Origin of the sequence: Winogradskyella sp. SM1960 (assembly GCF_020179375.1) — a bacterium.
Taxonomy (GTDB): Bacteria; Bacteroidota; Bacteroidia; order Flavobacteriales; family Flavobacteriaceae; genus Winogradskyella; species Winogradskyella marina.
This window is the reverse complement of record NZ_JAICBG010000008.1, coordinates 57,672-115,342: the sequence shown is the minus strand read 5'-3', so window position 1 is coordinate 115,342 and position 57,671 is coordinate 57,672. Positions and strand designations below refer to the sequence as shown.

The following is a 57,671-nucleotide window of genomic DNA, read 5'->3' as shown; positions in this document are numbered from 1 at the left end:
GTTTGTTCTACACCATTAACTTTTCGAGCTAAACCCGAAAAAACAGTAGACACAAAACTCTTTCTAGCCCAAAATGGTGGTTTGTAGGTCGATTCTATAATTGGCATTATCCGTATTCTGTTTTTAGTTTTTTAATAAAGTGGTTATGCTATACGTCAGTTCGAGTGCAATTGACTTTTTTTCAATTTTGTATCGAGAACTATTTAAAGCATTTATGACTAAAGACTTCTCGATACAATTTCTCATGCTTCGAAATCACCCGAAGTGACAACTATGATGTGATTGTTATACATTACTTAAGCACAGTAAACTCTATTGATGAGTCATTAAACACCTTATGCGTTTGCTTTTTGAAATCACTTTCCTTCGCTTCAAATATATTATCTACGTAAGTCTGCGGATTAGCATCGATATACGGAAAGAATGTACTCTGTACTTGCACTTGAATCTTATGTCCTTTTTTAAACGTGTGAAACACATCTTGCAACTTCAAATTAACTGCAGTTTTCTCATTTGGCACAAAGGGTTCAGGCTGAGACATACTATTCCTAAAACGTCCTCTCAGGACTTCACTTCGCACCATCATGTGATAATTACTCAGTTTTAAATGATCTTGAACATCTGCTGTGTTTTTAGTATCCGACGGAAAAACGTCAATCACTTTTACTATCCAATCGGCTGCGGTTCCTGTGGTAGATACGTTTAGTTTTGCCAAAATATCACCTGCAAGTGTAACGTCGTTTTTTAAAATTTCAGTTTCAAACGTTAGCACATCTGGTCGTCGAGATGAAAAACGCTGATCGTCAGTCATGAATTTTCGAGGTGTAAAACCTACTTTTATATCTTCGGTATATGGAACTGGTTTCTTAGGATCACTAACAAATTCAGAAGCAGCATACATTTTATTTGGCAGCTGTGTTAAACGTTCATAAGGCTGCATATAATAGTTTTCCTTAGTCGTGTTTTGAGGTGGCCAAGTATCAAACGACTCCCAAGTTTTAGTTCCTGTGTTAAACATATGCGCTTCTGGTAGTCCTGTTTCTCCAGTCGCTTCACCTTTTAAGAAATGATTAAAAAATTTAGTTTCAACATTTTTTTGAAAATCATCTGATAACTCATCTCCAAAATAGATATTCCCGACCACTTGTCTTTCGCTTCCTCTTGCCCAATCTCCATGACTCCAAGGTCCGAAAACCACAGTATTATAATTATCACTATGTTTTTCTATGCTTTTATACGTACTGAATGGACCGTATAAATCTTCGGCATCAAACAAACCTCCAACAACCATTGTTGCTGGTTTTATATCTTTTAAATGTTGAATAATACCTCTACTCTGCCAAAATTCATCGTAAGTGACATGTGTTTTTATTTGTTCCATAAACACATTGGTACTATCATAAAATTTATTCAATTTACTTAAAGGTGTGTGATCTAAGAAAAACTGATGCTGATCTTCTGTGCCAAAATTCGGAAAACTATACCATGACTCAGTCGTTGGTTCATCTTTCATAGCACCAAATAATGCTGTTGCTCTCCAGTAACTTAATAAGAACGCACCATTATGAATAAAATCATCAAAAAAGAAATCTCCAATACAGGCTTGTGGTGAAACCGCTTTTAAGGCAGGATGCGCATCTAATAACGAATAGGTGGCATAAAATCCTGGATAAGAAATACCGTAAGTTCCAACCTTACCATTATTGTTTTCTACATTGTTTACTAACCATTCAATAGTATCATAAGTATCACTGGCTTCATCAAATTGTGTTCCTGTTTTATTCGGGATATAAGCACGCATATTATCGTAAACGCCTTCACTATTCCAACGGCCTCGAACATCTTGATATACCATAATATTACCTTCTTCCATAAGGTATTTATTAGGACCTATTTTAGATTTAAACTGATCCTCTCCATATGGTCTGCAACTGTATGGCGTACGCATCATTAAAATCGGATAGGTTTTAGACGTATCTTTTGGGGCATAAATAGTCGTATGGAGTTTAATGCCGTCTCGCATTTCTACCATAACCTCTTTTTTTGTGTAATGGTCTTGTGGATTATAGATATCTACAACCTCAACTATGGCAGGTTTTTCAATTGTTTTAAAGCCTTTATCCGAAGGCTTATCAACTGATTTACAACTTGAAAATGCAATAATAAATAATAAGAAAAGGGAAATTCTTTGGAAAATCATTTTGGTTAAATTTTAATGGTTCTAAGGTAATTAATTTTGAAGATTATACCTGTCAGATTTTAGAAACCTTACAGGATATAATAGCGTTTTATACAACTTCAACTGAAGTAAACTCAAATTTCCCACCGTTAAAAAGCCCTTTATCACTCAGCTTTAAAGCCGGAATCACCAACAAAGCCATAAACGACAAACTCATATAAGGTGCATGAAGCTGACTTCCTAACTGTTTTGCCATCTTATCTAATTCGGAATATTGTTTACCTATGGTTTCTGCATTTTTATCACTCATAATTCCAGCAACTGGTAACGGCACTACTTTTTCTTCGGTGTCACTAATAGCACAAATACCTCCTTCATTTTCAATTAAAAGATTAACCGCCTTACAAATAGCTTCGTCTGAAACTCCAACAGCAATAATATTATGAGAATCATGACCAACAGAGCTTGCGATAGCACCTTCTTTTAAACCATAATTTTTTATAAAAGCCAATGCAGGTTTATCGTTATTATAACGGTTTACAACCGTCATTTTTAAAATATCTGTTTTAGTGTTTGACACTAGATTGCCATTTTTAATTGTAGACGCGGCAATGATTTCATTAGTTACGAGTTCACCATCTAAGCATTCAATAACTCTGATATCTTTTGCCTTAGATTCAAATTTGAAATCAGAAACTTCTTTTTTAGCCGTGTTGAAATTATTTAAGTTTTGAAACGCAACATGTTTTATTTTTGAAACTCCGTTATCGCAAACTAAGTCACCATTGATATACGTTCGAAGTGTTTTAAAATCTTTTAAATCCTCTAGCACAATACAATCGGCATCATCACCAACATGTAATAAACCAACATCTAAGTTGTAGTGTTTAACAGGGTTCACACAAGCTGCCTGCAATACTTTAAAAATGTCATTGCCTTTTGCTACCGCTCGAGCACAGACCTGATTAATGTGCCCAAGTAACAAATCATCTGGATGCTTGTCATCGCTACAAAACATCATATCCTCATAATGCTCGTCTAGTAAGTCAATTAAGGCTTCAAAGTTTTTTGCGGCACTACCTTCTCGGATAATGATCTTCATGCCTTTTTTTAATTTTTCTAGACCTTCTTCGTAAGTAAAACATTCGTGATCTGTTGAAATCCCTGCAGAAATGTATTTGGTTAAATCATCGCCTCGTAATCCTGGTGCATGACCATCAATGGGTTTATTATACTGTTTTGCCCAGTCTATTTTCTTTAAAACTTCGGCATCATCGTAAATAACACCAGGATAATTCATCATTTCGGCTAAATACTTAATATCTGGATTTGCCATTAAGGTTTTTATGTCATCGGAATCGATAATCGCTCCAGCCGATTCAAAACTCGTTGCTGGCACACAAGATGGTGCTCCAAAATTGAATTTAAAAGGGGTTTGCTTTCCGTTTTCAATCATGAATTCTACACCTTTTACTCCAAGCACATTTGCGATTTCATGAGGATCAGAAACCGTTGAAACTGTGCCGTGTTTTACAGCAATTTTAGCAAACTCCGAAGGCACTAACATAGAGCTTTCAATATGAATGTGTGCATCTATAAAACCCGGTAAAATGTAATGGTTTTCTTCGCACTCTTTTTCTTCAATGGATTTTATTTTACCGTTTTCGATGGTAATTTCTCCTTTGAAGATTTTACGATTTATAATGTCTACTATGTTTCCTTTTAATTTCAAACTATATAATTTATTTTACTGCCACACAAACAAATAACAAATCCTATTTACTTTGTAATAAGCTAGTTACCACCACTCCAATGAACACTAACTTTAAGTATTGATTTTGTGTTTTTAGTGATTTTAAAGCGTTCGTCTGCACGTTTTCCCACTACCCAAATCACGTAATCACCTGAAGTTAAAACCCAAGTATTTTCTTTTTCTACTAAAGAGTTTTTTTCGTCTTTAAGGTATTTACTGACTTTCTTTTTTCCTGTCATTCCTAACGGTTGAAAACTGTCTCCTTCTTTCCAGAGTCGTAATTCTAAGGGAAATTTTAAAAGGTCTTTATCAACGTAAATGATGTGTTTTGAGGTTTCAGAAATGGCATCTACATCATCAAAAAATAGGTGCCCAAACGGTGTTTCAGTCTTAGTATTATTTTCTTCAATTATAAGAGATGTTTCACTTGGCTCAGAATGACATAACGCTGTTAAAATTAAATGGTCGCGATGTTTAATTAATCGATGCGTATTTGACTTTACCAATTTACCAGATTGCGCCTCTAATAAATCCACGACATCATTCCATTCTGGAAATCCGTAAGGTTTAAAAACTTCAAACAAATACGCTTTTGGATTGCTTGTGTTTTTAAATTCTGAAATTTTATAGGTTGTACCAAGGTTATCTTCGGACACAATAGCGCGCTCAGTAAAATCACGTAATTGCTCATCAACAATTAACGCGGTATCATTAAGATTACTCAACGTATTCTGAAAACTGTCTAATAATTGCGGATTGATTTCCTTTAAAATTGGCACAACTTCGTGTCTCAACTTATTCCTCAGGTATTTTCTAGAGGCATTACTCGCATCTTCTCTCCACCTTATATTTTTATCTTTTGCATAAGTTTCAATATGCACTCTAGAAAACGGCAATAATGGTCTTGCCACATTAGCGTTTATCATCGGAATTCCGGTTAACCCGTTTAAACCTGTTCCTCTGGTGAAGTTAATCAGGAAGGTTTCAAGATTATCGTCAGCGTGATGTGCTGTTAGAATATAATCGAAATTTAATTGCTCTGCTAAATCTTTAAACCAGTCGTAGCGCAATTCACGAGCAGCCATTTGAATAGAGCGTTTGTGTTGGTTTGCATAGACTTCTGTATCAAAATTTTGAATAAAAACTTCAACATCTAATCCTTCGGCTAAATCAATCACAAAGTCTTCATCTTTATTACTTTCTTCTTCTCGTAAATTGAAATTGCAATGCGCAAGGGAGAAATTGAGTCCTAATGTTTGGCATAAATGTGCTAATACTACACTATCTATACCGCCAGAAATAGCAACTAGTAGCTTGCTTTCTTTTAAAAAGGAAAGGTTTTTATCGATATGATTTTTAAATTCTACTAGCACTTCTCAAAGGTATTGAAATTATTTGATGAGAAATAAGAAATAAGAAATTAGAGATGAGAGATGAGAAATGAGACAACGATAACTTCTGACTGTGAACTGTGGACTGAGGACTGAGGACTGAGGACTGAGGACTGAGACAGACTACTAAAGTTAAACTGACAATAATCATAACAACCTAATCGCTTTTTAATTATCTTTAAGAGAATTTAAAATTATTAGGTTATGACTGTACAAGACGATATTACATCAAATTCTGCACGAACTGCCTTCGATAAAAAGGTTCTTTCTGCACTACCTCATCTTCATCCATACGTAAAACACAGAATTTACATCGCTGAAACCACAGGTATTTTACCAAAAAATATGTTTTCCTCCAATGGACTTATCGATGAAAGTATTATTATTTTATACAATGATGATTTTGATGTTGAAGCGGATGCAATGGCTATAAAATTAGAACTTTTTAGAATTGTAGATAACTTTATGAATGTGCTATTTAAGAACGAAGCCTATCATAAAAACACCATAAGTACTGATGAAATTCTTAAAAAGGAAATCTCTAAATTAAGTGAAGATTATACTGTTGATGGTGATTTTGATTATATACTTAATACAGAGCTTAACGATATATCTTACCATCAAGATGAGGACATTTCTTTAAATTTATATTCAGACAAGGAAGCTTCGATTTTACATGCTTTTGATGTTAAAGACCTTTCTGCATCGCAGTCTCCAAAAGTATTTAGTCAGTTTTATAATTGGTTGCCTTTTAATGTGTCTAATATTGTGGATTTATACATCATTGGAAAATTAGATTTTGAATCTATTGCCAAGGTTAAGAAGATTGAACAAAAACGTGTTGAAGCTATATTTGATAAGGTTAAGCGTACTTTTAGACGACATATAGAATAATAGGTGTTAAGATGTTAAGATGTTAAGAAAATTAAAATATTACTCAGAGCTACACTGAAGGCACGAAGATGCATAGAGAAATTTTTCTAAATGATAGTATTTCTGGAAACTGAGATTAAAAGCTATCCTTCCAGAGCTTCACGCATTGCTTTTGCTTTTATTAAGCATTCTTCATACTCTAGTAAGGGATCGCTCTTTGCTGTAATGGCTCCACCAACAGAATAAGAAATATAGCGTTTTGAACTATTATAAAGTATGCTTCTAATGATAACATTAAAATCAAAATCCCCATGTGGTGTAAAATAACCTACTGCGCCAGAATACAAACCTCGTTTGGTTTCTTCAAGGTTTTCTATGATTTTCATGGCTGAAATTTTCGGAGCTCCTGTCATGCTTCCCATCGGAAAAGTAGTTTTTAAAATATCAACTGGATGGGTTTCTGGCTTTACCTTAGATTGAATTGTAGAAATCATTTGATGTACTTGTAAAAACGAATACACCTTACATAATTCTTTAACTTCTACACTTCCCTTTGTTGCTGTTTGCGATAAATCATTGCGGACCAAATCTACTATCATAATATTTTCGCTACGCTCTTTAGGGTCTTTAGATAAGTCTTGGGCGAGTTTTAAATCTTCAATCTCATTATCAGAACGTTTCGCGGTTCCTTTAATAGGTTGAGATATTACAGTATCTCCCGTTTTTTGAATATAGCGCTCTGGAGAGGCAGACAACATATAATTACTTTCAAATTTCAGGAAACTTGCAAATGGAGGTTTTGAGATATCATTTAACGTCTTAAATGTTTCCAATGGGTTTATCTCGCTACCTTCAGCATAAAACTCTTGGCAGAAATTAGCTTCGTAGATGTCTCCTCTATGAATATGAGCGAGCATTCGGTTTAGCTTTTCAAAATAATCATCTTTATGGATTCTTAGTTTGATTTTGATAGCATCTAGATTCTGAGACTTCTCGACTGCGCTCGACGTGACAATACAGCGAATAGAACGTAAATCATCCTCAATCTCATCATCTACCATTTTTAGATATTGAATTTCAACGCAATTATCTTTAATTAAAAAGAGCTTTTTAGGTTGAAAGAAATACAAATCAGGAAAACCTAAACCATCAAAATTATTGGATTCTAACTGTTCTGTCGTGTTTTTTAAATCGTAAGTAAGGTAACCAAATATCCAATCATTGGTTATGGATTGATATTCTTTTAAACGTTCAAATGCATCAAAATAATCGGTACGTATCGTTGTAAAAGCATCAACAGCCAAAACAGCATCATAGTTACTGTATTTATCTTTGTGGTTATTAGAATCTAACCAAACGACATCATCAAATTGCTGACTCCAACTTAAAAGTTGAAGTTTAAATGTGTCGGCATTTGTTATACTATGGGAATATTCGGTTCTCAATACTGTTATTGTAGACTACAAAATTAATCAGAATACTTTGAAATAAAATATAATATATCTTTTCATTTTATTTTAACAAATTGAGCATTTTCCTAAAAAGTATACTATTTTGCTACTTATTCACCTATTAAATCTTAAACATGAATTGTTGCCGCTTCAATAAAAATGTTTCGTTTTACATTTTAATCTTCGTTTTCTTCTTATCGTATTCTGGTTTTTCACAAGAGCACAGCCCTTATGAATTACTTTGGAAAATAGAAGGCAACAACTTAGAATCTCCGTCGTACCTCTTCGGAACAATGCATATAGATGATGCTAGAGTTTTTAACTTTAGTGACGCTGTAATGCCTGCCATAGAAAGTTCAGAGTTCTTTGCTTTAGAAGTTAATGCCGACTCTCTAATGACGGCTATAATGCGAAAAGAGTACGACATCACTGCAAATGATTTCTATAAAAACCTACTACAACCCAATGATTATAAACGACTTTTAAAACGTTTTGAAGAGGTTAATGAGTATTCTTTAGTGGATTCAGAAATTATGAGTCCAGATCAGATTGTAAGCATGCTTATTCCAGATATTGACAAAGATGATGACAAAGCAACTTTTGTAGATTTTTACCTTTTAAGTCAGGCACAAACAATGAATAAAACTATTGTTGGTTTAGAAGATATCGATGACCAAATTAATTATTTTGATAACCTTTCGGATGATCAAAAAATAAATAAAATTTTAAGTCATTTAGATGTTGATGTAGATAGCATCAATAGAACAAAAGAAATAATGACTAAAATATATGCTACTGGTAATTTAGATAAAATCGAAGAGTTTATAAATGAACACGATGTTATTGATGATGTCATGATCTCTAGAAATAGAGTGATGAAAAATAGCATTATAGACATTATGAAAAAAGGCAGTCTGTTTGCTGGAGTTGGTGCAGCTCACTTAGTTGGAAAAGAAAATGTTATTGAACTGTTACAAAAGGAAGGTTACAATGTGAGCGTCGTTGATGCCAAATTTACTGGTGTTGCAGATACTTATAAAATTGACACATCAAAAGGCTATTGGTATAACTATATAGATCAAGAATTAGGGTTTAAACTTGAAGTTCCAAAAGCACCAAACATACATCAAGATTTCGATAAGTTTATTATCCATGGCTATGGCGATTTTCCAACAAGTACCAGCTACCTTTTTATGGGATTTGACACGGGTTACAATTTAGCACAGCCTCAAATTGACACCTTATTAGAAGCCATGATTTCTAACATTATTGAAAAAAGAGAAGGTGAAATTATTAGTCGTGAAAAACTAACTGATACAGATAAATATGGCTACGATATTTTGTACAAAATATCAAACAACAAAATTATAAAAGCAAGATTTGTTATTAAGTATAATCATTTTTATTATTTCTCAGTTGAAACAACAAAAGAACAAATCAACGAAAACTATGTTGATCGTTACTTTAATTCAATTACTATCGATGGTATAAAGCCTAAAAAGAAAACTACAGGATGGCGAGAATTTAAAAGCGAAAATGGTGCTTTCACCATTCAAATACCTGCGGATGCAAAAGAGGTCTCTAGAGAACAAGCAAATCCTATTGATCCTGAAGGTGAGCCCTATTTCCTTAACCTTTATATGGCCACTGACACCAAAAACTTAAATAACTATTTGATTCGGTATAACGACCAACCCATGGGATATTTTCTTCAAAATCCTGCCGTTGCATTTAAAGAAACCGAAAATGGATTAACACAAACCTCTAAATTACTGTCAGAACCTAAAGTTATTGATTTAGATGGTTTTGAAGGTAGAGAATATGAAATACTACTTAACAACAAATTCCATTGTATTGTACGTGCCTATTTCAGAGGAAACAGAACGTATCTATTACTAAAACAAAAACTTAATGAAACAGATAAAGTTAGTGTAGACGACCTCTTTTTCGATAGTTTTAAATTATTACCATATAAAGAATCAAAACTTACCGATTACGAATCACCAAATAAAGATTTTAAAATAAAGCTGTTTGAAAGGGCAAGTGAAACCATAGATACACTAGATCTTGGCGACTCTAATGTTATTGATTCTCACGACTACACAACTGTAAACCCAAATACTGGTAGCATTTATCAGTATGGTTATAATAATATTGGTAAATACTTCAGATTAAAATCTCATAAAAAGTTTATTGACGACTATAAAAATGGCATCCTCGAATATAATGATAGCATTGTTGACGAAAAAACCATAGTTAAGAATGGCGATTCATTGATTCAGTTTACAGTGAAAAACAAATTATTTGAAAAGACGAGTCGTGTTACGGTTAACCAGATTTGGTACAACAACTACAGAATGCATATTGCTAAAGCTATTGTAACAGAAGAAGAAATGCAAACGGGTATTGTGCAAGACATATTTAGCTCTATTGATGTAAAACCGGTAAGCTCTAAAATCAATATTTCTGAATCTAAAGCGCAATACATTATTGAAGATTTAAAGTCAAAAGATTCAACAGTTTACAATTATGCTTTAAGAGCTTTTGAGTATTATGAGTTTGATAAAGATGATTTGCCAGTTATAAATAAAGCGCTTAATCACAAGTTTTCAGATGAAACTAACGATGTTATAAAGGCTTATTTAATTAATGAATATAGTTTAATTAACGATGAAAGTTCTCTAGAAGACCTTGAAACATTTTATAATAAAACCACTACTTCAGACGATTTAAAAACAGCCATTCTGCTTGCTATTCAAGATATTGAATCAGAAAAATCGTTACCACTTTACAATAAATTATTGTTTTCAAATCCTCCAACACAAGAAAGCTCTTATGAATACAGCTTGCTGCAACCCTTTAGAGATTCCTTAAATTATACCTTAGAAAACTACAATAAGCTGTTAACATTATTACCAATAACCAAATACAGAGACGACCTTATCTATATTTCAAATGACCTTTATGATTCCGGATTAGACACTGAGAATGTTATCGTTTCAAATTATAACAAAATACTAGATTATTTAACTAAAGATGCTGAAGTGTATTTTAATCTGCCTCCACTTTCAGATGAAAACGAAAACGAATATGATTACACCTATTATAATATAATGGTGGCTTACTTAAGTAGTTTTAATACCGTAAAATATGACGATAGTATTAGTAATGCTTTCACCTCAAAACTTTTAAAAGAAGATGATAATAATAAATGGCTGAGGTTATTGGCTATTACTGCTCGTGTGTATAATAACTACTCCATTTCAGACACGCTTTTACATGACTATTTGGAAGATAAATATTTCAGGTTTGAGATTATGGAAGCTTTTCATAAAATCAATATACTTGAAGCTATTGACAAAAAGTACCTTAAAGAAAAAGAATTTGCTAAACTGTCCTTTTACAATTATGCAGGTGGTGACGGAGGCTATCCAGATGACATCACGTTTTTGAAGAACATTAAGAAAGATGATGCTGAGTTTTACGCTGTTAAATTCGACTATATTGATGAAGCGTCTAAAGAAACAACATCATATTTAGGTATTGTTGGTCCTGTTGAAAACGTAGCTCAAACTACTGAATTTAAAATGTATGATTCTTACACCTATTGGGATGAATATGATGATGAATGGGAAGCTAAAATAGAGACACTAATTACAGATTTTTTATAGTTGTAGAAAATTTCAGCTATTAACAACTATCTTTGCACCTTAAATCAGCAACGTGACTTTTCAAGATCTTAATTTAAATACACCTTTATATAACGCCTTAGACGATTTAGGGTTTACAACTCCTACTCCAATTCAAGAAGAATCATTTAGTGTGGTAGCTTCAGGAAAAGATGTCGTTGGTATTGCGCAAACAGGAACAGGAAAGACTCTTGCCTATATGTTGCCTATTTTACGAAATCTAAAGTTCTCTAAACAAGATAACCCAAGGGTTTTGGTTTTGGTACCAACACGAGAACTGGTTGTACAAGTGGTTAGTGAGATTGAAAAATTTTCTAAGTACATAAACAATCGTGTGTTGGGTGTTTATGGTGGTACCAACATTAATACGCAGAAACAAGCTGTAGCACAAGGTCAAGACATAATAGTTGCGACTCCTGGTCGTTTGTACGATTTGGCTGTGAGCAGAGTTTTACAATTAAAATCCATTCAGAAATTAGTGATAGATGAAGTTGATGTGATGCTCGATTTAGGGTTTAGACATCAACTCCTTAATATTTTTGATATTCTACCTCCGCGTCGTCAGAACATTATGTATTCGGCAACGATGACAAAAGATGTTGATGATTTAATTGCAGACTTTTTTAAAAATCCGACAAAAATAGCAATTGCTGTTTCTGGTACTCCATTAGAAAACATAAAGCAACAACGTTTTGATGTGCCTAATTTTTATACCAAAGTCAATTTATTAGAACATTTACTTCGCGATAAAGACAACTTTTCAAGAGTCTTAATTTTTGTGGCTTATAAGAAAATGGCTGACCGACTTTTTGATAAGCTTGAAGAATTATTTCCAAGTGAAACTTGTGTTATTCACTCTAATAAAACGCAAAATTACAGGTTGCGAAGTATTGAGCAATTTAGAGAAGGTGAAAATCGCTTATTAGTGGCTACAGACGTTATGGCAAGAGGTTTGGATATAGAAGATGTATCTCATGTTATTAATTTTGACACACCAGATTATCCTGAAAACTATATGCATAGAATAGGACGAACTGGTCGTGCAGAACAAGAAGGACACACCATATTGTTTTCTACAGAAAGTGAACAAGAAGGTTTAGAACGTATTGAGGAATTAATGCAAATGAACATTGAAACGCTCCAAATTCCTGAAGATGTTACAATTTCAACGGAATTGATCGAGGAAGAACGTCCACAAATTAGAGAACGTAATAACCCAACAAAGCGTCGCGATGAAGATGCTCCTGGACCTGCATTCCATGAGAAAAAGGAAAAAAATCAAAAGGAAAATTTAGGTGGTTCTTACAAATTTAAAATTGCTGCAAAATATAAGAAGCCAAAAACTAGAGGTGATAAGAATTACAATCGTCGGAATAAGAAATAAGAACTACGCTTCTACTCTAGCGTTAATAAATCATCGCAGTGACGATTATAATCTAAGCACAGAATTTCTAAGGTTTCTAAAAGTAGCGCGTTCAATTCTACATTATCTGGTTTAATAGCAAAAGCCAATTTAAATTCTGAATACGCTCCAGAAATTCTCCCTTTATTTAATCTCCATTTTCCAGATTTTAATAAGAAGTTAAAGGCATAATTATCTTTTTGAATCGCCCAAGCCAATTCTTGTTGGTGACGTAATCTAGAATCTTCTATCCAACGTGGAATTGCTAACGCAATTACTAAAACCATTATAAAGAACAAGATGATACCAAAATTATAACTGCCTTCATTATTTGAATATTGAAGTTTAAATTCTCGACTATAGGTTGGAACAGCAGTAAATGAGCCTTTTCGTTGCATAGAAAATGGCTTACGTGGTCGCATCGCGTAAATCCATTTTTGCAATCCTAAACCCATATAACCCATAAAGTTGCTTTATATTATAGGTCGCAAATGTGAGGGTTTTGTTACAACTATTTCCGTGTAAAAAACAAAAAAGACCTGTCAGGTTTCGAAAACCTGACAGGTCTGACATTAGTTGTCAATACAATTCCTGTTCTATAAGTTTTCTCAGTTGCAAAATTGAAATACCATCATCAATATCCATCTCGTCACTCCAATGTTTAAAATCAATGTAACCAACTTTAGTAATCGTATTAAATTCTCCTAAAATATGATCTAGGTATAAAAAAGCTAAAGTTTTATGTTTGTTTGGATCTGAATCCATGTTTTTGATATATATCTCAATATCTACTTTTTCTTCATTTTCATTAATTACTGTTCGTATTTTAATAGCTGAACTTGGATATTCTACTCCATCAAAATTCAACTCTATTTCGTCATTAGGTTGCCTAAACTTTTTCACAATCCAATTGTCTAAATCTGGTTTGGCGTCAAATAGTTTTTGTGTTGGCAGAATACCATCCTTCATGCCATCTGGTGTAATAATTAGAACTACTTTTTCATCAGAAAGTGTCATTTCAGGAAACAATAACGGATTGTACTTTTTAAGTGCTTTACTTAATCCATTATAAACGGTATAATCTTCAAAATCTGAGTGAATAAAGGCTTCGAGTTTTGTTTTATTCTTAACGACCCAATTCCAAAACCGTTCTTCTTTTGTTGATGTATTGAAAAATGAAAATAACATACTTTTTTACAGATTATTTAATGGGTTAGAATGTATTATAATAAAGATTATATCTTTTGATAAGTAATAATATACTTGTTCCACAACCAAGTATAAACGCAACTATATTAAAAATTAAGAGTGATTTTTTTTCAATGCCGTAAAAATTTTTATAGGTGTTTTGTCTATTTAATATATAAATTGAAATAATCGGAAGAATCAAAACCGCAATAATTGTGAGAATATAAACGACGTCGAATGTCATTACTTCATACGTCATATCAAATAATGAAACTGCAAAAATGTTGCATGTAAGTAAATAAAAGGAACTAAGTAATAGAAACCAACTTAATTTACTCTTATATAAAACTGCAAAAACGGGAATTAACAAATATAGCAACGGTTTAAATAGACTATAATAACTCAATGTTCTCAGAATGGACGTCATATTATATTCATTTTCATTCCGACTATGTAATTCTGGAAACTGAATTATAGCACTAATTGCATATACAATAAATATTAGAAGTATTATAACATAAACAATATATACTGGCTTAAACCATTTCATTCTAATTGCTAACAGCCTTCAAAGAATCCAACTCTCGTTGTAACGCATTAATCTTATCTGAATTATCTTTAGCCTTTGGAATACGCATTAACGAATCTATGACTTGCTCCACAATATCTTCATCCTTTGGTTCTTCTTTGTAGTAATAGCCAATGCCTTCACTAGATCTCCACGCTTCGTTTAATTGCTTATATACTTCTTCATCCCAAGTGCTTGGATGTTTTACATCGATCCAAATGACATCTCTGTACTCACTGTCAATTAACACCAAATCTGGTGTTGCAGAGCCATCAAATTGTTGTGCGTCTGTAGAACTAATAGAAGAAATGGTTCCTAAGAAAAACATACGTTTTCTCCCGGCGATATCTTTTATATAAGGTCTGAATTCAACAGGTGTACTCGCACTCCAATCGTATTCCTTCCGCGATTCTTTAACTTTAAGTGGCATGGCAGACACACCTGCATAACCTTGCTTTTTAGTAGCATGATCGTAGTAAAACAAGGCATCCGTTCCGTCTGCAGGTACAAACACACTATAACTTAAACTGGTACGTTCATCACCTACAGGTTCTAATCCAAACCAATGATATAAACCACTGTAGGCATCGGAATTTGATCCTGAAAAATCAAAATCAGTAACATAAGGTTGTTGATTCTGGTCTTTAGGCATTAACGGTATTTTAACCGCTGTTTTCATATTCCATGGCAAAGGGTCGCTAAAGCCTCCTAAAAACTTTAAGGATTCGGCTTGTAATTGAGATACCTCTTCCGCTAAAGTATTTTGTTTATTTAAAAATGGATAGTTCTTAATATCATCTGGACTTACAAATGTTCCTTTTCCGATGGTAATTCGTTCTAAATAATCATTGAAATCGTGTTCTCCACTATCAATAATCATTACACCACCAAAACTTGGATAAGGAAAAAAGAAACCTTTCCACTTAATTAAACTGACCACTTCTACCCAATTACCAGCATCATTCTTCATATAAAATGTATCACTTGGTTCATAATTAAATAGCATCCAAGGATTAAAACGTTGCACAACGGCATTGTAGGTGTTTCTACTGAATTTTAAGGATTCACCTATTGAAAATGTGACATCAATTCTGTTTTCATTAGAAAATCTTGGAAAAGGCGTTGTACTACTTACCGAAAACACTTCTTCAGTATTATCACTAATACGCTGCATCACATACTTCTCACTAGGCTGAATGGCCATGGTCCATTTATTCTCAGTACCAATGCGCACCAAATGTGGTAAAGACACATCCTTGGTTTCACCAACACTCTCGTTGGCCATTGAAAACACATTTCTTAACGGCTGTATACGTTCGTTTTGCGTTAATGGTAATTCGTTAATTTCTACTTTATTGAGATCATTAAAAACATTGTAAGTTTTCATGTAATCGTACATTTTATAGTGCCAACCAACAACATATAGAATTCCGAAGAACACAATTAATAAGGCTAAAATACCTAAACGACTACTGACATTTGCTGATTTTCTGAATTTTCGTAAACCCAAAAATAAAACCAGTAAACTGATTATAATGACGAATATGTATTTGCGTAGAAATAATAAAACAGGTTGATAATCGTCCCTAAAAAAGAACAATAACACAACCAATAGCAATGCCGTGAATATTACGATTCGTTTTTGTTTGCCTCCTTTGTTCCAGTAGTTTTTTATCATGGTAATGCTTCCTGCGAAAGCAGGAATCTCCTAGTTTAAATTAATATTTCTAATTATTTAAGTTTCAAATGCTTTATGAGATTCTTCGACTGTGCTCAGAATGACATAAGTCCTTTATCCTTTAAACGTTCCCGAGCACTTTTTTCATTCATTTTTGCTTCAGGTTCGTTTTCAATTTCTTTTTTAGCTTCTTCTACGGCTTTGTTATCCTTGTTTTTTAGGTCTTCTAAAAAATCTTTTCCTTTTTCAACAACATCATCAAATTTATCTTCCAAGGATACGCTTTGTTCTTCAATAACTTCAGACGATTTAATTATAAAACTAGCCAAGTAAGTACCTATAAGTGTGCCCACGGCAAATGAGGCAAATGCGGATATCCCGTTATAACTGCTAAATACAGCAATTGGTGTTAAAAACTCAATAATTAAAGCTGCAACCAACACCAGACTTACCACAAAAATAAGACGCGGTAAAAGCGATTGTTTATACACAAATCCTTTAGGATTATTAGCTTTCATTTGAAGTTCTTTACTATTCACTATTTTATTTAAAAAGCGATAGGCGCCATTTCCATTGGACTCTCTCCAGTACAGAAAAATTCCGAATAAAATAGCTGATATAAAAATGACGAGTTCTATTCCCATGGTTGTTAAAAGTTTGAAGTTGGTAGCTTGAAGAACGGAGTTCAGTGCTCAACTTATATTAATATTTCCTTTGCGCCTTTGCGTCTCTGCGTGCAATAAAAGCACTCTACTAAATTAGTCTAAAAAACTTAGATATTGTTACCAATCCTCCCAATTACCCAATCCCTAAAAGAATCCTCCCAAGTCTCATAACTCTTATAAAACTGTTCCTTATCGTACCAATATAAAAATAAAACATCCCTTGGTGCAATGTTAATTAACAGCTTATGGATTAAATCGCGATGCTCAGAAGATAATGACGAATGCGGTTGATGTAACGCAAAGTAAAAGGTTTGATCTACGATGTCTTCAATTTTATAAGCATTGCTACGTTCTAATTTTTCAAGATAGATTTCCACGCTCATCACTTGTTTTCTAGCATTGATATCTATTTTGTTTAAATAACTTTTAAATAGTACATTATCATTCAAAATATCATTAATAGGATGTTCCGTTTCTTTTAAAAACTGTGCCAATTCATATTTTTTAATGCGGTCGTAATTTGGTGTTTTTACCATGTCTTCCAAATCACATTCAATAATTAAATGGTCTTTTAATTTATCGACTAATTCTGGTTGCGCAATGTGGTAAATTAACACATCATGGATCGTATCTTTTATAGCTTCTTTATAAGCTTCTTTATTTTCAAAAACCACAATAGGTTTTATAAAGTCTCTCAGTACATACACACCACCAAAAGCTCTAGTAAAAAATGAATTAGTAGAAAAATGTAAAGGGTGTAAGCTTAAGTCCCTATGTCTTAAATCACCATATGTATTTGCCGAATCTAAAAGTTGCTGATGAATATTCTCATCTATAAAATTGTTACCGGTTTTAAAGATATCAACTAATGCTAATTGGTCTTTTTGAACTTGTTCTAGATGATCAATAAGCCTAAAAGTGATATTGATATTGTCATATTTTAAAACATCTAATGGCTCGTAAAAGACATCAATATTTTGGTCAAAATCTATGCAAATAGCAGAATCTCTGGTAATATCATTAATTTTTTGACCATGGGTTCTAAACACATGTTGCATCATTTCTTTATCAAACGAGTGAAATGGCAAATAAACCGGTTTACCTTTTTGTAATGGTGTAATAATAATGCCATGTGGATTTGCCTCACCATGATTAAGGTAATGCATATTCTTATGTTCTTCAGCTACTTCTGGACTCCAACCCATACCATCAATAAAAAACGACTTCAATTTGGTTTCTGCAAAGCCCATCGTTTTTAAGCATTTGTTATAACGCTCCACTAGTTTTCCGCTTATGGGAATAAGTTCGCTGCGGTATAAGTTGGCTTGTTTTAGTTTTTGCATAGTTATATCCCACAAAAGTGGTAATCTCATATTTTACGCTGAGTTTCGCTGAGTAACACAGAGATACACAGAGTTTATTGTTATTATTTAATTTTTTAATTCATTAGATTCCTGTTTTTACAGGAATAACAACTATTCTAATAATTTATTAATCTGAGCATATTGTACTAACATAATGGTCTTAGCATCAATAATCTCTTCATTTGTAATCATTTCTATAACTTTAAAAAACGGAAGTTCTAGAATGTCTATTTCTTCATCTTCACTATCTAAGCCACCGCCTTTAGAAATTTTCATATTTTCATTATATGCGGCTACAAATAAAAACATCTTTTCCGTTAAAGCGCCTGGTGACGTATAAGCAGTTAATACTTGCTCAGCATCGTTTATTTTATAGCCTACCTCTTCCTCAGTTTCTCGAATAATAGTTTCTAAAGCACTATCGTTATTATCAATTGCACCAGCACAAGCCTCAATTGACATGCCATCTGTATTGTTATTTTCGTAAGCTGGCATGCGGAATTGTTTGGTTAAAATTACCGTTCTTTTTTCTGGATTATATAATAAAATGGCCGCACCATTTCCTCTGTTATAGGTTTCGCGTGATAAACGTTTCCATTCGCCATTTTCGAATTGATAATCGTAATCTATTCTATCTAGTTTTGCCCAATCATTTGATAGGGTTGTTTTGGTTATGTTTTTTAGGTTGTTCATATTTTTATAAAACATTCTACTTTATGTCATTGCGAAGCTAACTTCTTCGCTAACTGCAGCAATCTATTTATTAGTAAGGTTTTCCCTTTATCAGATTCCTCGTCGCTCGTGCCTCGTTCTGTCGGAATGACAAAGACTACACACTTTTTACTTTACACTTTTTTACTAATACCTTTACTTCCCAAACTGCGCTCTCGCTTCAGTCTCAATATTTAACTGATTCACTCTGGCATCTACTTTTCGTTTAAAATCGGTATCTGCAATGGTTGCCACATTATCTAAATATCTTATAACCTCTTGTCGTCTTATATCTGAAAAATTTAAACCTTTCATATTGGCTTTCATTAATTCTTGAAGCATCTTAAATTTGGTGTCATAATCCTTTTTGAAATACGTTTCAGGATTCTCAAACCAATCTTTTTCTAAATCGAAATCTGTTAATCGTAATGAAATTGCTGACTGAATGTTTCTGACATCTCTCGAAGAGAAAAACGGAAATATTTTTTGAATCTCTTTGTATAAAGCCGCATAAAACATGTGATCGTTATTTTGATGCAACTTTTCAACTTTATCAAAGGTATCATGTACACGCGCTTCTGTTGGATGCTCAACCAAATTTAAGATTTCGCCCATACTATTTGCTAAACTTTGATCGGATAAATATTTATAGACCTCAGGATCATTCATGTTTACAAAATCGGGCATGGTTTCCTTTAACTTCTTCCACCAAATGTAATCTTGATCAACAAAATCATGTTCAGTTCGTGCACCATCAATTTTAAATCTTCCTTGTACACGCGAAATCACAGCTTTATCCAGCATTTCAGGTAAATTGGTAAATAAACCAATGGAGCTGTTACCATAATTCACCGCATAAGCTCCTTCTGTATATCTTAAAAACACACCAATTACTTCTTTTACTCCAGCGGAAACACCTTGTGCTGTTCGTTCCTGTAGGTTATTTTCGGCATCGTCAATTGGTGCAAAAATTAAGCGTGTTGGATCTTGTAAAGGTTTCATCCACTCCACCATTTTTTCGGCAGAACCACCCTGAAATGTAGATATCAATGTATCTGGCATTGGGTGGAATAAAAATGGAATCTCTAAATTATCGGAATGTTCTTTTAATCGGGTTGCAATAGCAGCAATTAACATACTTTTACCTGTTCCAGGAATACCATAACCCATAAACACAGGCATAAAACCACCTAATTCTTGAAACGGGTTTTTCTTTGCTTCAATATCATAACTCAACAAACGCTCAGTTAAGCGACGTGCAAAATGCTTGGCATCTCGGTTTCCTACAATTTGTTCGAATTGTATTTTATTGAATTCGATACTTTTTGCTGTACCTTGAAATACATTTTCCCATCCTGAAACTGCAAAATCACTGTTTTCTAATTTGTAAGTTCTGTCTGAAACGGTTTCTGTATATTCTAAACTACTTTTTCGAAGTTGAATTTCATCTATTAAGGCCTCAAAATAAACGACTGTAAAATCGATAACATCTTTATCTGATTTTATAATCTCAGGATGTCCTAAATACTTGTCGTAATAAAACAGTTGACACGATATACCTTTTAAAGGTGTTAATAATGATACTTCTGGAATGCCTGCAAACTTCTGTTTCATTACAGATAAATCGTCTGAAGCATGTGGTTTTAAATCGTGAAGAATCTTATAAGCCGCAGCAAATAACATGAAAGCGGTTGCGGTATGCATTTTACTTTCATACTCACGTCTTCCAGAATTATCTAATGCCGATTTATTTTCACTTAAACTCGAAAGTCCTGACGCATCGTAATATGAATCCTTAATCCAAAGCCCTAAGTTTATGCCTTCTTGAACAGCATATAAGGATTGATTTAGATTAATAGGCAGTGCAACCGATTCTGGTAATAACCGCTTTTTTAAAGCTAAAATGGTTTTTGAAACTGACGTCACATTAACATTACTACCGTTATTTGCTCTAGATAAATACAATAAAATAGATTCGTCTTTGGCATCATTATCTTTATTCTTCGCACGTTGACTTTGCTCCCATTGAATAGATTTTAAATAAGAGGTTGCTTCATCGCGAAGCATATCTAATTCGTTTTGTTTTATAGGGAAGGTTGAGTTGTGTTCCATGTTTTTTTTATAGTCTTCAGTTTTCTGTCTTCAGTTCGCAGTACTTACTGTTGCGTTAATTTAGTATTCAGTTGGCAGTCTTCAGTATTCAGTACTTACTGTTGCGGCTTATTGTTGCGTTAATTTAGTATTCAGTTTTTTAAATCATTTAATCTTATGTTGAAAAATCACATTATGTTACACCAACTGCGGACTGCCAACTGAGGACTGCCAACTAGAGGACTTACTTTGTATTTATAATCCGAATTTACCAGGATTCTTCATCATGTAATTGATAAGTTTTCCTATTTCTTCACTTTTATATTGTAATTCTTGTTTTTTAGTTTCAGTTATATATTCACATGCTAATGCAAAATCTAACCACAATTGAGTCTCTGAATTTTCACTATCTGCATCTGACAATTTGCTTTTAAAATGCTTTTCATATTGACGTTTTCTATATCCTTCAGCAATATTGGAACAAACCGCTCTACTCGACCTTACCATTTGTGATGTTAAGCCAAACATTTCGGACTTAGGAAAATTTTTAGTCATATGAAATATTTCCATAGCTGATTCAAATCCTTTTTGATATGCCAACAATGTTTTAAACGACATATTATACTTTACTTTTTATAACTGCTAACTGAGGACTCTAAACTGCTTATTTGCACTGGTGCCATCGCCAACTTATTCATAACCTCAGGTGTTTTATTATATAGCATTTGAATTATTCTATGTGGTGCAAAAATATACCGTTGCCTATATGCGGCATCCCAACGTTGATAGGTTTGCTTACTAAAAAAGCCACCCTCTTTAAATTCGCTTCCGGATTTTAACTCGTCTACTTTAAATGAAACTGCAAACGATTCTAACGGAATTTCCTTATTTGCGATACTCTGTAAAATAGCATGAGTCACTTTGTTTTCGTCTTTAGCAAATACATTATGAATTGGTCCTAAATCGACACGCTTAATTAATTTAGGTAGCACTTTAGGTAAACGTTTATCAATGCCATATGCCATAGTATCTAAAGCCATTTCTCTATCTGCAATAGTTTTTAAAGCCCTGTAAATTTCGTTGCGGTCATTTAAAGGATCTTTACCATCGTAATTAAAGTACATGTAACAAATAAATGGTCTGTTATGCGACACATCGTAGAAACTCCAGCTGACTAAGTATTCTGCCGGCGAACCTTCTGGCGCTGTTATAATTTTACCTTGAACAAAACGGTTAAAAATATATTCTTTCTTTGCTGATGTATAATAAACAATAGATGCCGCTTGAAAGAGTTTGCGTTTAGAAATAGGCTCTTTCTTTCGCATTAATGTATCTAAAAACTCTTCTTTTAAAGTATCTACATCTGTGAGTTTACCTAAATAATCTTCTCGTAAGGCGAGATCGTTAAACAAATAGCGGAATTCTAAATAATTAGGAAAGCTTGAGTCGGTTAAATCGACTTTCATGTTTTCCTCTTCGTCATACATATATTTTACACGCATGGCTTCAATAGAATACAACAATAAATCGCTGTATTGTTTAAACAAGAGTACTTCTTGCTGATTTAATATTTGTTTTTGCTGAACAGCAACAATGAGTTCCTTTAATGTAAAATCTATCATTTTGTGATAGAACACATACTGTTCTTTGGAATCTAATATTGCTGAATCTAAAGGTGTAACTATCATTTTTGCAGGCAGTTGACAGTATTCTGTTTGCCACGAATACTAATCTTTTTTTAATAAATTAATTTTAAAATTCACATTTTTTGTTTTTTATCCCATTCACGCTTTACAATAAAAATCAAGAAAACGATTAATGAAGAAACTGCAGAAATTGCTATTGAAGAAATAATATCTTTCTCATGCCGAAACATATAATTTCCAATTGACGAGAACACAAAGAATATGATTAAAAATAGTAGCAATCCTCTATTAGTCATCGTTCTTTCTATTTTGTTATAATTAGTAATTGTTTCTTTCTATGAACTCGAGTTATTGCGTTAAGGATTGAACGGCCTGTTTGAGCTCCTCGCAGAGAGCGAGTAGTGAAAGCCTGACCTACTTTTGTCATTAAAAACAAAAGTAGGTAACGCCATTATTAAATTACCCTAAAAGATCATCTTCACTAGCTTCTGGTTTTGGTTGGCCTGCTGGCTCTCCTCCTCCATCACCAGCTGGTGCATTTGGATCTACTTTATAATATTCATCAAAAATTTCTTTCATGTCAATACCATAACGGTCTGCAAAGTTCTTTTGGATTTCTGCATCTTTAGTTCTGATTTCTCCTAAGGCTTCTGCATAACTGCCGTAAACACCTTGCATTACTTTTTCGTGAACCGGTATATTATCCATCATTTCTTGACGCGCTTTAGCACTTGCGGTATGCATGGCAGCTAAAGTTTCACCGATATGCTCATCGGTTTTAACCCCTAAATGCTCTAAAATAGCTGCGAATTCTTGATCTGTACGTGCTTTTAATGCTACCACATAACCATCGTAATATTTTAGTCGCTCGTCTGTATCTGATTTTAATTTTGCACGATGTGTTTGTAAGTTACTACGTAACGACGTTAACACTTTAATGGTAAGATTATGCTTATGCACAAAACTATCCTTTGAAGCTGCTAAGGTGGTGTAAGCATTTTTGAGACCTTCTAACTCTTCAACTTTTTGCTCTAAAGTGGTTACTTTGGCTAAGGCATCTGAATATTCTGTAGATTGTTTATCTGCTACTTCTTCTAAAGCCTGACGTGCTTGTTTTAAAAGTGCATACTGCTCTTCGAGCTTATCTTCTACTTCTTGTTTCTTTTGAAGGGCTTTTGTATGATTATTAGAAGCTTCTACTATGGCCGTTTTAAGACTTTCTTCAACTTCTTTTATTTCGATTTCTCTATCTTTTAAACGTTGGATTGCCGCTTGACTTTTAAATGACAACTCGTTTAATAACGTCTGAACATCTGCAGTTTCGATACGTTGCTGAAACATAGCTTTTGCTTTGTTGTCTGAAGCATCGCGCTCTTTCTGTGCATTTTGAAGTTCTTGTTCTGCATCTCTTATTTTACTTTTTCGTCCCCAAAGATTATTCCACCACGTATCTGGCTTGTTTTTAGCGTCTTCTAGTTCAACTTTTGCACGCTCTAAACGTTTAATGGCATCGTCAATGATTTTTTGTTCTGCAGCATTTAGGGCCGAAAAGCCTTCAAACATTATACCTACTTCATCTTGGTAATCTGTTAAGTCTTTAATGGCATCTAATAAAGTAGTTCTATCTTTTTCTGCCATATCTACAACATTATCTAATGTTGCATTCAATATTTTCTGACGACTCTCTGGATCATCTTCTTGAGCCAGCTTTGACTTCATTTGGTCAATCGCTTTTCCCCAATTTACATCTACTTTTTCAGTTTTTTCGTTGGAATTTGTTTCTAATAAATCAAAATCATCAGGCATATTTGTCTAGTGTTATTAAGTTGAACAGTTTAAAGGATAACAATTTCGGTAAATTTTTAAGACTATAAAAACTTTAATTGCTAAAATATAAGTAGCATATATTTTGAAAATGTTACAAAAAATAAAAAATATTAAATTTGCTTAACAGTTAGATAACTTTCTGTTTCCCTTAAAAACACAGTGGTTTAACGGACTTTTTTAACAGTTTATCGGTGTTATTGTGAACTAAAAGATTGTAAATATTTTAATATTAAGTATTTAACATCAACTTTTTTTCTATATTTACATTATAGAATCCAAATCTACAAAGTAAAATGATAAATATTAACCTGTTTTCAAAGGCTATAATTGTGACGACAACACAACTTACAATGATTTTAATAGCTGTGGCAACGATTTTTCTTGTTTTTATTTTAGTAGCAATCCTTAAGATGTATAAGCTCAAAGCAGAAAATAGAAAGTTAATGCAAACTAACGCTTATACGGATTATGAAAAATCTGGTGAAGATTTATCAAGCGGTCATCTTTATGATGATAATTAATAAATGACTATGAGTCTTATAGTATTAATTCCTTTTTTTATATTTTTTGCCATATTTATCTTTTATAGTAAAGCTGATTTGTACGCACATGAGCATGATGCATCTATAAATAGGGAAATAGGTAATTTTCAGTCTAATTTTGAAGACTTACAAAACTTAAATATTGAAAACAATTATTACCTAAATAATAATCACATCTACAGTGATAAATAAAAAGAGCCAGCAATTTGCTGGCTCTTTTTTTCGTTTAAATGCAATTAAAATTATCGCACTAATTTTCTATACTTAATTCGTTTTGGCATGATATCTCCACCTAAACGTTTCTTCTTATTTTCTTCGTAATCACTAAATCCTCCTTCGAAGAAATAGACTTGTGAATCACCTTCAAAAGCTAAAATATGCGTACAGATTCTATCTAAGAACCATCTATCGTGACTAATAACAACGGCACAACCTGAAAAGTTTTCTAAACCTTCTTCTAATGCACGTAATGTATTAACATCTAAATCATTAGTAGGCTCATCTAAAAGTAATACATTACCTTCTTCTTTTAGTGTCATTGCTAAATGTAAACGGTTTCGTTCACCACCAGAAAGTAGTTTTACCTTTTTATTTTGTTCACCACCAGAGAAATTAAATCGACTTAAATAGGCTCTAGAATTGACTTCTTTTCCACCCATCATAACCAACTCTTGCTCGTCACTGAAGTTCTGCCAAATTGTTTTTTCCGGATCAATGTTAGAGTGTTTTTGATCGACGTAAGCAATCTTAGCTGTTTCTCCGACTTTAAATTCTCCTTTGTCTGGTGTTTCTTCTCCCATTATCATTCTGAAAATGGTTGTTTTACCAGCACCATTTGGTCCAATAATACCAACAATACCTGCCTGAGGCAAGTTAAAATTTAAATCATCATACAATAATTTATCATCGTAACCTTTAGCAACACCAAGGGCTTCAATAACATTAGTTCCTAAACGTGGACCGTTAGGAATATAGATTTCTAATTTTTCGTCGAGTTGTTTTTGATCTTGACTCATAAGTTTGTCATAGTTCTTCAAACGTGCTTTTTGCTTTGTTTGACGACCTTTTGTCCCTTGACGTACCCAATCGAGCTCGCGTTCTAAGGTTTTTTGACGTTTAGAAGCTGTTTTGCTTTCTTGCGCCATACGTTTCGATTTTTGATCTAACCAAGATGAATAGTTTCCTTTCCAAGGAATACCTTCACCTCTATCGAGTTCTAAAATCCATCCTGCAACATTATCTAGAAAATATCTATCGTGTGTTACAGCAATAACAGTTCCTTTATACTGTGCTAAATGATGCTCTAACCAATGTACAGATTCTGCATCTAAATGGTTGGTAGGCTCATCTAATAATAGCACATCTGGTTCTTGTAATAATAAACGGCATAACGCTACACGACGACGTTCACCACCAGAAAGCACTCCAATTTTTTTATTTCCATCTGGCGTTCTTAATGCGTCCATGGCTATTTCGAGCTTGGTATCTAATTCCCATGCTCCTGCAGCATCAATTTGATCTTGCAATTCGGCTTGACGGTTCATAAGTTTCTCCATCTTATCTGGATTACTATAAAATTCTTCTAAGCCAAACTGATCGTTAATACTATTGTATTCATCTAGAATGGCAACCGTTTCAGCAGCACCTTCTTTAACGACTTCCATAACCGTTTTTTCATCATCTAGTTGTGGCTCTTGTTCTAAGTATCCAACCGAATAACCAGGTTGAAAAACAACATCACCTTGGTAGTTTTTATCGACTCCTGCGATAATCTTTAATAAGGTAGATTTACCTGAACCGTTGAGACCTAAAATCCCAATCTTAGCTCCATAAAAGAAGCTTAAGTATATATTTTTTAAAACAGGAGTGTTTGCTCCTGAAAAGGTCTTTGTAAGACCAGACATTGCGAAAATTACTTTTTTATCGTCACTCATTTGGTTGTTAGTTTTTAAACTTTAGTCAAAGAGATATAAAGTTTTAGAATTAATAATGTTTTTAAAAAAGCGGTTGTTATACAGTACAGTTAAGAAATTAAACTCTACCCTTTAGCGCATTAAATACCCATGCGATGCAGAAAAAACCGCCTCCAACAGCTGCGAATCCCCAACCTGCAACATCATCGTACCTAAATGCTCCAAGAGCAATAAGCCCAAGTCCTACAAATATCATAATCCAGGTAGCCCAAGACAGTACTGTATTTTTATTCATTGCCATAATCAATCTTAGTTTAATAGTTAGTTAATTTACAAATATCGTATTTTAAATAAACAAAATGCCACAATTGGTGATGCTTCTATCATAAATAAATTACAATTTTAGCATAGGAACTTCAATACATAATAATTCACTGTCGGAATATGATGTGACAGTAAAACTATCAATTTCTGAAATTCCGACAGCATCTCTGGCGTCTAAAATGTCTCCTTCCACTTCAATGGATCCAAAGATATTCATCATATAAACTCCGTGTTTTTCACTTTTCAATTTATAATTGAACGATGTTCCTTTAGATAAGTCAATACGTGAAACTTTTACATCTTGATGAATTTTCAAACTCTCATTATCCGCATCTTTAAAAGACGTTACTACTGTTTGAAGTTTATTTTTTCTAGCGTTTACATTAAACCGTTTTTGATCATAACGAGGTTCTACATTTCGTTTTTCGGGAATAATCCAAATTTGAAACAAACTCAAGTGTTCATCAACAGATCCGTTAATTTCAGAATGCTGAACTCCTGTTCCTGCTGACATTACTTGCACCTCACCTGGAACTACAGCTTGCCATTCAGTATTCATGTTATCTCGATGTTTTAAAATGCCTTGTAATGGCATTGTAATAATTTCCATATTATCGTGTGGATGTGTACCAAAGCCCATTTTTGGTGCAATGACATCATCATTTAGAACTCTTAAAGCTCCAAAATGTACTTTTTCGGGATTATGCCAACTTGCAAAACTAAACGAATGATTAGCCTGTAACCATCCATGGTTTGCAAACCCTCTGTCTTCTGCTTTATGTATTATTTTTTTCATGATATGAGATTACTGCATTCGTAGGAATTGGTCAACGCATTTTATCTAACAAGTCACTTAGCTGGTTGGCCTCATCTTCATTCAGGTTTTTAATAATCTCGTTATTAAAATCATCTGGAATGGACTCTAAGAGATTCATACCCGTTTTGGTGATTGCAATTTTTACAACACGTCTATCATTCTCAGACGGAAACCGTTCAATGAGGTCTTTAGCACAAAGTTTATCCATTAATCGCGTGGCGTTTGGTGAACGCTCTAACATTCTGCTTTTAATGGTTTTAACCCTTAGTGGTTTGTCAGCGCCTTTTAATATTCGTAATATATTATACTGTTGTTGAGAGATGCCATAGTCTTTAAAAAACACATTCTGACGACTCGTAATCCAATTTGCTGTATATACGATATTCAGCATGGCTTTAATTCGATTATTCTCGAAGGTTGAATTGATATCTTTTGCTATGTTTCCCATATAAGTCTTTGGTCTTTTGAAGAGATGGAGTTTAAACTTTTACAGCAGAATACTGTTCGCTTCGCTCTAACATCTTTTTAGCATAAGGACAACTTGCTGTCGCTTTTAAATTGTTTTTTATTAAAAAGTCTATGGCAGCATTAATCAGTTTTTGTCCTAGACTTTGCCCTCGGTAAGCGCTATCAATTTCTGTATGGTTAAGGTCAATAGTTTGGTCTTCGGTATATACATAAGTCATCTCGCCTATCTCTTTATCTCCGTCTAACAGGTAAAATTTATTTTCTGATTTTGATTCTATATGTTTTAATTCCATGATTTAAATACTATTTTTAAATTGTTTGACTTGCGTTAATAATTCATTATTTAACTCTGTATTGGTAATCTTTCCTTCAGAAAAGTTATCATTAAAAGATGGAAGTGAATATTTTCCAACGATATCAGCATTATGTCGCGGAAAACGATCTAAAGCTATTTGTAAAACCGATTGTCCGCCTCTAGCTCCTGGTGAGGATGCCATTAATAACATAGGTTTTCCTAACCAATTTTTCTGTTCTGCTCGCGACAACCAATCGAATAAATTTTTAAATACAGCTGCATATGATCCATTATTTTCTGCTAATGATACTATAATGCCATCCCCTTCTTTCAGGATATCTAAAAATTTGATGGCATTTTTTGGTATACCTTCTTTGGCTTCCAAATCTTTACTAAAGATTGGTAAATCGAAATCATTAAGATCTAAAATTGTAGCTTTTGCATTATCTACAAGCGATGCTGTATAGGTTACTAATTGTTTATTGATTGAATCGGAACTGTTACTACCAGCAAATGCTATTATATGTTTCATTAAAATTGTTTTTTTTGAAGTTTAAATTTACAATAAAATCATATATATCCCAAGGAATATAATTCCCTGTATTATATTTTAACAAAACATTCACTTTCCAAACATGGATTCGTTTTGTAAATTCGTACAAAACAAAGTAAAGCTATAACCTTATAAAAGACACCCGCTTTTGTGGGCAATAAAATATGGATATCAAATTCAATAAAAACGAAGATCACAATAAACTTTTAGTTTCTGATCTAAAAAAACGTTTCGCTCAGGTAAAATTAGGTGGTGGCGAAAAAAGCATCGCTAAACATCATAGTAAAGGTAAGATGACGGCTCGTGAGCGCATAAACTACCTGTTAGATCCTAAAGCTAAATCTATAGAAATAGGTGCATTTGCAGGTGATGGTATGTATGAACAATATGGAGGCTGCCCTTCTGGAGGTGTGGTTGTAAAAATGGGTTATATACAAGGAAAGCAATGTATTGTTGTGGCCAATGATGCTACAGTAAAAGCTGGAGCTTGGTTTCCTATTACAGGAAAGAAGAATTTACGTGCTCAAGAAATTGCTATTGAAAACCGATTACCGATTATTTATTTAGTAGATAGCGCTGGAGTTTTTCTACCAATGCAAGATGAAATTTTTCCAGACAAGGAACACTTTGGACGCATTTTTAGAAATAATGCCGTAATGAGTAGCATGGGAATTACCCAAATTGCTGCTGTTATGGGAAGTTGCGTTGCAGGTGGAGCGTATTTACCTATTATGAGTGATGAAGCGTTGATTGTAGATAAAACAGGTAGTATTTTCTTAGCAGGAAGTTATTTGGTAAAAGCTGCTATTGGAGAATCAATAGACAATGAAACTCTAGGAGGTGCAACGACACATTGTGAAATTTCTGGGGTTACAGATTATAAAGCTAAAGATGATAAAGCTGCTTTAGACAAAATAAAATCTATAGTTGATAAAATTGGTGATTTTGATAAAGCAGGTTACAATAGAGCCGATTCTAAAAAACCTAAAGAGAATCCTGAAGATATCTACGGCATTCTTCCAAAAGGTCGAGCGGACCAATATGATATGAAAGAGATCATAAAGCGCTTGGTTGATAATTCTGAATTTGATGAATACAAAGAAGATTATGGTAAAACCATTATCACTGCTTATGCGAGAATTGAAGGTTGGGCTGTTGGTATTGTGGCTAATCAACGAAAACTAGTAAAAACTAAAAAAGGCGAAATGCAGTTTGGTGGAGTTATTTATAACGATTCTGCAGATAAAGCCACACGTTTTATAGCGAATTGTAATCAGAAAAAAATTCCTTTGGTATTTCTTCAAGATGTAACAGGATTTATGGTGGGTAGTAAATCTGAACATTCCGGAATAATTAAAGATGGCGCTAAAATGGTAAATGCCGTTAGTAATTCTGTAGTACCTAAATTTACTATTGTTTTAGGTAATAGTTATGGTGCAGGAAATTATGCGATGTGCGGAAAAGCATACGACCCAAGGTTGATTGCTGCTTGGCCAAGTGCAGAACTCGCTGTAATGAGTGGAAATTCTGCTGCAAAAGTATTGCTTCAGATTGAAACGGCTTCGCTTAAAAAGAAAGGCGAAACCATTACTAAGGAAAAAGAAGAGGAATTATTCAACAAGATAAAATCGAGATACGATGACCAAGTGTCTCCATATTATGCAGCTTCTAGAATTTGGACAGATGGCGTTATTGATCCTTTAGATACCAGAACTTGGATTTCTATGGGCATTGAAGCCGCTAACCACGCTCCTATTGAGAAGCCTTTTAATATGGGAGTTCTGCAAGTATAACATGCAGAAAGACAACATAAAAAAACAGCCTTTGTATGTTATAATATTATTGATATTAGCAGCTGAGGCTGTTTTTATTTTACCTTTTGTATTGCAACGTATTTTTAGACCAACATTTCTTGAAGTCCTTGCTATCAATAATGAAGATATTGGATATTGCTTTTCAATTTATGGTATTGTAGCACTGGTCTCCTATTTGTTTGGTGGTCCATTAGCTGATAAATTTCACCCCAATAAGTTGATGGCTTTAGCACTACTCTTAACTGCTGTTGGCGGTTTATATTTGGCGACATTCCCTAATTATTTTGAGCTAAAGATTTTATATGGCTATTGGGGTTTTACAACCATTTTTTTATTTTGGGCAGCAATGATTAAAGCCACTAGAATTTGGGGAGGCGACAAAAAGCAAGGTTTGGCTTTTGGCTTCTTAGATGGTGGTCGTGGTTTAGTAGCAGCTGCATTTGGCTCCATTGGTGTCTTTGTATTTACATTATTTATTGCGACTGATATTTCTAATAGTACACTTATAGAACGTAAAGAAGCTTTTAAACAAGTAATCCTAGTTTGTTCTATACTTGTTGCATTAATAGCTTTATTGGTTTATTTCTTTTTAAAACCACTACAAACCAAATCAGCTCAGAAGCAATCAGAATTATTTGACAGGTCAAGTTTTAAAGTATTATTAAAAATGCCATCTATTTGGTTGTTGATGCTCATTATTATTTGTGCTTATACAGGTTATAAAGCGACTGATATTTTTACACTTTACGCTACTAGCGTAATGAAATACGATCCTATTGATTCTGCAGCTATTGGAACTTTTCTTTTATATATCAGACCAGTTATTGGAGTGGTTATTGGGCTTTTGGCAGATAAAACGAAACCGTCTTTATGGCTTATGATAGGATTTATAGTCTCTATAATATCGAGTTTGTTATTTACGTCTGATCTTATTAATGCCAATACGACGTTGCTATTTACCATCAATATTTTGCTTTTAGCTATTGGAGTTTATTCTTGTCGAGTGTTGTATTTTGCAACCTTAGATGAAGCAAAAATTCCCGTTGCTTTAACCGGAACTGCTGTTGGATTGATTTCTGTAATTGGCTATACTCCTGAAATTTTCTCAGGTCCACTTTTTGGAATTTTATTAGATAATCCGGATAAAATCACAGGTTTACAGAACACCTTTATGGTATTAGTAGTATTTAGTTGTATAGGGTTATTAGCTTCGTATGGTTTTTACCGTACTACCAAGAAAAGATAAGGCATAAAAAAAGAGCGCAAATAGCGCTCTTTTTTTAATATGATATAAAACTATTACTGCGTTAAACCTTCACGCTTAGCTTTCTTTTCTGCTTTCATTTCTTTTAAACGTTCCATTGTTGAACCAAATAACCAATAAGGGATTACAAAAGTCATAAGGAAAATCATTAACCAAAACCCAATTGTTAATATGGTTAAAAATGCTAAAAATCCTAAGTACTGATCAAAGTCGAACATAATAATTGTCGTTTTTTACGTTTTGTTGGTACAAAGATATAACCAATTAATAAGTTTTACAACAGGTAAGCCGTGTTTTATTAACAGGAAATGAACAAAACTGCGTTGTAAAGTATTTTTATTGTTTTAAATTTTTAACGTGATAATCTACTAAGCCTTCTATTGGTCGTCTTACAAAATTACCCACTTTAAATCCGTATTCTTTTGCAACTTGCTTAATTTCAGCTTGACCAAAATAAGCGATAGAACCTGCAAAGTGAACTGGAACACCTGCTTTTAATTCATCTTTATACTGAAGAATCATATTTTCGGCAAATAACCGAATGCCTTTGGTAATAATATTACTTATATATTCTGAATCTTTATTTATAAACATAAACTCAGCATGATCTGCGAGATAGGCACTTGGATTGGTTTGCTTATAAAGATTATATTTAATAAAATCTGCATCTAAATTATGCTTATGCGCAAACGCAACACTAATGGTATCTGGCATTTTATTAAAGAAATAATCTCTAATGAGTTGTTTACCGAAATAATTTCCGCTGGCATCGTCCATTAAAATAAAGCCAAGACTAGATACACGTTGGTGTAGATCTTTACCATCAAAATAACTACAATTAGATCCGGTTCCTAAGATACAAACCACAGCAGCTTCATCATTAGACTCAATACATGCTCTTACTGCAGCGTAGGTGTCTTCTCTAACTTCTACAATGGCGTTTTTAAAGTAAAACTCTAGTATTGATTTTAGTAGTAAAGTTGGCTTATCAGTACCACAACCTGCGCCATAAAAATAAATATGAGTTACCTCATCAGCAAGAGCCATTAACTCTTTACTCTTTCGAATAATTTTATTTAGTTTTTTTTCTGCAACAATGGCTGGGTTTAATCCTTTGGTGCGGATTTTATCAACGCTTTGTTTACCATCGTCATCAATGGCAATCCAATCACACTTTGTAGACCCTCCGTCTGTAATTAAAATCATGAAATTAAAGTATAATAAAAATTCCGTAGACTATGACTAATTCATAATCCTACGGAATTTTAGAATTATTACAATGTTATATATTATAAGCTGTTTACTTTTTGAGCTAAATCAACCAATTTGTTTGAATAACCAAACTCATTATCGTACCAAGACACTAACTTAAAGAATGTAGAGTTTAATTCAATTGACGCATCTGCATCAAAAACACTAGTGCGTTCTTCACTTACAAAATCTTGAGATACTACAGCATCTTCTGTATAACCTAATACACCTTCCATAGAAGTTTCAGAGGCATTTTTCATAGCCGCTTTAATAGCTTCTAAAGATGTTGCTTTCTTTGTTTTAACCGTTAAATCTACAACAGATACATCTACAGTTGGTACTCTAAATGCCATACCTGTTAACTTTCCGTCTAATTCAGGTATTACTTTACCTACTGCTTTTGCAGCACCTGTAGAACTTGGAATAATATTGTTAATTGCAGAACGCCCTAAACGGTAATTTTTACGTGAAGGTGCATCTACAGTAAACTGTGTAGACGTTGCCGCGTGAATTGTTGTCATTAAGCCTTCTTCAATACCAAAGTTATCTTCAATTACTTTAGAAATTGGAGCCAAACAGTTTGTTGTACAAGATGCATTAGACACAATAGTATCATTAGCAGTTAACTTACTATCATTAACACCCATTACAAACATTGGTGCATCTTTACTAGGTGCAGAAATTACTACTTTTTTAGCACCACCATCAATATGGTATTGTGCTGTTTCAAGCGAAGTAAAAATACCTGTACATTCTGCAACTACAGTTGCTCCTGCTTCATCCCATTTAAGATTTTTAGGATCTTTTTCAGCAGTTACACGAATTGTTTTTCCGTCTACTATTAATTGTCCGTCCTTTACCTCTACTGTTCCATCAAACCTACCATGTACTGAATCGTACTTTAATAAATATGCTAAGTGATCTACATCTAATAAATCATTAATTGCAACAACATCAACGTCGTTACGCTTTACAGTTGCTCTAAATACAATTCTTCCTATTCTACCGAATCCGTTGATTCCTAATTTTAAATTTGCCATTACTCTATCTTTGTTTAATTTTTGTTCTTATTTATATTGACATTATATCAGAAACTCTTAAAAGTTCCTTGTTTATTTTTGATTTTCCTTTTACAGCTTGGTCAAATGGTGTTAAATCAATAACATCGTTTTTCATACCAACCATGTAATTACTTTTTCCTGTAATTATACTTTCTACAGCTTTTACACCCATTCTACTTGCAAAAACCCTATCGAAACATGAAGGTGCACCTCCACGTTGCATGTGTCCAAGTACAGATACTCTTACGTCGTAACCTTCCATATTCTCATCGACATAATCCTTAAGTTCAAAAACACTTTTACCTATTTTATCACCTTCGGCAACGACAACGATACTCGATGATTTTCCAGATTTTTTACTTCGTCTCAGCGATTCAACTAACCTGTCTAATCCTAAATCTTCTTCGGGAATTAAGATTTCTTCAGCACCACCTGCTATACCAACATTTAATGCAATGTGTCCGACATCTCTACCCATCACTTCAACAAAAAACAATCTGTTATGCGAGCTGGCTGTATCTCTAATTTTATCGATAGCATCTACAACTGTATTTAACGCTGTATCGTATCCTAATGTATGCGTTGTACCAAAAATATCGTTATCAATGGTTCCAGGAATCCCCATAACTGGAAAGTTAAATTCCTGATTAAAAATCATGGCTCCTGTAAAACTACCATCTCCACCAATGATCACCAAAGCATCAATTCCTGCTTTTTTTAATTGGTCATAACCTTTTTGTCGACCTTCTTTTGTTCTAAACTCTTTAGAACGTGCAGATTTTAAAATTGTACCACCTTTATTAATGATACCTTTAACACTACGTGCATCCATTTCAACAAAATCTCCATCAATGACACCTTCATATCCTCTATAAATACCGAAGCATTGAATATTATGAAAAGCACAAGTTCTTACTACGGATCTAATTGCAGCATTCATTCCTGGCGCATCTCCTCCAGAAGTTAAAACACCTATTTTTTTTATTGTTTGTAGCATTTACGTATTTATTTACAGTAAAATTAAGAAACTCTTCATATAAAAAAGTGACTATTGTCATAAAAATAATTACTAAAAAACAATTCAAACGTTTTCGTTAATAAGTATTTAATAACTATGAAGATTTTGAAGGATTTAAGGCTTCGATTTTGACTTTTCTTCTTTCATTGTCATGTAACTTGGCAATAAATCATCCTCATTTTCTTCCTTTTTATTTTCCTTCTGTCTGCTTTTATCTTTTTTGTTTTTTCCAGAAAAGATAGTTTGAAGTAATTCTTTGAACGTATCAAACTCTACATTATAAGACAAACCGACACCTTGCGTATAACCAATTTCTTCACCAAAGTTTCTAATACTATTTTCTCTATTAAACACTTTAGCTCTAAGCGTACCATCTTCATTTAATAATAAATCGATCTGTACATCACCACTAATTACTGTTTGACTCGCACTTCCAAACGGTACACCAACCTTACCATTTACTAATACTTTATCGCTAATTTTGGTTTGAAGTGTTAATCCAAATTTATTATTGGTTTGTAATTCTGGTGTGTCTTGTCCTAGTTCTAAATCAATGCCAATATCTAAGTTTCCGTTATTTGTTCCAAATAGATTATTTACAATTCCTGTTAATCGTTCTGAAATAGTACCCGTAAAATTAGCCCCACCCAAACTACTTGAAAACCCTCCTGTTGCTAAAAATATTAAGGCTTGATTATCGCGTTCATCTTTAGAAGCCAACCTATAATCTAGCTCTGATTTAACCGTTGAGCTTACGTTTGGAAATCTAAAATCGAATTGAGGATCTGGCTGCTCTAACTGACCTGTTAAATGGATTTCGACTTCGACATCAATACTTTGATTTATTGGATTATCTAATAACACAGAAGGATTAGCGCTACCAGCATACAGAGCTTTGAGGTTAATTTCTGCGCCCAAAGGATCTCCTTCCCAAACGATACTTCCTCCTTGTTCCACCTTAAATTTCTTTTCAACAAAACCACCGTATTTAAAATTATAGGTTCCGTCGTAAACCACAAAATCTCCCCACATATTAAAGGTTCCATTGGTATTAATTAAGAAATTTAATCCTCCTACTCCTCTACCTTTTATGGTGCTTCCGGCTTCTTTATCTATTACTATTTCTATGGTTGCGTTTTGGTTTACATTTAAATCAAAATCTAAAACCAATCCTTTAACTTCTATAGTTTCCGTTAGTTCTCCTTTAACTCTGGCTGCTTTTTCTTCAGGACTCAAAAAGTGTATAAATGAATTATCCCCAAAACTTTCAGAATCATTAAGCGGAATAAAAAATTCAGTTCCGGCTTCAGTTCTTCCATTTATAACTTTGATGGTTAATTGATCTGTTGGTCCTTTAATTTCAGCTCTTCCTGAAATAAATCCTGTTCCATAGTACAATTCGTCTTCAGATTCTTCTGTGTTTAACACTAAAAGTCGGTCTGTATTTAATTCTAATCCTAGTTTCCAATCTGAAAAATTATTATGCGCAATAACTCCGTTTAAACTTCCTTTAGAAAAGTATTTAGAATCTGTCATAGCAACATCATTAAAGATAAATTGCTGACCTCTTAGCGATACCTTAGAGTCAAAATCAAATCCATAATCTACATTAAGATACGGAATAGATAAACCAGCTCTATCTAATAACAACTCGCCATAAATTGCGGGTTTTTTTAAACTACCTGTTACATTGGCATAACCAGATACCAAGCCTCTAATATTACTAATAACTCCTTCACCTAATGGATTTAATGGATCTAATAAGAACTCTTCGAAATTAACATTTAAGTCTATCTCAGGGTTATTATCGGCAACATCTATGGTTCCTTTTGCGTCTAATGATTTTAAATTATCATTAATTAAAGTGACATCTACATTATAATTGGTTATAGAATTATTACCTTCAATATTGGCTTTAAGATTTCCTAAATCGTAATCATTGACAAAAAAGCCACTTATTTCTACGTTAGATTTTGGTAAATATACTCCGTCTTTTTGCACCACATCTAAATTACCATTTACAATACCTTTGAGAGCCAAACTATCTATGCGAGGCGTAATTTTTACTAACTCAACATCTTTAAAATCTACATTAAAGTCTTTGTTGGTTGAATCTGTTACTTTTCCTGATACTAAAATTTCTTCGCTATCGTGGGTTATTCTGATTGGAAAAATGTCGAATGTTTTAAAGTCCCTATCAAACGTTACTTTATTTAAGGTGTCTTTTTCAGAGTTTAACTGCCAATCAAACCCCTTAAATTTTAAGTCAGATTTTCTAATGCCTACTACAGATTTATTAGATTCGTCTATAGTGTAAAACAGATTTAAATTAAAATCATCAGCATTATTTGTTCCTCCTTTAAATTCAGACTTAAATAATAAAGTATCTCGTTTTGTAACGTTTATAAGGCTAAATTGAGAAGCGTTATAAATCCCAGCACTTAGACTATCAATCTCTACATAGGTATTATATAAGGGATTACTATTATCAACATCTATATTAATATTGGTGGCAAAATAATCTTTAAATTTAATTTCAGGCGAATTAAAGGTAAGTTCAAAGCCTTTTTCGTCGGTTTCAATACGGCCTTCAATAAAAGTGTTTTTTCCAAGGATGAGATCTTTGAAAAATACGGTGGCAATTTTTGAATAAATATTGAATCTAAAATCGACATACTGATTGGCATCAACGACATTCGGAACATAATTAGTGTAAATACTTCCAACAGAGTTTTCTACTAAACCTAAGAGGTCTTTAGTTTTAAACTGTCCTGTAATTTTACCATCTATAATATCTGGTGAGTTTATAGAAATTGTACGCTCATTATCCTCAAAGGTGGATACAATATCAAAATCTTGAAAATTGTAATTACTATCTTGATTTTTATACGTTGTGTTCTTAATATTAATAGCTCCAACGGCATTATCTAAAGTTGTACCTGTTGCAGACATAGTTACTAATCCTCTAAACTCCGAAATACTATCTCTAGTAACAAAATTTAAATTGCTTAGGTTAGCATAACCAACGTTGGCTTTAAAGTCGAATTTTTTAAGGTCTTCAGAAAAATCAGCTAAACCATTAAAATCGATTTGTAAGTTTAAATCTTCAACTTTTACTATACCGTTAAAAATACTATTTCCAAGATCTCCAGAAAGTGTGATATCTCTATACGTGTAACCGTTATAATCTAACACAAAGACATCTCCTTTTACATCTGTCTTTAAGTTTTTTACTGTAAACCCTTTCCCATCAACATCTAAATTTAAAGAGGTCGTTTTTACCAATGGATTATTGATGAGTTCACCAATATTAAATTCATCTAAAACAATGTTTCCGATGTAACTGGCATTATCAATATTATCTATGTTTGTAAGTTGTAAATTAGATTTAATAAAACCTAAATCGGTATCGATATCTAAATCGGCTTCAACGCGTTTAGCTGTAATAAATGATGTTCCGGTTATTTTGAAATTACCAACTTTTGAAATCACACTTGGAATAGACTTACCTAACAGTTTTGGTAATAACGCTGTTAAGTCTCTATAGTTTGACGCTAAATTTTGAAAATTTCCACGCAAAGCAAAACTATCATCTTCCTTACTAAATAAATTTTTAAACGTAATATCACCAATGATTCTGGTATTTGTAGTTGTACTAATATTTAGATTTTTAGCTTCAAGATTATTTAGTGTACCTGATAAATCTGCATTGAAATTTGCATGCTGACTAACACCAAATTCATCAAAAAACACGTTGAGTTCTGTTAAGGAAATATCTGACTCTCTAAAACTTGCGACTACATTAACCTTGTCTGTAAATTGTTTAAAATCTTCTCGGTTGTAATTAAATCTTAAATCCCCTTTTAACTCAGATTGTTCAGTGGTTATGTTAAGATCTCCAAAAGACATATGATCTAGTGTATATTCAAAATTTGCCATTAAATTCTTAACCGCAATGCCTCTGCTATCTATAAAACTGAACTTATTAATACGAGAACTTACCTCAGGACCATTAATTAAAAAATTAGTGGTATTTGCATATAACTCTGTGAATTCAAATATTTTTGGTGTTTCTAAATTTTCGTCAGTTAGTCTAAATATTCCTCCTTCAATAGAAACATCGCTCGAAGAAAATAGAAACTCACTAGGACCAACTCTTGGGTTATCGCTGTCAAATTTCGCAACAAAAACATCTAAATTAGTATCGTTTTCTCCTTTATAGGTTTTTAAGTTAAATAACACATCTTGAAGATCAATATCCCCAAAATTGAGTTTACTGTTCAACAAATTCCGAAAACTAATAATCGAACTGTTTAATTCGCCAACACTAATTAGCGTATCTTGTTTGTAATCTCTAATCAGTATATCTTTCAACTCAACATCACCATTGATCTGAAGCCCAACACGACCAATATTTATATCTGTTTTAAAATCGTTATTTACTCTATCGGTTGCGTATCTTCCTAACTTAGTTTGTACAGCCGGAATCGATAGCACCAAAAACAAAATGAAAAAAAGCAGCAGTATAATTGCCACAATTTTCCCTAATATTTTGAGTATCCGTTTGATGATTTACTTTATGATTTCTTATTACCTTTGTCCTTACAATACGTTGTTAATAAGGTAATGGACTTTACCTGGTAAAATTAACAATTATTGTGCCTAATATCGACTATGGAAAAAGAAAATATTTATATCCTTGGAATTGAATCATCTTGTGACGATACAAGTGCTGCAATTCTTTGTAAAAACCAGATTTTGAGCAATATAGTTGCCGACCAAAAAATACATGCCGAATATGGAGGTGTTGTTCCAGAATTGGCGTCGCGAGCACACCAACAAAATATTGTTCCTGTTGTTCACCAAGCGCTTGAAAAAGCAAATATAAAAAAAGAGCAATTAAGTGCAATTGCCTTTACACGAGGTCCTGGATTAATGGGTTCTTTATTAGTGGGAACGTCTTTTGCTAAATCACTAGCTTATGGTTTAGATATTCCGTTGATTGATGTTAACCACATGCAAGCTCATATTTTAGCACATTTTATAGACGAAAAAGATCACAACAAACCACCATTTCCATTTTTAGCCATGACGATTTCTGGTGGACATACACAGATTGTAAAAGTGTCTAGTTATTTTGAAATGGACGTTCTTGGAGAAACGGTTGACGATGCCGTTGGCGAAGCTTACGATAAAAGCGGAAAAGTTTTAGGCTTAGGTTATCCTGCTGGTCCGGAAATAGACAGACGTGCACAACTTGGAAATCCGAAAGCCTACCAGTTTACAAAACCAAAAGTTGATGGCTTGAATTTTAGTTTTTCAGGATTAAAAACTAATATCCTTTATTTTGTTCAGCGTGAAGTGAAAGCGAATCCTAATTTTATTGAAGAAAATCTCAATGATATTTGTGCCTCAATTCAATATACCATCATCGGAATTTTGATGGCGAAGTTAAAACTAGCCGTTAAACAAACTGGTATAAAACATATTGCCATTGGTGGAGGTGTTTCTGCAAATTCGGGTATTAGAAAAGCCTTAAAAGATGCTGAACAGAAATTTGGATGGACAAGCTACATTCCAAAATTTGAATACACCACAGATAATGCCGCCATGATTGCTATTGTTGGTTACTTGAAATATTTAGAAAAAGATTTTTCTGATTTTGATGTGATGGCAACCGCACGATTAAAACTGTAATTTTAAAAACACCATTTACGTTCTCTATGTATCTCTGTGGAGCTCTTTGTGTATCAGTGTAATTACAATAACGGAGAGATACACGGATAAAATGAGAATTAGAATCATAACCTCAGTTAAATTCAGAAAATTACAGTTTAAGAAAATCTATTTTCAAAATTGTTAAAACATCTGTTAACATCCTTACCACCTTTACTTCAATAGTGTCTTAAAATTTAGTTGTTTTGCAATAACCCAAATCAAACCTAATTCAATTCAATTATGAAACACTTATTTACACTTTTACTTTTTATACCTTTATTTAGCTTCTCTCAAGACGCATTTGAACAACAACTCGATTCAATTTCAACCTCAGAAGAAGCGACATCATTTATAAAAGAAAACAGATCTAGTAAAGGTAAATTATTTACGTTCAATAAAGCAAAACATAAAACCAGATTAGCTAACGACCTGTTTAATTTGTCCAAAGGTGGAAAAAAAGTCATTAGAACAGACTTTAAAAAAACCTATTATAAAGTAATAGATAAGGCTGAAGTAGATTATTATAAATTCAATATCATTGTCATTGATGCCTCAAAATCATCAAACAAAGAAGCCATATCTAAACGCAATAAAGTACTCGCACAATACCACGAAGGTTATAGATTTAAAGATTTAGCAAGACATCATTCTAGTGGAAATACCGCAAAAACAAAAGGAGATACAGGTTGGATAAAAGCAGGCGATATGTCAGCGGCTTTTGATGCTGTTGCACTTAATGAAAACCATGGCATTAACGATGTTTTTACGGTTGATGACATTGAAAATAAAAAATACTACCTCGCTATTAAAACTGAAAATAGAACACCTATTGAAGAAATTACAGTTTTAAAATTCACAGAAGATATTGAGTAATGCAGTTATTCTACAACGCAAATATTTCCGAAAACGATACCAGCTTTAGTTTTGATAAAGACGAAAGCAGACATATTGCAAAAGTTTTACGAAAAACTATTGGAGACACCTTACATATTACCAATGGTAATGGTTGGTTATTTACTGCCGAAATCACATTAGCAGATCAAAAACATTGTACGGTTTCTATCTTATCTAAAAGCAAAGAGCCTAAACGCAATTACAATCTTCATTTAGCTGTTGCACCAACAAAAATGAACGATAGATACGAATGGTTTTTAGAAAAAGCTACTGAAATTGGTGTCGAAAGTATTACACCAATAATTTGCGATCATAGCGAACGCAAGGTTGTAAAGATTGAACGTTTTGAAAAAATAATTCAATCTGCCATGAAACAATCGTTGCATTATTATTTGCCAAAATTAAATGCGCCAATTACTTTTAAAGATTTTATGAATCAAGATTTTAAGGGACAGATTTTTATTGCGCATTGTGAAGAAACAGATAAAAAATCTTTAAAGTCGCAATTACAACCAGCAGAAGATATCACTATTTTAATTGGACCAGAAGGTGATTTTAGCGTTAAAGAAATCGAAATGGCCTTGCAGCACCAGTTTATTCCTGTAACTTTGGGTGAGACACGTTTACGAACAGAAACAGCTGCTATTGTTGCTTGTCATTCTGTGGCGTTTTTAAATGAATAGACTAATGAGACTCATTTTTACTATATTTTTTTCACTTTTTACTTTGTTCTTGTTTTCTCAAGACGTCGCCATTTTAAAATATAAAGGTGGTGGAGATTGGTACAGTAACCCTACAGCTTTACCTAATTTGGTAAAGTATTGTAATGATAATATTGGTACTAATATTAACGAAAGTATTCAAACTGTAGAAGTAGGAAGCATTGATATTTTTCAATTTCCTTTATTACACATGACAGGTCATGGCAATGTGTTTTTCTCCGATGATGATGTCGAAAACCTAAGAAACTACCTTATTTCTGGTGGTTTTCTTCATATTGATGATAATTATGGCATGGAACCTTACATTACTAAGGAGCTAAAAAAAGTATTTCCGAATAGTGAATTAATTGAAATTCCTAAGGATCATAAACTATTTAGTGCGGCTTTTGAATTTCAGAATGGATTACCTAAAATTCATGAACACGATGGAAAAACACCACAAGCATTTGGGATTTTTCACGACAGCAGATTAGTCTTATTATTTACCTTTGAAAGTGATTTAGGAGATGGTTGGGAAGATCAAGAAGTTCACAACGACCCTGAAGATGTACGTGAAAAAGCACTTAAAATGGGAGCTAATATCGTAAAGTATGTTTTTGAGAATTAGATTTCAAACTATGGAATCTATTAATAGTCATACTTACGCTACTGGTTTATCAAACTTTCATGAAGAGTGCCCAAAAGGAATAACGCGTTGTTTTGGTCATTCCTACCATTCTATTTATAAATGCGGAAAAGCGAATCATATTAATTAAATAATCAAAGTAACGTTTGAATCAGCGAAACGTCATGCTTCGTGTTTCTATCTTCTAATTTTATGCAACTCAACCATTACAATTCCAACTTCAAAAAACAAAAACACCCAATTAAAGTCATTTGCGATAATGTCACTAATGCTCCAAATATTGGAAGCTTATTCAGAATTGCCGATGCCTTTGGTGTAGAAGAACTCATTTTTTGTGGTTCAGATATTCCATTTGGAAAACGCATGACAAAAACGTCGCGTTCTACTGAAAAGTATGTTAGCTATCGTATTGAAGACGGAATTGAAACTCAAATTAAAGCTTTAAAAGCTAATAATTATTATTTAATTGCTTTAGAAATTTCTGAAAACAGTCAACCATTAACAGAGTTTAAAATACAAACTAATCAACCTATTACATTAATTTTGGGTGATGAGAATTTTGGAGTTGCAGAAGCTGTGCTAAAGCAAGTGGATGCTGTAGTTCATATAAATATGTTTGGAAATAATAGTAGTATGAATGTGGTACAAGCCACAGGTATTGCACTTTATGAAATTACAAAACAACTTAACAATTAGTTTTCCTGAAAGGTTTAAAATACCTTGTTGGTATGAAATATAATTTTAAAAATTATACCTAAAAGGTCTACAAGTCCTTGCTGAATTATGAACAGATAGCTACCAAGCAAAACTATTCAACATCTTTAACTATATTTAACCCATAAAAGGAGCTAATTAAAAGCAATAAATACGAATACATGAATTCAAAAATAATAGCTAACGGTATTTTAAGAGCAGTGGGAATTATGTTGGCCGTAATTTTAGTTTTGTATTTCCTTTTCAAAATTCAGTCTGTAATCGTTTACATTCTTTTAGCTGTTGTTATTTCGTTAATCGGACGACCAATCATTTTATTTTTAAGAGAAAAATTAAAGTTCAATAACACCGTAGCTGTAGTAACCACAATGGTGGTTTTACTAGGTCTTTTTGTGGGTCTCATTGGTCTCTTTATCCCTTTAATTATTGAACAAGGGCAAAATTTAGCCTTACTAAATATTGAGCAACTTCAAGTAAATATTGAAAATCTATACGACCAAATAATCACCTATTTTCAATTTAACCAAATAGATATTGAACAATCAATTGAAGACTCGCACTTGCTCTCAAAATTAGATTTTGCAGTAATACCTAACTTTTTAAACAGCTTTATCAGTGGTTTAGGAAGTTTTAGTATTGGTTTGTTTTCAGTACTTTTTATTTCGTTCTTCTTTTTAAAGGACAGCAAGTTATTTGAAGATGGTTTAATGACTTTTATTCCAAGTGGAAATGAAAAACGTTCTAAACGCTCAATTACAACTATCAAAGACTTATTATCGCGCTATTTTGTTGGACTTATCTTTCAAATTTTAATCCTATTTGTTATTTATACCATCATTTTATTAGTCTTTGATATTGACAACGCCATAGTCATTGCATTTTTATGTGCGCTACTTAATCTTGTGCCTTATGTTGGCCCTTTAGTAAGTGGGTTTTTAATGCTGCTACTAAGTATGTCAAGCAATTTAGGTGAAAGCTTTAGTGACGTTATTTTACCAAAAACGACTTATGTAATGATTGGTTTTATTATTGCACAATTGGTCGATAATTTCTTTAGTCAGCCATACATTTTTTCGAAAAGTGTAAAATCTCATCCTTTGGAAATTTTCTTAGTAATTATCATAGCAGGTATTTTATTTGGTGTGGTTGGTATGATTGTAGCTATTCCAACGTACACAGCTATAAAGGTTGTTTTAAAAGAGTTTTTATCAGATTACAATATCGTTAAAAAATTCACTAAAAACTTATAGTATTAGATTGAACGAATCCTTACTACATATTGATATTCAGAGTTTTATAACTGATAATATAAACTCAAACACTTTAGACTTATTATTAAAAGGTGTACCGTTTGAAACCGTTGATTCAAAATTAATTATAGAACAAATTGAAGCAAAAAAACGATGCCAAAAAAAGTTACCGACCTGGTTTAACGCTAAGAACATATACTATCCTAACAAGCTAAATATTGAACAAACGTCTTCAGAAACAACTGCTGAGTTTAAAGCAAGTTTAGTTGCTAGAAAAACACTTATTGATCTCACAGGAGGCTTTGGGGTTGATGCGTATTATTTCTCAAAACAAGTACAGCATGTTACGCATTGTGAAATTAATTCTAAACTATCAGCAATAGTAAAACATAATGCAGAAACGCTCAACATTTCTAATATTACATGCATTAACGACAATGGAATTGAAGCCTTAAAAGATATCGATAAACCATTCGATTGGATTTATGTAGATCCATCGCGTCGCGACGACTCTAAACAAAAAGTGTTTCTGCTTTCCGATTGTGAACCTAACATAAAAACGCATCAAGATGTATTTTTAAAGTATGCTAAAAATGTGATGATTAAAACCTCACCATTGTTAGATTTAACAGCGACACTTTTAGATATAACAAACGTCAAAATGATTTATGTGGTTGCAGTACATAATGAGGTTAAAGAGTTACTATGGATTTTAGATCGGCATTTTGAAGGAGATGTTGAGATAAAAACGGTTAACATTCAAAAATCGAACACGCAGTATTTTAGTTTTAAATTTAGTGATGAGCCTGAAGCAATAGAAACTTACAATGAACCACTCACCTATTTATACGAGCCAAATGCTGCCGTTTTAAAATCGGGTGGTTTTAACTCTGTAAGTCAACTTCTAAAAGTTGATAAACTGCACAAGCACTCTCATTTATATACTTCAGAGGAGCTTATAGATTTTCCTGGTAGACAATTTAAAATTGAAAAGGTATTGCCTTATAACAAAAAGATTTTTTCAAAAGAAAACATAACAAAAGCGAATGTTACCACTCGTAATTTTCCATTGTCTGTAAATGATATTCGAAAAAAACTAAAAATCAAAGACGGAGGACATACGTATTTGTTTTTTACAACAAACCTAAATGAAGAAAAAATAGTTTTAGTTTGTTCAAAGGTTAATTAAGTTATTACAAAAAGCCTTTTTGCGCAATAACCATTTCATTTCCCCAAAGTTTTACTAAATATGAAATATCTATAGGAAAGAAGGATGAAGAGCCATCTGTATTATATTTCACGGGACATTCTATACGCTTACCGTCTAAAATTTCAGATTTATTTTTACCATTATCAGAAATATAGATAACACCAGAATCAATTTTCTCGTACACTTTTTTTAAATCTATAATCGCGTATTTTAGAAATTTGGAAGACTCATTTACCTCCTGTTTTGAGCAATCTAAAATTCCGTAAGTAAAATAATGAGCTTTCATTTTAAAGTATTCTGATTCGTGACGGTCTTGGTGTTTATTTTCATCACGCCTATAACGAATTGTAAAATCAGTAAAGGATTTATATGACTTTTCTCTAAAACGTTCTTGAACAGTTTTTACAACATTTTCATTTAAAAAAACGTAATCAATACCGACAGTCATGTCAATATATTTAGCGTAACTTTTCTTTAATTTAACTTCTTTCCAGTTAATGGGTTTATAAATGCTAGGTAATGCAATATGTTTATGCACATAATCTGTAAAAGCTCTATCATTTTTATATTTAGACATTTTAAAATTTCAAAGTTATAGTTTTACTTTTGGTGGATTTACAACACAAATTATTCTTATACCAATCTGATAAATATACACTTAAATAAATGATATAAAATTTTATAAAAAAACTCAAAAAAATTGTTGCGTTCTTTAAAATGTTGCGTTACATTTGCATCCGCATTTGAAGGAATGTTCTTTTATATATTGGAGAGGTGCCTGAGTGGCCGAAAGGAGCGGTTTGCTAAATCGTCGTAGGTGGAAACACTTACCCAGGGTTCGAATCCCTGTCTCTCCGCTAGTTTTACTGCAGCTTATGCGATTCTGTAAGTAATATTAATGATAATCATTTTCGGGGTGTAGCGTAGCCCGGTTATCGCGCCACGTTTGGGACGTGGAGGCCGCAGGTTCGAATCCTGCCACCCCGACTTTTATTGAATTTTTAGAGTTTTACTCTAAATGGTCGCATAGCTCAGCTGGATAGAGCACCTGCCTTCTAAGCAGGCGGTCCTAGGTTCGAATCCTAGTGCGATCACAAAAAGCCTTAACATTTATGTTGAGGCTTTTTTGTGTTTAAAAAACACTTGTATTAGACTGTAAATCAAAAGTATACACCTATTAGTTATTAAAAAGAACAAGTCTGAATTGAACAAAAATTATGACTAAACATTAATTATTAAGTGAAATTATTTTTATAAGATTTCTCGATTACGCACACTTTACGCACACAAATTGATTTTTAACACTATTTTAATAAAATATGGTGGCAAATACTACAAATATAATTTCGATTACAATTTAGAGTCTATTTAAAACTCTCATTCTATCCGAGATATCTTATTTAGAGTTTTTGGCGTTCATTACCACTCGTATTTAAAACACATACCAAATTGAATAATTGAGAAAATTAAATCCTAGTAATTTTGTTTTATTTTAAACGGATAGGCCATCACTAAGCTAATACCTTAAGCTAATTACTTAGATAATTAGTCACTTTAACTTTATATAAATCTCCAATAAAAGGCACTCCACCACTCTACTTTAAATTTAAGAAGCTATACCTTATTCAAGCCATCATATATGCAGGTCCTTGTTTATGTTTTTAATTACAAAACTACTATAACCATTCACAAACACACTTAAACCTTATCTTTACTGGGATAAAACACAATATAACCGTGCTACAACAACGCTATAAGCACTACATAACCACGCTATAACCTATACTTTATATGTCTGCTTCTTGGAGCTAAATACAGACTAATGTTTGTGAAAAACACCTAATTGTTAGGATAGATTGTTGGATTGGAATGCGTTGTTGCATCCTTTTAATTATTAAGACAATATTTTAGTATTATTGAATAGTGATTACTATTTAATGGCAATTATAAAAGTACTTTAGTGAAAAATTAATGAGTTTTTACTTGTTTTTTGCCATAGTACTTTGTTATGTGCTGTTTTAATCAAAAATCGGAACTCAAATATATTAAGTTCCGTTTATAATAACCCTTTGGGGATTGAAAATTTATTTATCATTGATTAAATCATTCAAAGAAGTAATATTGTTCTTCTTCAGATAAGTTGAAACGTGCATGTCGCTTCTAACTCCTAAGTCAATGTTATAATTTTTTTCAATAGTTCCAACATGTGTATCACCTCTTTTTTGACGTAATTGTCCATCTTGGTTTCTTCCTCTTTGCCCTTTCATTCCTGGGGCATCATTTTTAATACTCATAATTTATTATTTTAATGTTTATAATAGTTAAAATTAATAAAAAATGTAGAATATTTGTAGAATATATAAAATCCTCTATCAATAGTTTTCAACAATTTACTATATTAGTGCTATGAAACCCTTACATCATAAACAAAAACGGATTTTTGAGTTGTTAAAAACTAATTCATCTAATCCCCTATCAATAAAGGATTTGAGTGTGAAATCAGATATAGATTCTCCAGGTGTCCTTTATTATCATCTTGATCAATTAGAGAAAAAAGGTTACTTGAAACGGAATCCAAATAATTCTAAAGATTACTTTATTCTAGAATCTCCAGAAGATAATATTGTTTATATAGGAAATTTTGGTAAGGCAAAATGTGGTCCTCGCGGGAATATTCTTGATGGAAATCCATTGAGTCATATACCAATTGCGTCTAGTTTATTAAGATTTCCAGCTAAGGATGCTTTTATTGTTGAAGCAGAAGGTGATTCAATGAAACCAAGAATTTTTGAAGGCGATATAGTTATTGCGAAAAAACAGAACATTGCTGAGCATGGCGATATCGTAGTTTGTAGTTTTAATGATGAAGTTTTAATTAAAAAATATGTTTATCATAGAAACTCTGTAAGTCTTGTTTCTTTTAATCAAGAAAAGTATCACCCAATTGGTGTCAATTCTGATGATAATTTTTGTATTTCTGGTGTAGTCAAAAACATTCTTGCCTACAGCGACTGATCTTCGTAATTGGTTTTCCGAAATTGCACATAACGGTCAAGTATAAGCGTAGTGCGGGATTAGAAGCACTTCACTTTCGGTTTAACCTTATGTTTATTAATATTCAATTCGTTTAAATTTAGCACTTTAGCCCGCATTACGCTTATACAATGTTGTATGCCGTATTTTTTCATTCTTTTTCCATTTGTGAACCAATAAAAGGTATTCTCGGAGCTAAAAAATAGCCTGTTAAACTTGCAAATAAGATTGGAATAAAATGACCAAACCCTGTCAAAGTAGCAAGTAAAATTGTTGTACTCATTGGTGTTCGAGTTACGCAAGCGTTAATAGCAGCCATACAGCTAACTATCGCTAATGTCAAATTTATTGTCGGGAAAAGTTGATGAATTATCAACCCTAAAGTTGCTCCTACGAAAAACAGCGGAATTATAAATCCACCTCTCCAACCTGATGTTACGGTTATTGAGATAGCGATAATTTTAAAAATCAAAATAGCAAGCAATAAAGTCAGTGAAAAATTCCCCGATAATAGTTCGTTAATCTCGTGATGTCCGAAGTATCGGGTTAATGGAAAGTAAAATGCTATGATGCCAAGTAGAATGCCACCAATTAACGTTTTGATGTAAATTGGTATGGGTCTTTTCTCGAAAATTGATTTGAAAAATTTGGTGCAAATAATAAAAGCCCAACCAAAGGCTGCTCCGATTATTGCAAAGAGAACTGCATAGCCAAAATCAAAAATCCCTGAATATTCATATGCAGATAAATCCCAAATAGGGCCAAGTCCCAAATGAATGATTAAAGCGAACACTAAATAACTAAAACAACTTGCAACAAATGCAGGAATAATTGCTTTGTAATACTCAACTGCGTGTTTGTGATGAAGAATTTCTAATGAAAAGAGGCTACCACCCAAAGGCGCACCAAATAAAGCTGTAAATCCTGAAGCCATTCCTGCGATACTTAATGACCTTAATTCTTCTCCTTTTAGTCGAAACAATTTTCCTATCCAAGTTCCTGTTGAGCCTGTTACTTGAACCAATGGCGCTTCGGGTCCGAGACTTCCACCTGACGCAACGCATAGCAATGAAGAGAGAACCATTGAAGGATTGTTTTTAGGGTCAAGTTTTCCTTTATTAAATCGGATATTGTTTACAATCAAATGTATTTCGCCTGGGTCTCCAATGAAATGAATTATCAAACCTGCTAAAAGTCCGCAAATCGCCATTACAGGTATTACTTCCCAACCACTAAAAAAAGCTAATTGATGAGTTAGAAACTCAAGTCCAATCCAATAAGCTCCTGCAATTACTCCACCTATCAATCCAAGTAAAGCCCATAACAAAAAAGTCCTATTGAAAACGAAAGGATTAAATCGGACAGGTTGGTCTAAAATATTTAAGTATGTTACTAGTTTTCTTCTTCGTTTTAATTTCACTGTTTCATTTCTGTTTTATATGGCATACAACAATGTGCTATAAACAATTGTTTATATCCAATCTATAATGCCAACTACAAATCTAACACAATTTTATAATAATCAAACTTCTATAAAAACCACACTCTAAATCAGAAGTAACATTTATTTTCTAACTTTAACTACGGCTAAACCCAAACTCCCTAAATGGATTAAAGTCCTTCACAATTACCTAAATTGTTTGCGATACTATATTTAGTTTTAACTAGTCACCGAAGAGTCAGACCTCACTAAATAATGGAAAAAGAGAATAATTTATTTTGAAAAAGTCATATTATGATCTTATTAAGCCCTCTAATCATTTAGAAATATATTTCAACCCTCATATATACACGTCCTTGTTTATGTCTTTAATTACAATATGACTACAACCTTTTACAAACACACTTAAACCGTATTTTACTGGGATAAAATACGACATAACCATACCATAACAACGCTATAAGCACTACATAACCACGCTATAACCTGTACTTTGTATTTCTGCTTTTTGGACCTAAATACAGACTAATGTTTGAATAGAAACACTTAATTAATGGTTGACTTGACAATAGGATTTGCAGTAAGTAAATTTTCTATAAATAATATTAATACAAGTCTACCACCCTACCAGTAATTTTTCTAGATGAACCGACCACAAGCTTAAAGACCATAAAATAAAACGGGACGTACTGTAATTAAACACCTCATGCCGTTTATAGCAGACCAAGACTATAGCATTGAAGCTATTAATACCACCTTGCATAATCAAAGCGGGTTTGATCTGTATAGGGTTTTGGTTATTATGAATTGGCTATTACGGTTTACCGTAAGTTATTTAGAATAGATGGTGTTAACTTGGCTTTTTATGAAGCGCAGCTGTACGTAACTTTACGTATAGATTTTTACAAAAATAGAATTAACTTCGTGGTTCGTGATTTAATTAGATATAACAAACTTACTCTGAACCCTTTGATTTAAAGAAACTCAGTAATTAAGATTATTATACAACACGTTACCCACTATACCAGCTCTAAATATGAACGAATTGGAATGAACAAAAAAGTTGAAAAATATTGGTCTCAATTTAAATCTTATCGTAGAAAGGTAAAACGAGCTAAAAGAATTAAAAAATATAGAGATAAAATTGCTCCATACTTGAAAAAAGATTTTGGAGTTGAATTAAACTACAAATTATGGATAACAAAAGGAGCAAGATTTAAAGCAAGTGAAAGAACTAATATAGCTGACAATCTATCTTCTCAAACAATCGGATATTTATCAGCATATTTAATTATTTTTAATTTAGTAAACATTTACGATATTTCCTTCATTGTAAAATTTACAAATGACCAATTAGGATTTATATCTACTGCATTATCAATTTTGATTCTTCTTTATAGTCAATTTGAAAACGCAAAAAAACATTCAATTAAGTCAGAAAAATTTCATCAATGTAGCCTAGAGATTGCTGAATTATATAATGAATTGAGAATGGTAAAAACATTTGAAAATGTTTATAACCGAGAAGACAAAATAAAAAGGATATCAGAACGCTACGATGAAATTTTAAAGAAATACGAAAATCATCTACCAATCGATTTAGCCGACTTCAGAGGTACAAAACCAAAATATTTTGAACTTAATTGGTTTGAAATAAATTGGATTAGAGTAAAAAAATATTTCTTGGTTAAATTTAAATATCATTTAATGATTTATGGACCAATTTTGACATATACTGGATATCAAGTATGGAAAAAATCCTGTGGGTAACAATGTATAACCGCAATTACGGCGGTTTAGACTACTTTCTAATCCACTCGGAATTACTAACGCCAGTTCTAAACCGAAAATTATCGCATATTAGCCCGTAACCAATGGTTATGCGAGACCGTTGGCTGCAAGTGCAAAGAACTGACTTCGAAATAAAACAATAATAGAGAAATGTATCTGTCAAATATAAAACTTTGGAATTTTAGAAAATTTGGTTCTAGTGATGAACCAGACTACCAAACAAATCCTCATTTAGATTTAAACCTAACCCAAGGCCTAAATGTAATAATTGGAGAGAATGACTCGGGTAAAACTGCAATTATTGATGCTGTAAAATTGGTTTTAAAAACACATAGCTACGACTACATTAGAGTTGATGATAAAGATTTCTATAAAGAAGCAAATCGATTTCGCATTGAATTAAAATTTGAAGATTTAAAACCAGAAGAAGCAAAAAACTTTACTGAATGGTTGGGTTGGACAGGCACTGGAGCAGATGCAAAACCATTTTTAAAACTTAATTACGATGTTAAAAGACAAGCAGATAAAATTATACCAACAGATGTAAAAGCAGGTGTTGATGAAGAAGGTTATTTACTATCATCAGAAACGAAATATTATTTTAGAGCAACCTATTTAAAGCCTTTGCGTGACGCAGAAAACGAATTAGTTGCCAAACGCAATTCACGCTTGTCGCAAATTCTTTTAGGCGATGAAGCATTTAAAGGAAAAGAGAAAGATAATGATTTAGTAAAAATCTTTTCGGGCTTAAAAGAGGAATTAGAAAATTATTTCAAAGGCGTTGATAATACAGGTCAACCCAAAGCAACAGAAGGAAAGCAGATAAAAGACAAAATTGATAGCTATATTAAAAGCTTTTACAGCGAAAACAACGAAAGTGAATTTCAATCAACATCAACCGATATTAAAAGTATTCTTGAAAAACTTACTTTAACTCTGAAAGGCGAACCTAATCCGGGCTTAGGAACTTTGAATCGTTTATTTATGGCTACGGAATTACTTCACTTAACCAAATCAAACTGGACTGGCTTGCGTTTGGGATTGGTTGAAGAATTAGAGGCACATTTGCACCCACAAGCACAAATGCAAGTGATTGAAGCGTTTCAAAAAGAAAAAGATATTCAATTTATACTAACGACTCACAGTCCAAATTTGGCTTCCAAACTCGACCTTGAAAACTTAATTATTTGCAACAACGAAAATGCTTTTCCAATGGGTTCAACATATACTAAGTTGGGTAAAGATAATTACAAGTTCTTAGAAAAGTTTTTGGACACTACAAAAGCGAATTTATTTTTCGCAAAAGGGGTAATATTAGTTGAAGGCTGGGCAGAAGAAATTCTAATTCCAAGTATAGCAAAAGCAATTGGAATTAATTTAACAGAGAAAGGTGTTTCTATTGTAAATATTGGACATACAGGTTTTGACCATTACTCAAAAATTTACTTGCGGCAAGAAGAACCAAATATGACAATTCCCGTTGCTGTAATTACGGATTCCGATATTAGAGACTATAAAAAAAACGGAGATGATTTTGTTAAACTTGATGCAGCAACAGTTCTGCAAGAAACAACGAATAAAATTGCAAAAATAAACGGTAAAGCAGACCAAAATGTAAAATACTTCATTGCACCAAATTGGACCTTGGAATATTCATTGTTTAAATCAACTAGCCTAACAAAGCTTTTTCAAAGAGTAGTTAAAGATATTGTTCATACACAAACAAATTGGATCAATTTTGAAAAAATACTTGCTGAACGTTTAATAGACAAAAGAAAAAAATTTAATAAAACAAAGATTGCTTATGAAATGGCGCACGCCATCGATGAAGATTTGGGCAAAGAAGTTCGTTCAATAATAATTTCAGAAGATGAAGCTGATACTGTTAATTATCTAATAAAAGCTATTAAGTATGCCGCAGGTAATTGATATAACAGACGATGATATTCGTTATGCAGAAAAAATACTTTTACCTATAGGCAAAGAGTTTGACGATGAACGAATAGCATTTATTCGTGATTTTCGCACCATAGATTTACAAGCAGTTCCTGGAAGTGGAAAAACTACCGTTTTATTAGCTAAATTGATTATTTTAGAACGTAAACTTCCATTTTCTGACGGTTCGGGCATATTGGTTTTGTCACATACTAACACAGCTATTAACGAGATCAAAGAAAAAATTCAAAAACATTGTCCTAAATTATTTTCCTATCCAAATTATATTGGAACAATACAAAGTTTTGTTAATGAGTTTATGGCTATTCCCTATTACGTTCAAATGTTTAAGAAAAAGCCGAACAGAATTGACCACGAAATTTATAATGAAAAGATAAAAAACTTCATAGAAAAGCCTTGGTTGTATAAACTGAATTTAAATAAAACTTGCACAGACAAAGTTGCATATATTAAAAATAATAATGAAGGCTTGTTTTACAATTACAGATTTGAGTCTTCAAATAAAGTTCAGTTAATAAAAAAGCTAAACGGAGAAGTTTTAGAAATCAATAAACCAAGAGGTAACACAAAAACTGCAAATTATAGAGATTACACACACACAGAAAAAAAAGAAGTGTATAAATGGTTTTTTGAGTTTAAGCAATCAATTTTAAAATCAGGTATTTTACACTATGATGATGCTTATTTTCTAGCTGAAAGATATTTAATAAAATTCCCTAATATAAAATCCATATTACAGAAACGATTCTCTTTCGTGTTTGTTGATGAAATGCAAGATATGGAAACGCATCAATGCAGTTTGTTGGAAAAAATATTTTATGATAATGGAAATAGCATTTCAAAAATTCAACGAATTGGCGACAAAAACCAAGCAATCTATAATTCAGTAAAAGCTACAGATGTTTGGCAAGACAGATCAGTTGTTTTACGATTAAATGGAAGCCAAAGACTAAGCAAACCAATTGCTGATGTTGTGAAAAAATTCGCCTTATATAGTGACGAAAATTTTGATATTGTTGGAAGAAATAAATGCACGATTAAACCGCATATTTTGGTTTTTGAAAATACTAACATTGAAAATGTCATTCCTTGTTTTGCGCAAATCGTAAGAGAGAATGACTTGGTGAATTCAGAGAAACCTATAAAAGTTGTTTGTTGGAATACAGAATGGAAAGAAGATGAAAAAAGTCGGAATGATGTGAATAAACATCGTTTAGAAGATTATCACAAAACTTTTAAGAAAGATATAGGTAAACCTAAACTAGATTACAACAACTTAAAAAGTTATTTGCTTTATTTCGAAAAAAAACAAACATTAGAACCTATTAGGAAAAACATATTAAATGCCTTTCTAAAAATATTGCGTTTAGAAAACGTCAATACAAAAGACGATAGACCTTTCACAAAGAAAAAATTGATTGATTTCATTAAAGAAAAAGACGTTAAAAAATATGACGAACTAAATTTGAACCTTTATAACTGGTCAATTGGAATAATTCAAGAAAAAACAATCGAAGTTTGGAATGAAATAAAAGAATACGTTCCAACTTTTCTTACAATGTTTGACAAAGCAATTTCTTTAAGTTCAAATTTCATTAACGCTGACAATGTCGAAATTATTACTGAAAATGCAGAAATTTCAACGCCAACAAACCATTACAGAGAAAATGGACTTGAAATTGAAATTACAAGTGTTCACGCAGTAAAAGGACAGACACATTGTGCAACTTTATACCTGGAGTCTTATTTTCATCAAGATGGCAGAGGGCTTAATGCGAAATCTTATGAATCACAAAGATTACAAAATCAGTTTTTAGGATCTCAAATACTATCAACTGTTGGTAAAAGAGTTAAAGAATCTACGAAAATGGCATATGTTGGTTTTTCTCGTCCAACAGACTTACTTTGCGTAGCTGTACATAGAGACAGGTTCGATAGTTTTCTGAGTGAAATAGATAGAGATGTTTGGAAAATTATGGAAGTAACAAATAATCGAGATTAATCTGAAATCAATAGAAACACCAGCAGCTAACCCTGTATATAATTTATTGCTGGCTTCTTGCCTACTTCCAAAACCCCACACAGATACCCTATTCCATTTTGAGCGACTAAAGTATCGCCTTAATCACCTAGAAACGAAAAGGCAAGACGTCTTGTCCTTGGTTCAATGTGAAGACATAAAAATCACATTTTCTGCTATTGGTCCTAACGATTATCGCTAAAGTTAAATATCTAATAGAGCAAAAAGAGCTGAAGCCAGAAAACATTTTACGCTTATCTTTTACTAAAAAAAACACTTGGCATTTTACAGCACTCAAGATTAAAAGAAAGAAATTTTTCCTATACTTTTAACTATGGCAAAATCAAAACTCCCGAGATGGATTAGAATCCTTCGCTTTTATCTAAATTGTTTGTGGTACTATGTTTTGTTTCCATTAGGCGCCGAAGAAGACGACTTTACTAAACAATGGAAAAAGAGAAATTAAATCTTCTTAACTTATACGATAACGAATCTTCAAAT

The 57,671-nt window shown here is 32.7% G+C and carries 48 protein-coding genes and 3 tRNA genes (1 of these 51 only partly in view); 22 read left to right on the top strand and 29 right to left on the bottom strand.

All coding sequences use genetic code 11. From position 1 onward, the window contains the following. The 4 genes from K1X16_RS16135 to tilS all read right to left on the bottom strand — a co-directional run. Nucleotides 1-107, bottom strand: the 5' portion of a protein-coding gene (locus K1X16_RS16135) for a YheT family hydrolase (RefSeq protein ID WP_225037135.1). It extends 853 nt beyond the left edge of the window; only the first 107 of its 960 coding nucleotides appear in the window; the start codon lies at nucleotides 105-107; its stop codon lies off the left edge, out of view. Nucleotides 108-292: 185 nt separating this feature from the next. Then, a complete protein-coding gene (locus K1X16_RS16130) occupies nucleotides 293-2,200 on the bottom strand; it encodes a CocE/NonD family hydrolase (protein ID WP_225037134.1) in 1,908 nt (635 codons plus the stop codon). Between the two features lie 88 nt (nucleotides 2,201-2,288). Further along, nucleotides 2,289-3,911: an adenine deaminase gene (gene ade / locus K1X16_RS16125; protein ID WP_225037133.1), complete on the bottom strand. Its 1,623-nt coding sequence runs from the start codon at nucleotides 3,909-3,911 to the stop codon at nucleotides 2,289-2,291. Nucleotides 3,912-3,973: 62 nt separating this feature from the next. Next, entirely contained in the window at nucleotides 3,974-5,305 is a 1,332-nt protein-coding gene (tilS, locus tag K1X16_RS16120; protein WP_225037132.1) for a tRNA lysidine(34) synthetase TilS, read from the bottom strand. 222 nt (nucleotides 5,306-5,527) lie between these two features. Between tilS and K1X16_RS16115 the strand changes: the two genes are divergently transcribed. Continuing rightward, nucleotides 5,528-6,217: a hypothetical protein gene (locus tag K1X16_RS16115; RefSeq protein ID WP_225037131.1), complete on the top strand. Its 690-nt coding sequence runs from the start codon at nucleotides 5,528-5,530 to the stop codon at nucleotides 6,215-6,217. Nucleotides 6,218-6,339: 122 nt separating this feature from the next. On the opposite strand, the gene K1X16_RS16110 is transcribed toward K1X16_RS16115, so the two are convergent. Continuing rightward, nucleotides 6,340-7,641: an anthranilate synthase component I family protein gene (locus K1X16_RS16110; protein WP_225037130.1), complete on the bottom strand. Its 1,302-nt coding sequence runs from the start codon at nucleotides 7,639-7,641 to the stop codon at nucleotides 6,340-6,342. 140 nt (nucleotides 7,642-7,781) lie between these two features. Between K1X16_RS16110 and K1X16_RS16105 the strand changes: the two genes are divergently transcribed. Next, nucleotides 7,782-11,318 (top strand): TraB/GumN family protein, encoded by a 3,537-nt coding sequence (locus K1X16_RS16105; RefSeq protein ID WP_225037129.1) that lies wholly within the window; start codon nucleotides 7,782-7,784, stop codon nucleotides 11,316-11,318. Nucleotides 11,319-11,370: 52 nt separating this feature from the next. Next, the gene (locus tag K1X16_RS16100) at nucleotides 11,371-12,720 is read left to right on the top strand and encodes a DEAD/DEAH box helicase (RefSeq protein ID WP_225037128.1); all 1,350 of its coding nucleotides are present in this window, start codon (nucleotides 11,371-11,373) and stop codon (nucleotides 12,718-12,720) included. Between the two features lie 11 nt (nucleotides 12,721-12,731). Here K1X16_RS16100 and K1X16_RS16095 read toward each other — a convergent pair whose 3' ends face one another. The 10 genes from K1X16_RS16095 to K1X16_RS16050 all read right to left on the bottom strand — a co-directional run bounded on the left by K1X16_RS16095 (nucleotide 12,732) and on the right by K1X16_RS16050 (nucleotide 24,455). After that, a complete protein-coding gene (locus tag K1X16_RS16095; protein WP_225037127.1) occupies nucleotides 12,732-13,202 on the bottom strand; it encodes a hypothetical protein in 471 nt (156 codons plus the stop codon). A 115-nt stretch (nucleotides 13,203-13,317) separates the two neighbouring features. Continuing rightward, nucleotides 13,318-13,926, bottom strand: a complete 609-nt coding sequence (locus tag K1X16_RS16090) for a hypothetical protein (RefSeq protein WP_225037126.1) — start codon at nucleotides 13,924-13,926, stop codon at nucleotides 13,318-13,320. A gap of 551 nt (nucleotides 13,927-14,477) precedes the next feature. Continuing rightward, the gene (locus K1X16_RS16085; protein ID WP_225037125.1) at nucleotides 14,478-16,172 is read right to left on the bottom strand and encodes a hypothetical protein; all 1,695 of its coding nucleotides are present in this window, start codon (nucleotides 16,170-16,172) and stop codon (nucleotides 14,478-14,480) included. A gap of 95 nt (nucleotides 16,173-16,267) precedes the next feature. Then, entirely contained in the window at nucleotides 16,268-16,816 is a 549-nt protein-coding gene (locus K1X16_RS16080) for a YqkE family protein (protein ID WP_225037124.1), read from the bottom strand. Nucleotides 16,817-16,944: 128 nt separating this feature from the next. Next, the gene (locus K1X16_RS16075) at nucleotides 16,945-18,180 is read right to left on the bottom strand and encodes a DUF6638 family protein (protein ID WP_195871247.1); all 1,236 of its coding nucleotides are present in this window, start codon (nucleotides 18,178-18,180) and stop codon (nucleotides 16,945-16,947) included. A gap of 132 nt (nucleotides 18,181-18,312) precedes the next feature. Beyond that, a complete protein-coding gene (locus tag K1X16_RS16070; protein WP_225037123.1) occupies nucleotides 18,313-18,894 on the bottom strand; it encodes an NUDIX domain-containing protein in 582 nt (193 codons plus the stop codon). Between the two features lie 174 nt (nucleotides 18,895-19,068). Next, nucleotides 19,069-21,024 carry an AAA family ATPase gene (locus tag K1X16_RS16065; protein ID WP_225037122.1) on the bottom strand — a complete coding sequence of 652 codons (1,956 nt, stop codon included), beginning with the start codon at nucleotides 21,022-21,024 and terminating at the stop codon, nucleotides 19,069-19,071. A 234-nt stretch (nucleotides 21,025-21,258) separates the two neighbouring features. Then, nucleotides 21,259-21,621, bottom strand: coding sequence for a four helix bundle protein (locus K1X16_RS16060; RefSeq protein ID WP_195871250.1), 363 nt, complete (start codon nucleotides 21,619-21,621; stop codon nucleotides 21,259-21,261). 8 nt (nucleotides 21,622-21,629) lie between these two features. Further along, entirely contained in the window at nucleotides 21,630-22,691 is a 1,062-nt protein-coding gene (locus K1X16_RS16055; protein ID WP_195871251.1) for a hypothetical protein, read from the bottom strand. Between the two features lie 417 nt (nucleotides 22,692-23,108). Beyond that, entirely contained in the window at nucleotides 23,109-24,455 is a 1,347-nt protein-coding gene (locus K1X16_RS16050) for a microtubule-binding protein (protein WP_225037121.1), read from the bottom strand. A 314-nt stretch (nucleotides 24,456-24,769) separates the two neighbouring features. Here K1X16_RS16050 and K1X16_RS16045 point away from each other — a divergent pair, with 314 nt between their 5' ends. Both K1X16_RS16045 and K1X16_RS16040 read left to right on the top strand, forming a co-directional pair. Further along, complete coding sequence (locus K1X16_RS16045; RefSeq protein ID WP_195871253.1) at nucleotides 24,770-24,997, top strand: hypothetical protein; 228 nt, start codon at nucleotides 24,770-24,772, stop codon at nucleotides 24,995-24,997. 9 nt (nucleotides 24,998-25,006) lie between these two features. After that, nucleotides 25,007-25,210, top strand: a complete 204-nt coding sequence (locus K1X16_RS16040; protein WP_195871254.1) for a hypothetical protein — start codon at nucleotides 25,007-25,009, stop codon at nucleotides 25,208-25,210. A gap of 50 nt (nucleotides 25,211-25,260) precedes the next feature. On the opposite strand, the gene ettA is transcribed toward K1X16_RS16040, so the two are convergent. The 6 genes from ettA to K1X16_RS16010 form a co-directional block, all read right to left on the bottom strand. Beyond that, complete coding sequence (gene ettA / locus K1X16_RS16035; RefSeq protein ID WP_225037120.1) at nucleotides 25,261-26,952, bottom strand: energy-dependent translational throttle protein EttA; 1,692 nt, start codon at nucleotides 26,950-26,952, stop codon at nucleotides 25,261-25,263. Between the two features lie 97 nt (nucleotides 26,953-27,049). Continuing rightward, nucleotides 27,050-27,232 carry a CAL67264 family membrane protein gene (locus K1X16_RS16030; protein ID WP_157361696.1) on the bottom strand — a complete coding sequence of 61 codons (183 nt, stop codon included), beginning with the start codon at nucleotides 27,230-27,232 and terminating at the stop codon, nucleotides 27,050-27,052. A gap of 93 nt (nucleotides 27,233-27,325) precedes the next feature. Then, complete coding sequence (locus K1X16_RS16025) at nucleotides 27,326-28,051, bottom strand: pirin family protein (RefSeq protein WP_225037119.1); 726 nt, start codon at nucleotides 28,049-28,051, stop codon at nucleotides 27,326-27,328. Nucleotides 28,052-28,082: 31 nt separating this feature from the next. Then, nucleotides 28,083-28,520 (bottom strand): MarR family winged helix-turn-helix transcriptional regulator, encoded by a 438-nt coding sequence (locus K1X16_RS16020; RefSeq protein ID WP_225037118.1) that lies wholly within the window; start codon nucleotides 28,518-28,520, stop codon nucleotides 28,083-28,085. Nucleotides 28,521-28,551: 31 nt separating this feature from the next. Continuing rightward, a complete protein-coding gene (locus K1X16_RS16015) occupies nucleotides 28,552-28,833 on the bottom strand; it encodes a GNAT family N-acetyltransferase (RefSeq protein ID WP_195871258.1) in 282 nt (93 codons plus the stop codon). Between the two features lie 3 nt (nucleotides 28,834-28,836). Next, nucleotides 28,837-29,367, bottom strand: a complete 531-nt coding sequence (locus K1X16_RS16010; RefSeq protein ID WP_225037117.1) for an NADPH-dependent FMN reductase — start codon at nucleotides 29,365-29,367, stop codon at nucleotides 28,837-28,839. A 185-nt stretch (nucleotides 29,368-29,552) separates the two neighbouring features. On the opposite strand from K1X16_RS16010, the gene K1X16_RS16005 reads away from it, so the two are divergent. Together K1X16_RS16005 and K1X16_RS16000 are read left to right on the top strand one after the other, a co-directional pair. Beyond that, a complete protein-coding gene (locus tag K1X16_RS16005; RefSeq protein WP_195871260.1) occupies nucleotides 29,553-31,181 on the top strand; it encodes an acyl-CoA carboxylase subunit beta in 1,629 nt (542 codons plus the stop codon). A 1-nt stretch (nucleotide 31,182) separates the two neighbouring features. Further along, nucleotides 31,183-32,448, top strand: a complete 1,266-nt coding sequence (locus K1X16_RS16000; RefSeq protein WP_225037116.1) for an MFS transporter — start codon at nucleotides 31,183-31,185, stop codon at nucleotides 32,446-32,448. Nucleotides 32,449-32,501: 53 nt separating this feature from the next. On the opposite strand, the gene K1X16_RS15995 is transcribed toward K1X16_RS16000, so the two are convergent. The 5 genes from K1X16_RS15995 to K1X16_RS15975 all read right to left on the bottom strand — a co-directional run bounded on the left by K1X16_RS15995 (nucleotide 32,502) and on the right by K1X16_RS15975 (nucleotide 40,332). Next, nucleotides 32,502-32,684, bottom strand: a complete 183-nt coding sequence (locus tag K1X16_RS15995) for a hypothetical protein (RefSeq protein ID WP_195871262.1) — start codon at nucleotides 32,682-32,684, stop codon at nucleotides 32,502-32,504. Between the two features lie 118 nt (nucleotides 32,685-32,802). Next, nucleotides 32,803-33,672: an N-acetylglucosamine kinase gene (locus K1X16_RS15990; RefSeq protein ID WP_225037115.1), complete on the bottom strand. Its 870-nt coding sequence runs from the start codon at nucleotides 33,670-33,672 to the stop codon at nucleotides 32,803-32,805. 83 nt (nucleotides 33,673-33,755) lie between these two features. After that, complete coding sequence (gap, locus tag K1X16_RS15985) at nucleotides 33,756-34,757, bottom strand: type I glyceraldehyde-3-phosphate dehydrogenase (RefSeq protein ID WP_195871264.1); 1,002 nt, start codon at nucleotides 34,755-34,757, stop codon at nucleotides 33,756-33,758. A 31-nt stretch (nucleotides 34,758-34,788) separates the two neighbouring features. Then, nucleotides 34,789-35,775 (bottom strand): 6-phosphofructokinase, encoded by a 987-nt coding sequence (gene pfkA / locus K1X16_RS15980; protein WP_195871265.1) that lies wholly within the window; start codon nucleotides 35,773-35,775, stop codon nucleotides 34,789-34,791. A gap of 135 nt (nucleotides 35,776-35,910) precedes the next feature. Next, nucleotides 35,911-40,332, bottom strand: a complete 4,422-nt coding sequence (locus K1X16_RS15975) for a translocation/assembly module TamB domain-containing protein (protein ID WP_225037114.1) — start codon at nucleotides 40,330-40,332, stop codon at nucleotides 35,911-35,913. A gap of 138 nt (nucleotides 40,333-40,470) precedes the next feature. On the opposite strand from K1X16_RS15975, the gene tsaD reads away from it, so the two are divergent. The 8 genes from tsaD to K1X16_RS15935 all read left to right on the top strand — a co-directional run bounded on the left by tsaD (nucleotide 40,471) and on the right by K1X16_RS15935 (nucleotide 46,908). Continuing rightward, nucleotides 40,471-41,493 carry a tRNA (adenosine(37)-N6)-threonylcarbamoyltransferase complex transferase subunit TsaD gene (gene tsaD / locus K1X16_RS15970; RefSeq protein WP_225037113.1) on the top strand — a complete coding sequence of 341 codons (1,023 nt, stop codon included), beginning with the start codon at nucleotides 40,471-40,473 and terminating at the stop codon, nucleotides 41,491-41,493. A 261-nt stretch (nucleotides 41,494-41,754) separates the two neighbouring features. Then, nucleotides 41,755-42,387, top strand: coding sequence for a peptidylprolyl isomerase (locus K1X16_RS15965; RefSeq protein WP_225037112.1), 633 nt, complete (start codon nucleotides 41,755-41,757; stop codon nucleotides 42,385-42,387). Further along, a complete protein-coding gene (locus K1X16_RS15960) occupies nucleotides 42,387-43,091 on the top strand; it encodes a 16S rRNA (uracil(1498)-N(3))-methyltransferase (RefSeq protein ID WP_225037111.1) in 705 nt (234 codons plus the stop codon). The genes K1X16_RS15965 and K1X16_RS15960 overlap by 1 nt, the downstream gene beginning before the upstream one ends. 4 nt (nucleotides 43,092-43,095) lie before the next feature. After that, nucleotides 43,096-43,737 carry a DUF4159 domain-containing protein gene (locus K1X16_RS15955; RefSeq protein WP_195871269.1) on the top strand — a complete coding sequence of 214 codons (642 nt, stop codon included), beginning with the start codon at nucleotides 43,096-43,098 and terminating at the stop codon, nucleotides 43,735-43,737. A gap of 10 nt (nucleotides 43,738-43,747) precedes the next feature. After that, nucleotides 43,748-43,885, top strand: coding sequence for a hypothetical protein (locus K1X16_RS15950; RefSeq protein WP_225037110.1), 138 nt, complete (start codon nucleotides 43,748-43,750; stop codon nucleotides 43,883-43,885). A gap of 62 nt (nucleotides 43,886-43,947) precedes the next feature. Next, nucleotides 43,948-44,451 carry a TrmH family RNA methyltransferase gene (locus K1X16_RS15945; protein ID WP_225037109.1) on the top strand — a complete coding sequence of 168 codons (504 nt, stop codon included), beginning with the start codon at nucleotides 43,948-43,950 and terminating at the stop codon, nucleotides 44,449-44,451. A 179-nt stretch (nucleotides 44,452-44,630) separates the two neighbouring features. Continuing rightward, nucleotides 44,631-45,719 (top strand): AI-2E family transporter, encoded by a 1,089-nt coding sequence (locus K1X16_RS15940; RefSeq protein WP_195871271.1) that lies wholly within the window; start codon nucleotides 44,631-44,633, stop codon nucleotides 45,717-45,719. Between the two features lie 7 nt (nucleotides 45,720-45,726). Beyond that, the gene (locus K1X16_RS15935) at nucleotides 45,727-46,908 is read left to right on the top strand and encodes a class I SAM-dependent methyltransferase (RefSeq protein WP_225037108.1); all 1,182 of its coding nucleotides are present in this window, start codon (nucleotides 45,727-45,729) and stop codon (nucleotides 46,906-46,908) included. Between the two features lie 4 nt (nucleotides 46,909-46,912). Here the strand turns inward: K1X16_RS15935 and K1X16_RS15930 are convergent, their stop codons facing one another. Continuing rightward, the gene (locus K1X16_RS15930; protein ID WP_225037107.1) at nucleotides 46,913-47,506 is read right to left on the bottom strand and encodes a hypothetical protein; all 594 of its coding nucleotides are present in this window, start codon (nucleotides 47,504-47,506) and stop codon (nucleotides 46,913-46,915) included. Between the two features lie 191 nt (nucleotides 47,507-47,697). On the opposite strand from K1X16_RS15930, the gene K1X16_RS15925 reads away from it, so the two are divergent. The 3 genes from K1X16_RS15925 (at nucleotide 47,698) to K1X16_RS15915 (ending at nucleotide 48,023) form a co-directional block, all read left to right on the top strand. Further along, a tRNA-Ser gene (locus K1X16_RS15925) sits at nucleotides 47,698-47,786 on the top strand. A gap of 55 nt (nucleotides 47,787-47,841) precedes the next feature. After that, nucleotides 47,842-47,916, top strand: a tRNA-Pro gene (locus K1X16_RS15920). Between the two features lie 33 nt (nucleotides 47,917-47,949). Continuing rightward, a tRNA-Arg gene (locus K1X16_RS15915) sits at nucleotides 47,950-48,023 on the top strand. Between the two features lie 990 nt (nucleotides 48,024-49,013). Here K1X16_RS15915 and K1X16_RS15910 read toward each other — a convergent pair. Continuing rightward, complete coding sequence (locus tag K1X16_RS15910; RefSeq protein ID WP_225037106.1) at nucleotides 49,014-49,223, bottom strand: hypothetical protein; 210 nt, start codon at nucleotides 49,221-49,223, stop codon at nucleotides 49,014-49,016. A gap of 112 nt (nucleotides 49,224-49,335) precedes the next feature. On the opposite strand from K1X16_RS15910, the gene K1X16_RS15905 reads away from it, so the two are divergent. Beyond that, on the top strand, nucleotides 49,336-49,944 hold the full coding sequence (locus tag K1X16_RS15905) for a LexA family protein (RefSeq protein WP_225037105.1): 609 nt from the start codon (nucleotides 49,336-49,338) through the stop codon (nucleotides 49,942-49,944). Between the two features lie 169 nt (nucleotides 49,945-50,113). Here the strand turns inward: K1X16_RS15905 and K1X16_RS15900 are convergent, their stop codons facing one another. Beyond that, nucleotides 50,114-51,382: a chloride channel protein gene (locus K1X16_RS15900; RefSeq protein ID WP_225037104.1), complete on the bottom strand. Its 1,269-nt coding sequence runs from the start codon at nucleotides 51,380-51,382 to the stop codon at nucleotides 50,114-50,116. 1,071 nt (nucleotides 51,383-52,453) lie between these two features. Here K1X16_RS15900 and K1X16_RS15895 point away from each other — a divergent pair. From K1X16_RS15895 to K1X16_RS15885, 3 genes are all read left to right on the top strand, one after another. Beyond that, nucleotides 52,454-53,173, top strand: a complete 720-nt coding sequence (locus K1X16_RS15895; RefSeq protein ID WP_225037103.1) for an SLATT domain-containing protein — start codon at nucleotides 52,454-52,456, stop codon at nucleotides 53,171-53,173. Nucleotides 53,174-53,344: 171 nt separating this feature from the next. After that, nucleotides 53,345-55,123 (top strand): ATP-dependent nuclease, encoded by a 1,779-nt coding sequence (locus K1X16_RS15890; protein WP_225037102.1) that lies wholly within the window; start codon nucleotides 53,345-53,347, stop codon nucleotides 55,121-55,123. Continuing rightward, nucleotides 55,107-57,152, top strand: coding sequence for a UvrD-helicase domain-containing protein (locus tag K1X16_RS15885; protein WP_225037101.1), 2,046 nt, complete (start codon nucleotides 55,107-55,109; stop codon nucleotides 57,150-57,152). The genes K1X16_RS15890 and K1X16_RS15885 overlap by 17 nt, the downstream gene beginning before the upstream one ends. Nucleotides 57,153-57,671: the final 519 nt, after the last annotated feature.

Bases quoted from the DNA above. Each gene is read 5' to 3' on its own strand.
- K1X16_RS16130 (WP_225037134.1), bottom strand. From the start codon at position 2,200: ATGATTTTCCAAAGAATTTCCCTTTTCTTATTATTTATTATTGCATTT.
- K1X16_RS16115 (WP_225037131.1), top strand. From the start codon at position 5,528: ATGACTGTACAAGACGATATTACATCAAATTCTGCACGAACTGCCTTC.
- K1X16_RS16105 (WP_225037129.1), top strand. From the start codon at position 7,782: ATGAATTGTTGCCGCTTCAATAAAAATGTTTCGTTTTACATTTTAATC.
- K1X16_RS16095 (WP_225037127.1), bottom strand. From the start codon at position 13,202: ATGGGTTATATGGGTTTAGGATTGCAAAAATGGATTTACGCGATGCGA.
- K1X16_RS16090 (WP_225037126.1), bottom strand. From the start codon at position 13,926: ATGTTATTTTCATTTTTCAATACATCAACAAAAGAAGAACGGTTTTGG.
- K1X16_RS16085 (WP_225037125.1), bottom strand. From the start codon at position 16,172: ATGATAAAAAACTACTGGAACAAAGGAGGCAAACAAAAACGAATCGTA.
- K1X16_RS16080 (WP_225037124.1), bottom strand. From the start codon at position 16,816: ATGGGAATAGAACTCGTCATTTTTATATCAGCTATTTTATTCGGAATT.
- K1X16_RS16075 (WP_195871247.1), bottom strand. From the start codon at position 18,180: ATGCAAAAACTAAAACAAGCCAACTTATACCGCAGCGAACTTATTCCC.
- K1X16_RS16070 (WP_225037123.1), bottom strand. From the start codon at position 18,894: ATGAACAACCTAAAAAACATAACCAAAACAACCCTATCAAATGATTGG.
- K1X16_RS16065 (WP_225037122.1), bottom strand. From the start codon at position 21,024: ATGGAACACAACTCAACCTTCCCTATAAAACAAAACGAATTAGATATG.
- K1X16_RS16060 (WP_195871250.1), bottom strand. From the start codon at position 21,621: ATGTCGTTTAAAACATTGTTGGCATATCAAAAAGGATTTGAATCAGCT.
- K1X16_RS16055 (WP_195871251.1), bottom strand. From the start codon at position 22,691: ATGATAGTTACACCTTTAGATTCAGCAATATTAGATTCCAAAGAACAG.
- K1X16_RS16050 (WP_225037121.1), bottom strand. From the start codon at position 24,455: ATGCCTGATGATTTTGATTTATTAGAAACAAATTCCAACGAAAAAACT.
- K1X16_RS16045 (WP_195871253.1), top strand. From the start codon at position 24,770: ATGATAAATATTAACCTGTTTTCAAAGGCTATAATTGTGACGACAACA.
- K1X16_RS16040 (WP_195871254.1), top strand. From the start codon at position 25,007: ATGAGTCTTATAGTATTAATTCCTTTTTTTATATTTTTTGCCATATTT.
- ettA (WP_225037120.1), bottom strand. From the start codon at position 26,952: ATGAGTGACGATAAAAAAGTAATTTTCGCAATGTCTGGTCTTACAAAG.
- K1X16_RS16030 (WP_157361696.1), bottom strand. From the start codon at position 27,232: ATGGCAATGAATAAAAATACAGTACTGTCTTGGGCTACCTGGATTATG.
- K1X16_RS16025 (WP_225037119.1), bottom strand. From the start codon at position 28,051: ATGAAAAAAATAATACATAAAGCAGAAGACAGAGGGTTTGCAAACCAT.
- K1X16_RS16020 (WP_225037118.1), bottom strand. From the start codon at position 28,520: ATGGGAAACATAGCAAAAGATATCAATTCAACCTTCGAGAATAATCGA.
- K1X16_RS16015 (WP_195871258.1), bottom strand. From the start codon at position 28,833: ATGGAATTAAAACATATAGAATCAAAATCAGAAAATAAATTTTACCTG.
- K1X16_RS16010 (WP_225037117.1), bottom strand. From the start codon at position 29,367: ATGAAACATATAATAGCATTTGCTGGTAGTAACAGTTCCGATTCAATC.
- K1X16_RS16005 (WP_195871260.1), top strand. From the start codon at position 29,553: ATGGATATCAAATTCAATAAAAACGAAGATCACAATAAACTTTTAGTT.
- K1X16_RS16000 (WP_225037116.1), top strand. From the start codon at position 31,183: ATGCAGAAAGACAACATAAAAAAACAGCCTTTGTATGTTATAATATTA.
- K1X16_RS15995 (WP_195871262.1), bottom strand. From the start codon at position 32,684: ATGTTCGACTTTGATCAGTACTTAGGATTTTTAGCATTTTTAACCATA.
- K1X16_RS15990 (WP_225037115.1), bottom strand. From the start codon at position 33,672: ATGATTTTAATTACAGACGGAGGGTCTACAAAGTGTGATTGGATTGCC.
- gap (WP_195871264.1), bottom strand. From the start codon at position 34,757: ATGGCAAATTTAAAATTAGGAATCAACGGATTCGGTAGAATAGGAAGA.
- pfkA (WP_195871265.1), bottom strand. From the start codon at position 35,775: ATGCTACAAACAATAAAAAAAATAGGTGTTTTAACTTCTGGAGGAGAT.
- tsaD (WP_225037113.1), top strand. From the start codon at position 40,471: ATGGAAAAAGAAAATATTTATATCCTTGGAATTGAATCATCTTGTGAC.
- K1X16_RS15965 (WP_225037112.1), top strand. From the start codon at position 41,755: ATGAAACACTTATTTACACTTTTACTTTTTATACCTTTATTTAGCTTC.
- K1X16_RS15960 (WP_225037111.1), top strand. From the start codon at position 42,387: ATGCAGTTATTCTACAACGCAAATATTTCCGAAAACGATACCAGCTTT.
- K1X16_RS15955 (WP_195871269.1), top strand. From the start codon at position 43,096: ATGAGACTCATTTTTACTATATTTTTTTCACTTTTTACTTTGTTCTTG.
- K1X16_RS15950 (WP_225037110.1), top strand. From the start codon at position 43,748: ATGGAATCTATTAATAGTCATACTTACGCTACTGGTTTATCAAACTTT.
- K1X16_RS15945 (WP_225037109.1), top strand. From the start codon at position 43,948: ATGCAACTCAACCATTACAATTCCAACTTCAAAAAACAAAAACACCCA.
- K1X16_RS15940 (WP_195871271.1), top strand. From the start codon at position 44,631: ATGAATTCAAAAATAATAGCTAACGGTATTTTAAGAGCAGTGGGAATT.
- K1X16_RS15930 (WP_225037107.1), bottom strand. From the start codon at position 47,506: ATGTCTAAATATAAAAATGATAGAGCTTTTACAGATTATGTGCATAAA.
- K1X16_RS15910 (WP_225037106.1), bottom strand. From the start codon at position 49,223: ATGAGTATTAAAAATGATGCCCCAGGAATGAAAGGGCAAAGAGGAAGA.
- K1X16_RS15905 (WP_225037105.1), top strand. From the start codon at position 49,336: ATGAAACCCTTACATCATAAACAAAAACGGATTTTTGAGTTGTTAAAA.
- K1X16_RS15895 (WP_225037103.1), top strand. From the start codon at position 52,454: ATGAACAAAAAAGTTGAAAAATATTGGTCTCAATTTAAATCTTATCGT.
- K1X16_RS15890 (WP_225037102.1), top strand. From the start codon at position 53,345: ATGTATCTGTCAAATATAAAACTTTGGAATTTTAGAAAATTTGGTTCT.
- K1X16_RS15885 (WP_225037101.1), top strand. From the start codon at position 55,107: ATGCCGCAGGTAATTGATATAACAGACGATGATATTCGTTATGCAGAA.